General features: G+C 46.4%; 41 protein-coding genes, 1 pseudogene and 1 riboswitch. Of the genes and pseudogenes, 24 read left to right on the forward strand and 18 right to left on the reverse strand.

Annotated elements, in window-relative coordinates:
• Positions 1-180: 180 nt before the first annotated feature.
• On the reverse strand, positions 181-1,443 hold the full coding sequence (gene srmB, locus HG547_RS06735) for an ATP-dependent RNA helicase SrmB (protein ID WP_169547389.1): 1,263 nt from the start codon (positions 1,441-1,443) through the stop codon (positions 181-183).
• 401 nt (positions 1,444-1,844) lie between these two features.
• Here srmB and HG547_RS06740 point away from each other — a divergent pair, with 401 nt between their 5' ends.
• Together HG547_RS06740 and HG547_RS06745 are read left to right on the forward strand one after the other, a co-directional pair.
• Positions 1,845-5,171 (forward strand): MHYT domain-containing protein, encoded by a 3,327-nt coding sequence (locus tag HG547_RS06740; protein WP_248278710.1) that lies wholly within the window; start codon positions 1,845-1,847, stop codon positions 5,169-5,171.
• 2 nt (positions 5,172-5,173) lie between these two features.
• A complete protein-coding gene (locus tag HG547_RS06745) occupies positions 5,174-6,169 on the forward strand; it encodes a two-component system response regulator (RefSeq protein WP_047535039.1) in 996 nt (331 codons plus the stop codon).
• A gap of 32 nt (positions 6,170-6,201) precedes the next feature.
• On the opposite strand, the gene HG547_RS06750 is transcribed toward HG547_RS06745, so the two are convergent.
• Entirely contained in the window at positions 6,202-6,912 is a 711-nt protein-coding gene (locus HG547_RS06750) for a methyltransferase (RefSeq protein WP_169547391.1), read from the reverse strand.
• Positions 6,913-7,481: 569 nt separating this feature from the next.
• On the opposite strand from HG547_RS06750, the gene brnQ reads away from it, so the two are divergent.
• The 6 genes from brnQ (at position 7,482) to HG547_RS06780 (ending at position 13,419) form a co-directional block, all read left to right on the forward strand.
• Positions 7,482-8,897, forward strand: coding sequence for a branched-chain amino acid transport system II carrier protein (gene brnQ / locus HG547_RS06755; protein WP_169547392.1), 1,416 nt, complete (start codon positions 7,482-7,484; stop codon positions 8,895-8,897).
• Positions 8,898-8,978: 81 nt separating this feature from the next.
• Positions 8,979-9,881 (forward strand): site-specific tyrosine recombinase XerD, encoded by a 903-nt coding sequence (gene xerD, locus HG547_RS06760; RefSeq protein WP_169547393.1) that lies wholly within the window; start codon positions 8,979-8,981, stop codon positions 9,879-9,881.
• 151 nt (positions 9,882-10,032) lie between these two features.
• The gene (dsbC, locus tag HG547_RS06765; RefSeq protein ID WP_037414691.1) at positions 10,033-10,758 is read left to right on the forward strand and encodes a bifunctional protein-disulfide isomerase/oxidoreductase DsbC; all 726 of its coding nucleotides are present in this window, start codon (positions 10,033-10,035) and stop codon (positions 10,756-10,758) included.
• Positions 10,759-10,850: 92 nt separating this feature from the next.
• Complete coding sequence (gene recJ, locus HG547_RS06770) at positions 10,851-12,575, forward strand: single-stranded-DNA-specific exonuclease RecJ (RefSeq protein WP_169547394.1); 1,725 nt, start codon at positions 10,851-10,853, stop codon at positions 12,573-12,575.
• Complete coding sequence (locus HG547_RS06775) at positions 12,572-12,949, forward strand: hypothetical protein (protein WP_348981358.1); 378 nt, start codon at positions 12,572-12,574, stop codon at positions 12,947-12,949. The genes recJ and HG547_RS06775 overlap by 4 nt, the downstream gene beginning before the upstream one ends.
• A gap of 35 nt (positions 12,950-12,984) precedes the next feature.
• The gene (locus tag HG547_RS06780) at positions 12,985-13,419 is read left to right on the forward strand and encodes a GNAT family N-acetyltransferase (RefSeq protein ID WP_169547395.1); all 435 of its coding nucleotides are present in this window, start codon (positions 12,985-12,987) and stop codon (positions 13,417-13,419) included.
• A gap of 462 nt (positions 13,420-13,881) precedes the next feature.
• On the opposite strand, the gene ahpF is transcribed toward HG547_RS06780, so the two are convergent.
• The 4 genes from ahpF to HG547_RS06800 form a co-directional block, all read right to left on the reverse strand.
• Positions 13,882-15,459 (reverse strand): alkyl hydroperoxide reductase subunit F, encoded by a 1,578-nt coding sequence (gene ahpF, locus HG547_RS06785; RefSeq protein WP_169547396.1) that lies wholly within the window; start codon positions 15,457-15,459, stop codon positions 13,882-13,884.
• A gap of 109 nt (positions 15,460-15,568) precedes the next feature.
• Positions 15,569-16,138 (reverse strand): alkyl hydroperoxide reductase subunit C, encoded by a 570-nt coding sequence (gene ahpC / locus HG547_RS06790; protein WP_011621596.1) that lies wholly within the window; start codon positions 16,136-16,138, stop codon positions 15,569-15,571.
• A 313-nt stretch (positions 16,139-16,451) separates the two neighbouring features.
• Complete coding sequence (locus HG547_RS06795; protein ID WP_169547397.1) at positions 16,452-17,987, reverse strand: leucyl aminopeptidase; 1,536 nt, start codon at positions 17,985-17,987, stop codon at positions 16,452-16,454.
• An 89-nt stretch (positions 17,988-18,076) separates the two neighbouring features.
• Positions 18,077-18,820, reverse strand: coding sequence for a fused MFS/spermidine synthase (locus HG547_RS06800; RefSeq protein WP_169547509.1), 744 nt, complete (start codon positions 18,818-18,820; stop codon positions 18,077-18,079).
• A gap of 90 nt (positions 18,821-18,910) precedes the next feature.
• Between HG547_RS06800 and HG547_RS06805 the strand changes: the two genes are divergently transcribed.
• A complete protein-coding gene (locus HG547_RS06805) occupies positions 18,911-19,456 on the forward strand; it encodes a mechanosensitive ion channel family protein (protein ID WP_037414676.1) in 546 nt (181 codons plus the stop codon).
• Positions 19,457-19,703: 247 nt separating this feature from the next.
• A complete protein-coding gene (locus HG547_RS06810; protein ID WP_037414674.1) occupies positions 19,704-20,249 on the forward strand; it encodes a DUF3332 domain-containing protein in 546 nt (181 codons plus the stop codon).
• A 59-nt stretch (positions 20,250-20,308) separates the two neighbouring features.
• Here the strand turns inward: HG547_RS06810 and HG547_RS06815 are convergent, their stop codons facing one another.
• From HG547_RS06815 to fccA, 3 genes are all read right to left on the reverse strand, one after another.
• Positions 20,309-21,046 carry a dienelactone hydrolase family protein gene (locus tag HG547_RS06815; RefSeq protein WP_169547398.1) on the reverse strand — a complete coding sequence of 246 codons (738 nt, stop codon included), beginning with the start codon at positions 21,044-21,046 and terminating at the stop codon, positions 20,309-20,311.
• 69 nt (positions 21,047-21,115) lie between these two features.
• Positions 21,116-22,105, reverse strand: coding sequence for a lactate dehydrogenase LdhA (ldhA, locus tag HG547_RS06820; protein WP_055647423.1), 990 nt, complete (start codon positions 22,103-22,105; stop codon positions 21,116-21,118).
• Positions 22,106-22,349: 244 nt separating this feature from the next.
• Positions 22,350-24,140 carry a fumarate reductase flavoprotein subunit FccA gene (fccA, locus tag HG547_RS06825; protein WP_037414671.1) on the reverse strand — a complete coding sequence of 597 codons (1,791 nt, stop codon included), beginning with the start codon at positions 24,138-24,140 and terminating at the stop codon, positions 22,350-22,352.
• A 500-nt stretch (positions 24,141-24,640) separates the two neighbouring features.
• Between fccA and HG547_RS06830 the strand changes: the two genes are divergently transcribed.
• Genes HG547_RS06830 through HG547_RS06840 form a run of 3 tightly spaced genes read left to right on the forward strand, consistent with a single transcriptional unit; the run spans position 24,641 to position 25,927 of the window.
• On the forward strand, positions 24,641-25,051 hold the full coding sequence (locus HG547_RS06830) for a hypothetical protein (protein WP_047538262.1): 411 nt from the start codon (positions 24,641-24,643) through the stop codon (positions 25,049-25,051).
• Positions 25,048-25,581 carry a class I SAM-dependent methyltransferase gene (locus HG547_RS06835; protein WP_169547399.1) on the forward strand — a complete coding sequence of 178 codons (534 nt, stop codon included), beginning with the start codon at positions 25,048-25,050 and terminating at the stop codon, positions 25,579-25,581. The genes HG547_RS06830 and HG547_RS06835 overlap by 4 nt, the downstream gene beginning before the upstream one ends.
• Before the next feature lie 55 nt (positions 25,582-25,636).
• Positions 25,637-25,927 carry a hypothetical protein gene (locus tag HG547_RS06840; RefSeq protein ID WP_037414668.1) on the forward strand — a complete coding sequence of 97 codons (291 nt, stop codon included), beginning with the start codon at positions 25,637-25,639 and terminating at the stop codon, positions 25,925-25,927.
• A 94-nt stretch (positions 25,928-26,021) separates the two neighbouring features.
• On the opposite strand, the gene HG547_RS06845 is transcribed toward HG547_RS06840, so the two are convergent.
• The 3 genes from HG547_RS06845 to HG547_RS06855 form a co-directional block, all read right to left on the reverse strand.
• Positions 26,022-26,207, reverse strand: coding sequence for a hypothetical protein (locus HG547_RS06845; protein WP_011621607.1), 186 nt, complete (start codon positions 26,205-26,207; stop codon positions 26,022-26,024).
• A gap of 100 nt (positions 26,208-26,307) precedes the next feature.
• Positions 26,308-27,732 (reverse strand): cytochrome C biosynthesis protein, encoded by a 1,425-nt coding sequence (locus tag HG547_RS06850; RefSeq protein ID WP_169547400.1) that lies wholly within the window; start codon positions 27,730-27,732, stop codon positions 26,308-26,310.
• A gap of 215 nt (positions 27,733-27,947) precedes the next feature.
• Positions 27,948-28,373 carry an organic hydroperoxide resistance protein gene (locus HG547_RS06855; RefSeq protein ID WP_047538267.1) on the reverse strand — a complete coding sequence of 142 codons (426 nt, stop codon included), beginning with the start codon at positions 28,371-28,373 and terminating at the stop codon, positions 27,948-27,950.
• A gap of 129 nt (positions 28,374-28,502) precedes the next feature.
• Between HG547_RS06855 and ohrR the strand changes: the two genes are divergently transcribed.
• From ohrR to HG547_RS06880, 5 genes are all read left to right on the forward strand, one after another.
• Positions 28,503-28,997, forward strand: coding sequence for a hydroperoxide resistance transcriptional regulator OhrR (gene ohrR, locus HG547_RS06860; protein ID WP_047538270.1), 495 nt, complete (start codon positions 28,503-28,505; stop codon positions 28,995-28,997).
• 64 nt (positions 28,998-29,061) lie between these two features.
• Complete coding sequence (locus tag HG547_RS06865; RefSeq protein ID WP_169547510.1) at positions 29,062-30,237, forward strand: FAD-dependent oxidoreductase; 1,176 nt, start codon at positions 29,062-29,064, stop codon at positions 30,235-30,237.
• A 179-nt stretch (positions 30,238-30,416) separates the two neighbouring features.
• Positions 30,417-31,571, forward strand: a complete 1,155-nt coding sequence (rlmC, locus tag HG547_RS06870; protein ID WP_169547401.1) for a 23S rRNA (uracil(747)-C(5))-methyltransferase RlmC — start codon at positions 30,417-30,419, stop codon at positions 31,569-31,571.
• Positions 31,572-31,754: 183 nt separating this feature from the next.
• Positions 31,755-32,906 (forward strand): chromate efflux transporter, encoded by a 1,152-nt coding sequence (gene chrA / locus HG547_RS06875; RefSeq protein WP_169547402.1) that lies wholly within the window; start codon positions 31,755-31,757, stop codon positions 32,904-32,906.
• Between the two features lie 129 nt (positions 32,907-33,035).
• Positions 33,036-34,700, forward strand: a complete 1,665-nt coding sequence (locus HG547_RS06880; protein ID WP_169547403.1) for a methyl-accepting chemotaxis protein — start codon at positions 33,036-33,038, stop codon at positions 34,698-34,700.
• Positions 34,701-34,792: 92 nt separating this feature from the next.
• On the opposite strand, the gene fdhF is transcribed toward HG547_RS06880, so the two are convergent.
• Positions 34,793-39,076 carry a formate dehydrogenase subunit alpha gene (gene fdhF, locus HG547_RS06885; protein WP_169547404.1) on the reverse strand — a complete coding sequence of 1,428 codons (4,284 nt, stop codon included), beginning with the start codon at positions 39,074-39,076 and terminating at the stop codon, positions 34,793-34,795.
• A gap of 515 nt (positions 39,077-39,591) precedes the next feature.
• On the opposite strand from fdhF, the gene prfB reads away from it, so the two are divergent.
• Both prfB and lysS read left to right on the forward strand, forming a co-directional pair.
• Positions 39,592-40,690, forward strand: a protein-coding gene (gene prfB, locus HG547_RS06890; RefSeq protein WP_164925631.1) for a peptide chain release factor 2 whose coding sequence is annotated in 2 segments (ribosomal slippage) — positions 39,592-39,666 and positions 39,668-40,690 — 1,098 coding nt in all. Because the reading frame shifts where the segments join, the coding sequence is not laid out codon by codon here.
• Between the two features lie 29 nt (positions 40,691-40,719).
• Positions 40,720-42,222, forward strand: a complete 1,503-nt coding sequence (gene lysS / locus HG547_RS06895) for a lysine--tRNA ligase (RefSeq protein WP_047538282.1) — start codon at positions 40,720-40,722, stop codon at positions 42,220-42,222.
• A gap of 111 nt (positions 42,223-42,333) precedes the next feature.
• On the opposite strand, the gene HG547_RS06900 is transcribed toward lysS, so the two are convergent.
• Entirely contained in the window at positions 42,334-42,774 is a 441-nt protein-coding gene (locus tag HG547_RS06900) for a DUF2846 domain-containing protein (protein WP_047538285.1), read from the reverse strand.
• Positions 42,775-43,541: 767 nt separating this feature from the next.
• Between HG547_RS06900 and pbpG the strand changes: the two genes are divergently transcribed.
• Positions 43,542-44,507 carry a D-alanyl-D-alanine endopeptidase gene (gene pbpG, locus HG547_RS06905; RefSeq protein ID WP_037414829.1) on the forward strand — a complete coding sequence of 322 codons (966 nt, stop codon included), beginning with the start codon at positions 43,542-43,544 and terminating at the stop codon, positions 44,505-44,507.
• A gap of 700 nt (positions 44,508-45,207) precedes the next feature.
• Positions 45,208-46,296 (forward strand): annotated as a pseudogene (locus HG547_RS20975) (rhomboid family intramembrane serine protease).
• A 41-nt stretch (positions 46,297-46,337) separates the two neighbouring features.
• Here HG547_RS20975 and HG547_RS06915 read toward each other — a convergent pair.
• From HG547_RS06915 to HG547_RS06930, 4 genes are all read right to left on the reverse strand, one after another.
• The gene (locus HG547_RS06915) at positions 46,338-47,435 is read right to left on the reverse strand and encodes a calcium:proton antiporter (protein WP_169547405.1); all 1,098 of its coding nucleotides are present in this window, start codon (positions 47,433-47,435) and stop codon (positions 46,338-46,340) included.
• 212 nt (positions 47,436-47,647) lie between these two features.
• The gene (locus HG547_RS06920; protein ID WP_169547406.1) at positions 47,648-49,960 is read right to left on the reverse strand and encodes a toxin-antitoxin system YwqK family antitoxin; all 2,313 of its coding nucleotides are present in this window, start codon (positions 49,958-49,960) and stop codon (positions 47,648-47,650) included.
• 127 nt (positions 49,961-50,087) lie between these two features.
• Positions 50,088-51,821 (reverse strand): hypothetical protein, encoded by a 1,734-nt coding sequence (locus HG547_RS06925; protein WP_169547407.1) that lies wholly within the window; start codon positions 51,819-51,821, stop codon positions 50,088-50,090.
• Between the two features lie 9 nt (positions 51,822-51,830).
• A complete protein-coding gene (locus HG547_RS06930) occupies positions 51,831-54,104 on the reverse strand; it encodes a hypothetical protein (protein WP_169547408.1) in 2,274 nt (757 codons plus the stop codon).
• 282 nt (positions 54,105-54,386) lie between these two features.
• Here HG547_RS06930 and HG547_RS06935 point away from each other — a divergent pair, with 282 nt between their 5' ends.
• The gene (locus tag HG547_RS06935) at positions 54,387-55,349 is read left to right on the forward strand and encodes a dienelactone hydrolase family protein (RefSeq protein WP_169547409.1); all 963 of its coding nucleotides are present in this window, start codon (positions 54,387-54,389) and stop codon (positions 55,347-55,349) included.
• A gap of 140 nt (positions 55,350-55,489) precedes the next feature.
• Positions 55,490-55,661, forward strand: a riboswitch (Lysine riboswitch).
• 83 nt (positions 55,662-55,744) lie between these two features.
• Complete coding sequence (locus tag HG547_RS06940) at positions 55,745-57,325, forward strand: Na+/H+ antiporter NhaC family protein (protein ID WP_037414811.1); 1,581 nt, start codon at positions 55,745-55,747, stop codon at positions 57,323-57,325.
• The last annotated feature ends 346 nt before the right edge of the window (positions 57,326-57,671 follow it).

Genomic DNA, 57,671 nt, shown 5'->3' on the forward strand with positions numbered 1-57,671 from the left:
TCCTGTTACCGCGTCGGTTTAGTTTGCTGAGGATACAATTGCGTAGGAGTAGAGTGTTTTTTGTCATATGGGGTTCCACCCCGTACAAAAATATTTGCTAGGTCAATGAGCATAAAAAAAGCCGCAATTTTGCGGCTTTTAGGCGGAAGTAAGTATCAGCTTATTCCAAGGTTAGAAAACCTAGGACTGTTTTTTGCGGGCAATTTTGCTAGCTTTTTTTGCCGCTTCTTTTTTGCTGGTTTTTTTCGCCGCTTCTTTGGCTTTTACTTTTGCCTTTTTCTTGGATGGAACTCGCGCCTCTTTGTGCTTAGGACGTAATTCCTCAATGATTCGGCGTTTAAGGGGTTGCTCAATATAACGCTCAATCTTACCAACGATGCGCATATCATGGGCTTCAGCCAGAGAAATTGCCGTACCTTTGGCACCCGCGCGGCCAGTACGACCAATACGGTGGATGTAGGTATCGGCTGAACGTGGCATATCGAAGTTAATCACGTGGGTGATATCATCAATATCGATACCGCGGGCAGCCACATCGGTCGCCAGCAATACATTCACTTCGCCCTTAGTAAAACGACTTAAAGCTTGGAAACGTTTCTTCTGTTCCATATCTCCGCGCATAAAAGCACAAGGGATGCCGGCTTGGAGTAACTGACCGTCGAGGCTAGAGACCACATCGCGAGTCTTCACGAATACGATGGCGCGTTTTACTTCTTCCTGTTTTAACAAGTGGCAAAGCAGGGCAAATTTATGGTCTTTATCATCGGCGAGATGGATCCATTGGTGGATCTTGGCTTTCTCTTTGCGCGGTGCATCAACATCGATTTCGATAGGATCATTAAGCACTTCGCGGGCAAAGCGGATAACACCACTGCCTTCAAGGGTGGCTGAAAACAGCATATTCTGCTTGCGGCCTTGGGCTTCGAGTGCGATGGCTTTAACCACGGCAGAGAATCCCATATCGAGCATACGGTCAGCTTCATCGATGATCAGTATGTCGACGGATTCTGCGCTGAATTTACCTTTATCTAAATATTCCATCAGGCGACCCGGTGTCGCGACCAGAATATCGATATTGCCCTTTAGCGCTTCTTCTTGAGGTGCATAGGGCACTCCACCCGTGATAATGGCAATATTTAGCCCTTGGTCTGTGGCTAAATGGCAGGCATAGCGGTGAATTTGGCTCGCCAATTCACGGGTTGGGGTAAGAATTAATACACGGGCTTGACCCGAGTAACGACGCGGGAAGTCGATTAAATGTTGTAGCGCGGGTAATAAGAAACTGGCGGTTTTACCTGTACCCGTCGGGGCGCGCGCCAAAATATCCCGTTGCTCTAAAGCATGCGGCAACGTTTCTTGTTGGATTGTGGTGGGCGTATTGTGCCCCATGGCTTTAAGTGACTCTAATAAGCTAGGGTCAAGCTGGAAATCTTCAAATTGCATGCGCAGCGTCTCGACGAATAATAGCCCAGCATTATAAAGCTTATGCCTGTTAACTTAAATAACTTAATCCCAATGGCTTCGCTTTTCGGTGATGGGGTTGATAGAAAGGCCTCTTTTACTCTAAACCCAACAGATAAATTCGCAGTGATAACGTGATTTGTCGCATTTTGAGGCAGACAATTGGTAAAACTTGTATAAGATAAAAGTGATTTTTGTAACAAATGTCTGGCGTTTATTCAGAGTGTTGGATGGATTGTATCCGCGTGGTTTGGCGTTTAAGCAATAAATCGATGCCATTTATAGACCATACTCATCATTTTATGGCCCCTAAGCGTTAGCCCTACTTGAATTGGCAAAATATTTCGGCGTGATTCTATTTATCTAATATGGGCTTGAATATTATGATTTTTAATTGGTTATCATCTTTTTTTACTTCATCTCAAGATAGCCTGTTACTCAATGTTTATTACGACCCTTTATTGGTCGCTATTTCTATTTTTATTGCTATTTTTTCTGCCTTTATGGCGTTTCAAGTTGCGACACAAGCTGCACAAACCCAATCTAAATCGCGACAGCAAATCATGTTATTCACAGGGAGTCTTGTCCTCGGTGGGGGCGTGTGGTCAATGCATTTTATTGGCATGCTGGCCTTTAATTTATGCACTCCAGTTTCTTATCAGTTTGGTCTTACTGCCTTATCGGTGTTACCCAGTATTGCGGCCTCGTGGGTGGCGCTTAGCCTACTATCTCAACCACGTATTCGGTTTCCCCAAGTATTGATTGGCGGTGTTTTAGTGGGTGTAGGTATTGGGGTAATGCATTATGTTGGGATGGCTGCCATGGATATGGCGCCATTATTGCGTTACGACCCTCTAATATTTGCTCTGTCGATTATCGTTGCGGTGATTTTAGCCATTATTGCACTTTGGGTTCGTACCGGACTGAATCAGTTTATCTCATCCAGCATGAGCACTATTACGAGTAATTTTATTGCCAGTATCGTGATGGGATTGGCGATTGCTGGTATGCATTACACGGGTATGGCGGCGGCGCGTTTTGTTAAACCCGCTGGACTAGAGCTTAGCGAACAAACGTCTGAAATTTCGTTTTATCTTGCGCTCGGGGTATCGATTATTACCGTCGTCATTATCTGCTTAGTGCTGATTGTGAATGTGATCTTTAAATATAAAGATCTGTCTTTACTCGCTAAATCAAACGAAGATCGAATGCTGGCTATGATGGATACCGCAGTGGATGGCATTATCACCATCGATGGTCAAGGTATTATCGTTAGCGTAAACCAAGCAGTGACGCGTATCTTGGGGTGGCCCTCGACAGAGTTACTTGGTAGCAATGTCAAAAAAATTGTGCCTGCCTCCATTCGCCCCCAGCATGATAGTTATATCGCTCAATATGTTAAAACCCGTGATGCACAGATTATTGGTACGGGACGAGAGGTGCTGGCGCAGAATAAAAATGGCCATTTAGTGCCCGTCCGCCTCGGTATTGGGCATATGATGCAAGGCAAATCCCATTACTTTGTCGGTTTTATTTCCGATCTCAGCCAGCGAAATGAGATGGAGCAAGAGCTGAAAAATAATGAAGCCAAGCTGAGATCGTTGATCAGTAATATCCCCGGGGTTGCCTATCGCTGTATGAATACTCAAGGCTGGCCCATGGTTTACATCAGCGATGCGGTATTTAATATCACGGGATACCCGGCTTCAGACTTTGAGCTTCCTAACGCTAAACGTTTATTCTCTTCGCTTTATTATCCCGATGATGTCGATACTATTTACGCACAAGCACAGCCACCAACCTTTTCGATGGAATACCGTATTATCCGTGCCGATGGTGAGGTGCGTTGGCTGTTTGAGCATGGAAATTATATTTTTGATGAGCAAAATCCAGACGGGTGGATTGATGGTTTTATCATGGATATTACTGAACGTAAGGTAATGGAGCAGGATCTGGTGGCCGCGAAGAATAATGCGGAACAAGCTGCCGCCGCTCGCTCAGCCTTCTTGGCCAATATGAGCCATGAGATCCGTACCCCAATGAATGCCATCATAGGTTTTAGCGATATTTTGTTAGAGTCATCCTTGGATTATGAGCAACAAAAGCAATTATCAACCATTAATCGTTCGGCCAAATCATTATTGCATTTACTCAATGATGTTTTAGACAGTGCCAAACTCGACAAAGGCAAGCTGGAACTTGAAACCCGCGTTTTTTCTTTAACGGCTGAAATCGATACTGTTATCTCAACCTTGTGGTTGCAGGCCCAAAAGCAGCATTTATTACTGGAAGTGGATATCGCGCCAACGATGGGAACCCACTTTATGGGGTCGCCTGAGCGGATACGCCAAGTGCTGCTCAACTTAATAGGTAATGCTGTTAAATTCACCGCAGAAGGAAAAGTGACCGTAAAAGTTTTCTCTCCGTTAGACAATCAAGTGACATTTGAAGTTATCGATACTGGGATTGGCATGTCGCCAGAGCAGCTTGAGCGAGTGTTTGATGCCTTTTCCCAGGCGGATGCCTCTATGAGCCGTAAATACGGTGGTACTGGCTTAGGTACTACTATCAGCAAACAATTAGTAGAGTTAATGGGCGGGCATATTGAGGTTGAAAGCCGCTTAGGTTTGGGCAGTACCTTCCGATTTACAATTCCTCTCATTCAAAGTGTTGAAGACTTAACTCTACCGAGTTATGACAAGGTGTCACTGCCTCCATTAACAATACTGGTAGTTGATGATATTCAACAAAATATTGATCTGCTTTCAGTATATTTAACTCGACATGGGCATCGAGTGATTACTGCCCGTGATGGTGAGCAGGCTCTATTACGAATGCAAAGGCATGATATTGATATCACCTTAATAGACTTACAGATGCCAGTAATGGATGGCTTAACCGCAGCAAGGCGTAGACGCCAACAGGAGCTTGAATCCGGGTTAACCTACATGCCGATGATTGCGTTAACAGCGAGTGTGCTTGAGCAGGATAAACTCGAGACACAACAAGTAGGAATGGATGGTTTTGCTAATAAACCCATTGATTTTTATTTATTAAATGTCGAAATCGCCCGCGTATTAAACCTTGAACTGTCCACACAGTCATTCAATAAAAATGAGCCCGATCTCAATACCATCATCGATGAGCAAAGAGGGATACAACTCTGGGGAAGTAAAGCAAAGTTTATCCAAGAATTAGAAAAGTTTATCGCTCAATGGCCCGAAAAGTCTCGGCAGCTTGAGCAGGCAATTAACCAATCGGATCGGGATGCGATTGTCCAGCAAGGTCATGGATTAAAAGGCATTTCTGGCAATTTAGGCTTATTCCGATGCATGGCCTTGTTTGCGGCATTAGAGCAAATGGCTGACTCAGAGCCACAGGTTTTAGTGGCTAGACAGCAGTTATTCAATGAACTTGAATCAACCATAGTGCAGATCACTCGTTATGTGCAGCAACTCGCTCACTATAAAGACGTGCAGATATCTAATCCTCAGACTGATCCAAACCAAGCTTTACCGCATATTGATGCTTTAATTGCGGCAGTACAACACCACTCCTTTGAAGAAGCTGATTTAACCGCCATTGAAAATCTATCGGTCCATCAACCCATGGTAAACACCATTGTTGATGCCCTCGATAATTTTGATTTTGATATTGCCCATACTGAATTAGTTAAGTTGCGGCTTGTCATTAGCTCAAATAAGGAATAGCTATGCAGATTGCGACTGACGATAAGAAGACCTTATTACTGGTAGACGATGAGCCAGTTAATTTGCGGGTTTTGAAACAAATATTGCATCAAGACTATCGTTTGATTTTTGCTAAAAGTGGTGAAGAAGCATTGCATCTTGCCAAGGTTGAGCTGCCGGCTTTAATTTTACTCGACATCATGATGCCTGATATGACGGGTTTAGAAGTATGCCAAGCACTTAAAAGCATGCCTGAAACCCTGCCGATTCCAGTGATCTTTGTGACTGCGCTTAACGACGAGCATGATGAGGCGGCAGGTTTTGACGTAGGTGGTGTTGATTACATAGTCAAACCTGTGTCACCAACCATAGTTAAGGCTCGCGTTAAAACCCATCTCTCCCTTGTGCAGGCAGATGAATTACGTCGAACACGTCTGCAAGTTATTCAACGCTTAGGTCGCGCCGCCGAATATAAGGACAACGAAACCGGCACCCATGTAATGCGCATGAGCCACTATGCTCAAATCTTGGCGTTGGCCTATGGTCTTAGTGAGGCACAGGCGGATGACTTATTACATGCAGCACCTATGCATGATATTGGTAAGATTGGTATTCCCGATAGCATTATGCTTAAGCCTGCTAAACTTACCAAAGACGAGTTTGCTATTATGAAAACTCACCCCCATATCGGTGCTGAAATTATCGGTGAAGCCGATTCTGAGTTGTTACGGTTAGCAAAATCAGTGGCACTTACCCATCACGAAAAATGGGATGGTACGGGTTATCCAAATGGCCTAAAGGGAAAAGACATCCCGCTTGAGGGGCGCATCGTTGCCCTTGCGGATGTGTTTGATGCGCTCACTAGCAAACGTCCTTACAAAGAAGCTTGGTCGATTGCAGAAACGATGGCGTATCTTCATGAACAGAGTGGCTCCCATTTTGACCCTGAATTAGTGCAGTTATTTACCGAAAATTTAGATAAAGTGATTGAAATTAAAAATAAATGGATAGATAAGTAGCCATTGGTTTATCAGGCGTCTAACTAGCATGCCTATAGCTTAAGATAGAAATCCTTTGTCAGTTCGACCATTTGATTCGTGTAACTTCCCTCTAATCCACGGATGGTGAATACGGTTTGCAGGCACTGGCTCCCCTGTGTTTTAGTCAATAACAGCAAAACGCGATTGGCGGCTTTATTCTCCACACTTTTAACCTGTACCTCTTGCCTGAGATAAAGTGCGAACTGATTTAGGCAGACTTTAAAGCGTATAAGACTTTGAACCGGCAATATAAGGCTTGCAGAACCCTCAGGTGATAAGCATTGGGAGATTGCTTTTAGCAATGGCTCAAATCCTAAGGTATCGGTATGGCGCGCCATCGCTCTATGCTGGTCGTTCGCCTTGGGGCCATGTTCGAAATAAGGCGGGTTGCAGATGATATGATCAAAATATCCGTAATACTGAGTTTGCTGGCAAAAGTCTTGAATATCGCTATGGATAATACTGAGCCTGTCCGCCCAAGGACTTTGCACCATATTGAATTGGCATGCGGCGGCGGCTTTTTCCTCAAGCTCCACCGCGGTGATCTGCCCAAGGCTTCGCTGCGCTGCCATTAAACTTAATAATCCACTTCCGGCCCCTATATCTAGAATGTGTTTTGCCTGAGCAAGCGGTGCCCATGCGCCTAATATCACGCCGTCGGTGCTAACGGGCATGCCACAATTAAGATCATCAATGTGGAATTGTTTAAAGGTAAAAGCCATGAAAACTCATTTATCCGATGAATAAGGGAATGCGATTTAACATCGTGGCTATTTTAAAGGGCGAGTTGTGCTTTCGCTAAGATTTTTATGGTTATGAGTCGGGCGCATTGATGTTTAAAGATTCGTCCTGAAACGCCAACATACCCTAATCGCTCTATTCTTCCAATGAGATCGCGTTTTTGTATTTTTGTGCTGTTTTGAGTCTAAGTTCACTTAATTGGCGGTTTAATTTATTACCTTGGTAACTCATTGTTAGCAGTTAATTAGCATTGGAACGCTTTTTTCGATAAAAACTATCTTACCTGTTGTATTGATTTTTGAATTCTGATATTAGTTTCGCCCCCATTTTTAATCAATTTTATGATTAACGGATAGGTGAACGGGTTTTTAGGTGAATAAATCGGCAATGAAGCCAATTTTTAGTTCATTTTTGTTTATAAACTCAGCAGATATCGCACATATTTACCACGGAATTGTGTAAACATAGATTTGCACTCCGGATGGGCTTTGTTTTAGCTATGGCTAATCGACACATAATCACTTAAGTTTATTAAAAACAATAAGACAAGATGGGGCTTTCCGTGCAAGACAATCAGATGAGTATTGGGGATACATTAGGCTTAGGTTTTATGACCTTCGCGTTTTTTTTGGGGGCGGGTAACTTAATTTTTCCTCCCTTTGCGGGGATGTTAGCTGGGGAGAACATGCTCCTTGCGATGCTAGGGTTTCTCATCACTGCCGTAGGTTTACCTTTGGTCGGGCTCATTGCTGTTGCTAAGGCTCAAGGTAAGGTTATGGCGATGTTGCCTGTGTTTGCGGCAACGGCATTAGCCATTGCGATTTATATCATCATCGGGCCTGCATTTGCAGCGCCGCGTACCGGTCTAGTGGCCTATGAAATCGGTGCTAAGCCCTTTATTGATAACACCACAGCAACCATTATGCTTGGCAGTTTATCGCTTAATCTGTCGCAACTAATTTATACCTTGTGCTTCTTTACTGTGACTATGCTGCTGGCATTGTTCCCCGGGAAATTACTCGACAGCGTCGGTAAAGTATTAACCCCTATCCTATTGTTATTACTAGTAGGTTTAGCCTTGTCTGTGGTGTTTTTACCCGCTTCTGATGTTGGCGCGGCCGTAGGTGATTACAAGAACCATCCACTGACTAAAGGTATCCTTGAAGGCTATAACACCATGGATACTCTGGCATCTTTGATGTTCGGTATGTTGATTATCGATCTGCTGCGTAAAAAGGGCATCGAGCAGCCTAGCGCCCAGACTAAGTACCTTATTCGCGCCGCCTTTATTGCCGCAGCGGGTCTTGCCTTTGTTTATGTGTCATTGTTCTTTTTAGGTGCCACGGCGGGTGATATTGCCGCAGGTGCTAAAAATGGCGGTGAAATTTTAACTAACTATGTGACCCGTGAGTTTGGCAATTTAGGCACTGTGTTGTTATCGGCAGTGGTAACGCTAGCCTGTTTAACTACGGCGGTGGGATTAGTGAGTGCATGCTCTGAGTTTTTCAATGAGCTAATGCCAAAGCTGTCTTATCGTTTTCTGGTGATTATATTAAGCGCTATCTGTGCTGTGATTGCGAACGTTGGGCTGTCACAACTGATTAATATCAGTATTCCGGTATTAATGACGGTTTACCCTGTGGCTATTGCACTGGTCGCGGTAACCTTTTTAACTGAATATTTCCCTCGTCCGCAGTTTGCTCACCGTGCGACCCTGTCTGTGGCACTCCTGTTTGGTATCTTTGACGGTATGAAGGTTGCCGCAAAAAGCCTCACGGGTGAAGACGGTAAAGGCGTGACTGAAGCGGCGCAAAGCTTTATCGATCTGGTCAGTGGTATGTCTCCCTCCCTGTCTCTCCTACCGCTGTATGAAGAGGGAATGGCGTGGTTATTGCCAACCTTAGTGGTCATTGTGCTGTGTTTAATGATTCGCGGTGGCGGTGCAAAAGCAGTCACTGCCGCCTAAATAAAGGCGACTGCCAGTCGCGGAGAAATTAAGTTAATATCAGCGGCGTATCTACCATACGCCGTTTTTTATGGAGTTTTCGTGGCTAAAACCTATCAGTGTGATCCGCTTATTGATGCATTTCTTGATGATCTTTGGTCTAGTAAGGGCTTAAGTGACAATACCTTGAGTGCCTATCGCACCGATTTACGCCATTTTGATCGCTATCTGCAAAGCCAAGGATTGGGGTTGTGTGATGTGGGGCAAGCTGATGTTCGTGCTTACTTAGCTTATCGGGTCGAGCAACAATTTGCCCGCACTAGTAGTGCACGTTTGCTGAGTAGTTTACGGCGTTTTTACACCTATTTATTGCAGACCAAACAGATTGCAGGCGATCCCATGGCACTGATTGAATCGCCTAAGTTAAGTCGGCATTTGCCTGATTCTCTAAGCGAGTCACAGGTTGATAGGCTACTGGCTGAGCCTAATGTGGACGACCCCGTTGAATGCCGTGATAAAGCCATGCTGGAGTTGTTATATGCCACCGGACTGCGGGTGAGTGAGCTGGTGGGATTAACCATGGAGCAGATGAGCCTGCGCCAAGGCTTAGTGCGGATTGTGGGTAAGGGCGGTAAAGAGCGTTTAGTGCCAATGGGTGAGGTAGCAATAGCCGCCGTAGAACATTATTTAACTTCAGCGCGGCATGAACTCTTAGGCTATGTTCAATCTGACGTGGTGTTCCCTTCAAAGCGCTCGCAGATGATGACGCGGCAAACCTTTTGGCATCGTATTAAGCTCTATGCGAGCCGAGCTGGAATTGAAACTGAATTGTCACCCCATACCTTGCGTCATGCCTTCGCCACCCATTTACTAAACCATGGCGCCGATCTTAGGGTTGTGCAATTACTTTTAGGCCACAGTGACTTATCGACAACTCAAATCTATACCCATGTCGCCCGAGCGAGATTACAAGAGTTACATCAGCAGCATCATCCACGGGGATAGGCTTTGTGGATCACAAAACCGTGAATGGTTGAATTTAGTTACAGTATAAATTTGCATTCTATTTGGCTTGTCTGTAACTTTTTGCCCCCATACAGGGTCTATTAACCTGACCCATATGTCGCAGTAGCGATTTACTTAATAGGAAGTCCCCATGAAGTTGACCCGAGCATTATCTTTAGTTTTCGCGCTTGTTGTTGCGCCTCTGGCCAGCGCCGCAACGGCGACCACTCCAGACACTGCTGCGATTAAGCAAAAACTCAGTGAAATGTTAGATGTTGAAGTGATTTCAATGCAGGATTCGCCCATCGAAGGTTTATATCAAGCGATGACTAATCGCGGCGTGCTCTATATCAGCCGTGATGGTTCAAAAATGTTCCACGGTAATTTATACGATCTTGATAAAGGGATGAAAAACCTGACAGAAGCGGCACTTGCAGGCCCACGTTTGGCGATGATGAAGCCGCTTGAAGATCACATGTTGGTGTATAAAGCGAAAGATGAAAAACACGTTGTAACTGTGTTTACCGATGTGAGCTGTGGTTATTGCCGCAAGTTACATAGCCAAATGGCCGAGTATAATAAGTTGGGTATTACCGTGCGTTACTTAGCCTTCCCACGTGCGGGTGTGCCATCTGCGAATGCCGATGAAATGCAGGCCATTTGGTGTGCTAAGGATCCATTAAAAGCCATGACAGAAGCCAAGGCGGGTAAAAAAGTCTCTGCCGCGACCTGTGATGCTAAAATCGCCGAACAATATGAATTAGGTACCAGCTTTGGTGTTAACGGCACGCCTGCAATCGTATTGGAAGACGGTAATATGATCCCAGGATATCAACCACCTGCGGATTTATTACGTACTTTAGAAGCGCGCCAATAGTCGCAATTCGGCTAAACTTATCCCATTAAAGGTGAGCCTAAAGCTCACCTTTTTGTTATCTTAGCCCCATGATTGTTTAAGAGTTTGTTCCCTTGATCCATAAAATAATCCGTCGTCCAACCGTTGATGATAGCCATTTACCCGCTCACCTTCCGCCGTTGTTAAGACAGCTCTATGCTCGCCGTGGAGTCATGTCCGCCGAATGCGAACTGGTACTTAAGGGCTTGTTAAGGCCCGATACCATGAAGGGCTTGGATCACGCCGCCAAGTTGATTGCAGATGCGATGCAGCTTGATAAGTCGATTCTGATCGTTGGCGATTTTGATGCCGATGGCGCCACTTCGACAAGTGTGTGTATCCTCGCGCTACGAATGATGGGCGCGAGTAAAGTCGATTATCTGATCCCCAATCGCTTTGACTACGGTTATGGCCTGAGTCCTGAGATTGTCGCCGTGGCGGCAACCAAACAGGCAGAATTACTTATTACTGTTGATAACGGTATTTCCTCCATTGAAGGCGTTGCTGCCGCCAAGGCCTTTGGCATGCAGGTGGTGATCACCGACCATCACTTACCCGGCCATGAGTTACCGGCGGCCGATGCCATAGTGAATCCCAATCAGCCCGGTTGTCAGTTTGCCAGTAAATCCATCGCTGGCGTCGGGGTCGCATTTTATCTGATGACGGCGCTTAGGGCTGAGCTGCGCGCTCGTTACTGGTATCAAGCCCGCGGTATTGCCGAGCCTAACCTTGGCACTCTGCTGGATATTGTTGCCCTTGGCACTGTGGCCGATGTGGTATCGCTCGATGCCAACAATCGTATTCTGGTCGAGGCGGGATTGCAGCGGGTACGCAGTGGCCGTTGCCGCGTGGGCATTACTGCTCTACTTGAAGTCGCAAAACGTAATCCAGCTCGGATTGTTGCCTCGGACTTTGGTTTTGCGGTAGGCCCAAGGCTTAATGCCGCCGGCAGGCTGGATGAAATGGCGCTAGGGGTCGAAACCCTACTGTGCGAAGACATTATGCATGCAAGGCGGATGGCGGCAGAGCTCGATAGCCTCAACCAAGAGCGACGTGAGCTTGAGGTGGGGATGCAGCAAGAGGCGCTGAAAAGTCTTGAATATCTAAAGCTTAATGAAGAACAGCTCCCATGGGGTATCGCCCTTTTTCAAGAGGATTGGCACCAAGGGGTTATCGGTATTCTTGCCTCGCGAATTAAAGATAAATACCACAGACCCGTTATCGCCTTTGCCGACGCGGGTAATGGCGAAATTAAAGGTTCGGCGCGCTCCATCAAAGGTTTGCATATGCGCGATCTGCTTGAGTTAGTTAACTCCCGCCATCCAGGGCTTATCAGCAAATTTGGCGGCCATGCAATGGCGGCAGGTTTAACCTTAAAGTCCGGTGGCTTTGCAACCTTTGCCAAAGCCTATGATAATGCGGTGCGTGAACAATTAAAGCCTGAGCAGCTGACGGGGGAACTATGGTCCGATGGCGAGTTAACCCCAACCGAGTTAACGCTTGAAATTGCCCAGTTACTGCGTAATGCGGGGCCTTGGGGCCAGTCCTTCGAGGAGCCATTATTCGATGGTTATTTTAAGATTATCCAGCAGCGAATAGTGGGAGAACGCCACCTTAAATTAGTGCTTGAAACCCCATGTAGTACCCTGATGTTAGATGCGATTGCCTTTAATGTGGATTTACACACTTGGCCCGATGCGACGATTCAACATGCGCGCATTGTCTATAAGCTCGATGTGAACGAATATCGAGGTAATTTCACCCTACAGTTGATGGTTGAGCAAATTGAGCCGATGTGATCCGCGCTGATAGCGGGCAAATAAAGGTGAAAAGGAATTTTAGATTGAAGTCACTATCAGACAAAAAGATTCGCCAGTTACTTAAGCGTTTTGCTTGGATATATGCGGTTTGCCTTTGTATTCCCTGGATTTCGGCGGTTTTGACTACGAAGGCTCAGGGGCAAACCTTGATTATTGGCACTTGGCCCGCGGCCTCATTATTTTATTTTCTTGCTTATCGCCACTTGGCTAACTCTTTTCGATTTGAGATCAATCGCCATCTTGCTTTTAGCTATCACGGTGGAGGCTCCTTTGCTGGAGCCATGTATTCATTAGCAAAAGTAGTGTTGCTGGGCATGGTGTTGATGATATTTATGAGTGCAAAACATACCTAGATTAAACGGTATTTAACGCTATATTGGAGCGACAAATGGAATATCGAGTCAGCAGTGAGCTATCGGAAATGGATTTTGATGTTATCCATGGTTTTATTTCCAACAGTTATTGGGCGCAGGGCATGCCTGCTGCTCTGCTGCAAAAGGCGCTTAGCAACAGTTTATGTTTTGGAGTATTTGATAAAGATAATCAGCAGCTTGCCTTTGCGCGACTGATTACCGATAAAGCCACCTTTGCCTACCTTGCCGATGTGTTTGTCCTCGAATCCCACCGCGGCTTAGGTTTAAGTAAGATGATGATGGCAGCAATTATGGAACATCCTGATCTGCAAGGATTAAGGCGCATAATGCTCGCCACCCGCGATGCCCATGGACTTTATGCGCAATTTAGTTTCAAAGCGGTCGATGCACCAGAAACCCTAATGCAAATTCGGTTTGAGAACCCATACCTAGATTTATCCAGTAAATAGGCATGGTACTCAATAGATGATTTCCTAGGGCATGTGACGAAGTGGAATGTCCATTTGATAAGTATGGGTGAATCAAGGTGAAAGGATTAAGAGCTTTTATAAGGGTTGCTTATTTATCATTCTTATATGTCATTTACCTGACTTTAGGGGGCATTCTGTTTGCGCTGCTTCGAACTGTGATGAGTGAGTTTGGAAATTTCACTGAGTTCGTTCATATTTTTCTCACTATGACTATCGTAATAGTGATTCCTTTTTGCTTATTCGGTTTGGTTTTAGACTTCTTTAGAATCAGAGCGTATTGCGTTTTGGTTCGGAGGTTAAAGATGAAATACAGTTATTTCTTATCTCTGGACACTAAAGAGCAAGAAGCATTAGCGCGTTCTTTGTGAAGAGTGCCATTTCTCGAAGGCAACAAAAGCCAGCATCAGCTGGCTTTTTAGTAAGGGGATTAATCGTTAACGATTAAGCCGCTTTAGTCGCTGTGGTCTCGGTACTGTCATCGCTATGGCGAATTAAGTAATCAAATGCACCCAGTGAGGCATTGGCACCGCTACCCATGGCGATGATGATTTGCTTGTAAGGTGAGTTAGTCACGTCACCTGCGGCAAATACGCCTGGTACTGAGGTTTGGCCACGCTCATCGACGATGATTTCGCCGCGAGGAGTCAAATCTACTGTGCCTTTTAACCACTCGGCATTGGGCACTAAACCGATTTGGACGAAGATACCCGCCAGCGCGATATGATGGCTTTCACCCGTTGCACGGTCGGTGTAGTTCAGGCCATTAACACGGGTACCATCACCAGTCACTTCAGTGGTCATCGCCTGAGTAATAATATGAATATTACCCATAGAGGCCGCTTTACGTTGCAGCACATCATCGGCGCGCAGTTTGCTATCGAACTCGAGTACTGTGACATGCTCAACGATGTTGGCTAAGTCGATTGCCGCTTCGATACCTGAGTTACCGCCACCGATCACTGCAACGCGTTTGCCTTTAAATAATGGGCCGTCACAGTGTGGGCAGTAAGCCACACCTTTACCACGGTATTCTTTCTCACCGGGGACGTTCATTTCGCGCCAGCGAGCACCGGTTGCCAGTAGTATGGTACGGCTGCGCAGTGTAGCGCCACTTGCTAACTCGAGTTCGAATAAACCATCGCTCGCCAGTTTAACGGCTTTTTGGTTATCCATGATATCGACTTCATAGTCACGCACATGGGCTTCAAGGTTAGCCACCAGTTTTGGACCTTCAGTCGCTTTAACCGAAATAAAGTTTTCGATACCAACGGTTTCGGCGACTTGACCACCGAATTTGTCGGCAACAATACCTGTACGCAGGCCTTTACGGGCGGCATAAATCGCTGCCGCAGCACCAGCGGGGCCACCACCGACGACTAAGACTTCGTATGGGGCTTTTTGGCTAAGTTCTTCCGCTTTACGGCTTGCCGCGCCAGTATCGAGTTTATTTAAAATCTCACCAATGCTGATACGACCCGCGGCAAACACTTCGCCGTTTAAGTACACAGAAGGTACGGCCATAATGTTACGGTTCGCCACTTCATCTTGGAACAGGGCGCCGTCGATCATCACGTTGGTGATGTTCGGGTTGATCGCGGCCATCATATTCAGCGCCTGAATCACATCAGGGCAGTTTTGGCAGGTGAGTGACACATAGGTTTCAAACTCATATTTGCCGGGCAGATTACGGATCTGCTCAATGATGTCGTCGCTGAGTTTGATTGGGTGTCCACCCGTGTGCAGCAGGGCTAACACGAGTGAAGTAAATTCGTGACCCATAGGCAGACCAGCAAAGCTAATCTGAGTATTGAGTTCTGGGTTTACCACTGTCATCGCTGGCGTGCGTTGGCCTTGAGCTTCTTTAAGGCTCACGAACGTTGAAAGGCTAACGATGTCATTGGCTAAGCTTTTTAATTCTTGAGACTTCTTGCTTTCATCTGCTGACACGACAAGTTCAACTGGTCTCTTGAGGTTTTGCAGATAGGTTTGCAGTTGATTTTTTAAATTCGCATCTAACATGATGACTCCAAATCAGCGTAAAAATTGAAAAATATTGAAAAACGCGAGGGGTGCCAATCTGACTCATGCAGGGGGGAGTCAGATTGGCGGGGTTGACCTTTAGGCGAGATTAGATTTTGCCAACGAGGTCTAAAGATGGTGCTAGGGTTTCGTCACCTGGTTGCCATTTAGCTGGGCAAACTTCACCATCGTGAGTCGCAACGTATTGAGCCGCTTGGATCTTACGAACCAGTTCTTGAGCGCTACGGCCGATACCTAAGTCATGGATTTCAGCAACTTTCACTTGGCCTTCTGGGTTGATAACGAAAGTACCACGGAGTGCTAAACCTTCTTCTTCGATCATCACACCGAAGTTACGGCTGATCACGCCAGTAGGGTCTGCCAGCATTGGGAAGTTGATCTTCTTAATAGTGTCAGAAGTATCGTGCCATGCTTTGTGAGTGAAGTGAGTGTCAGTAGAAACTGAGTAAACTTCAACGCCCATAGATTGTAACTTAGCGTAGTGATCCGCCATGTCGCCTAATTCAGTTGGGCAAACGAAAGTGAAGTCTGCTGGATAGAAGAATACAACTGACCATTTACCTAACAGATCTTGTTCTGTTACAGGCACGAACTCACCATTGTGGTAAGCAGTGGCTTTGAATGGTTTGATGGTGCTGTTGATAATTGATTGAGTCATTTTATGCTTCCATTTAGTTGATTATGGTGAATTTAGTGACGGGCATTTGCTTGTTCCCCCGTCGATGAGAAGCATATTACTGACCTAACGACGATAAATATAACGGATAAAAACTATCATCCTAATCGATTTTATCGAATTAATTGGGTTTGATATGATGGATTAATCGATTTTTCAGCACTTGCGTGTCTTAGCGGCTAATCGATTATTTAATTTGGTTATGTAGCGTTAGGGAAGGGCAATAAAAAAGGGATATCGACGATATCCCTTTAAACATAAAAACGGTTACAACAAGCTACTGAAGTTCTAGGTTCTAGTTTTGCGCCTTAGGCTGAGTTAACCAGGTGCTGAGCAGGCGCACACCATAGCCTGTGGCACCTGCGGGCACAACGGCGGTATCGGTGGCAGTTAAGGCATTACCAGCGATATCGAGGTGGGCCCAAGGTTGCTCACCCGCAAAGCGTTTGAGGAACATGGCGGCAGCAGATGCTCCCGCGCTGCCTTCTTTACCGGTATTCTTTAAGTCGGCGATGGTGGATTTAAGCTCTTCGTCGTAGGCTTGATCTAACGGTAAGCGCCAGACTTTTTCACCCACCTGTTGACCCGCAAAGGTGAGTTGCTGCACTAGCGGCTCTGAATCGGTAAATAACCCCGCATAAACGGTGCCTAGCGCACTGACTTTTGAGCCTGTAAGGGTGGCAACATCAATGATGACCGATGGGCGGTAGTTTTCACGGGCATACCAGAGACCATCGGCGAGCACTAAACGGCCTTCGGCATCGGTGTTGAGCACTTCAACCGTAAGGCCTTGAGCGGTTTTAATCACATCGCCTGGGATCATCGCATGGCCCGATACCATGTTTTCAGCCATGGGCATAATGGCGACAAGGTTAACTGGCGCCTTTTGAATCGCCATCGCCTTGACTGTGCCGAGTACAGTTGCCGCGCCCGCCATATCGGACTTCATCCGCGCGATGGAGGTGCCTGTTGCTTTAATGTTGTAGCCGCCAGAGTCGAAAGTAATACCTTTACCGACGAGGGCGATAGGTGCTTCTTTGCTGCCGGGCCAGTGGGCGACAACCAGCTTAGGTGGGCGCTCACTGCCTTTACCCACCGCGGCTAAGGCGCCGAGGTTTAAGCGTTCAATATCTTTGGCTTCGAGTACTGTGACTTTTACGCCGAGGGCTTTGAGTTTACGCGCCTCGTTAGCAAAGCTTTCGGGATACATGTTTCCCGCTGGGGCATTGGTAAGATCGCGCGCTAAAAACACACCCGCTTCGATAGCTTGCAGATTCTTATGATGTTTTTGGTTTTTGCTTAAGTCATCAACGCCGATTTGATAGTTCTTCTCGGCGCGATTGCTGGTTTTAAATTGAGTGTAGCGGTAGCTACGCAGCTCAATGCCGTGGGCGAGCTCTGAACCAAAGAGAGGTGCGTTACTGAGGCCTTGGGTCAGCACGCGTACCGTGGCTTGTGGCACGGTTTCAAGTTTGGCGGCAATGTTGCCACCTAAGGTATTGATTTCACCAGGTGTTAGGGTTTTAGCATCGCCAATCCCAACCAGTAATACTCGCTTAGCGTCGATTTCGCTCGGGACTAAAATCTCTAAAATTTCACCGCGTTTACCCGAAAAACTATTATCAGCTACCGCAAGATTGAGCTGATCCTGAGTCGACTGGGGCAAAAAATCGAGACTATAGGTTGTTGAATCAGTACTTTGGAACAGTACTAAGGTATCTGAATTAAGTGAATTACGAGTGTCAAAACTAAAGGTTTCGGCGTTAGCATTGAGAGAGTTAAGGCACGCCAGAGCCATAACGCTTAACAAAAATTTATTCTTATTTTTCATGGTGACAACTCATATCTGTGGAGAGTGAGAAGCATAGCAAAGCTGAGTCTTAGGGTTAACTAATTTACGCCATTTGACTGAGATTAATCTTAAATCCAAGGGCCAAAACGTGTTAGTGAACGCTCAAGGGCAAAATCCAATTGTTGTGACAGGGTTTGGGCTTGGCTCTTAAGTGCGCTGGCACCGAGTGATTGCGGTATTTGGCTAGCAAAAATCACCCAGTTTCCACCACTGGTGAGGCAGGCATGCACGTGGGCAAAATGGTGCTGCAAATCGGCGAGTAACTCCCGATTTTGGCTATGTTCCTTCCAGCAGTTCAGCACTAAATAGCCATCGGGTTTAATCCGTTGAGTACATTGCTCAAGGAAGGTCGCCGAGAGTTGCCCAGTGTTAACGCCTTTGGCGCTGTAGATATCAGCAAAAATCACATCGACTTTTTTATGCTCGGCCGATGCCATAAAGACGAGGGCATCATCATTGATAACATTTAGCTTTTTACCTATTGGGAGTTGGAAGTAACGCTTGGCCAGTTCGATAACCGTGGGACGAAGCTCTACTGCGGTTAGCTTGATGGCTGCGTCAAATCGGCGCAGTACATGGATAAGTGCACCGCCACCCAGACCCAGTACTATCGCACTTTTGGGTTTACAAAATAACAGAACCAGCATCATGCCCTGTACATAGGTATGCTGTGGAATATGGGGAGCGGTTTTTAGGATTTTGCTTTGTTCATCGTTGTCACCGAAGGAGAGCACGCGCGAATCACCATAGTCGAGCACGCGGATAGGCCCGAATGTATCGTGAGTTTCGTGTAACAAAATTGCGTCGGCCATGGTCATTATTACTCTATTTGCGTTGAGCTGATTTGCGTGCAGGTATAAAAAAGTTAGAATTCAGCTGGTTTCGTTTTTTAAGTGGCTATTATGACAAATCAAATCCTGCTTGCCTGTATTTATCTTGTGGTGTTTATCTTTTTGCAGCGAGCATTAACTCAATGGGTGAAAAAACTCTCATTAATGAAGCAGGTGAGTGCGGCCCGTACCAGCCTGGTCACGCGGTTTATTTCCTATGTGATGTTTTTTATCACTTTGTCGTTAATGGCGGTTTCACTTGGATTAGGTTATCAAGATGTGTCGCTGTTTGTTTCCTCCGCGTTTGCGGTGATGGGTGTCGCCTTAGTCGCTCAATGGTCGATCTTGAGCAACTTAACGGCTGGTGTGCTGATTTTTTTCGTGTTCCCGTATCGGATTGGTGAACGTATTCGGGTGGTGGATAAGGATGAAGATATCAGTGGAGTGATTATTGAAATCGCGCTGTTTCATGTACTTATCCTCAGGGATAATGGCGATACCATCACCTATCCCAACAACTTGATGCTGCAGAAGGCGGTGTTAAAGCTGGCCGATCAGTCACCGCTTGCCGAGCGCCAAGCGTTGCAGGATGGCAAAAAGAAACTCGATCTCGAGTAACCATTTTCCTGTATGTGCGCCATCGCTGTACATTTATTAGCAAACTGTTGTCGGCGCACTCGCAAGCACTTAGTTTTATTATCTTGGCGTTAGCTTTCGTTGCTTAATCTGTTTTATATAACAAAATCAGTGTTATTGATTACATTTCCCTCCATTTGTTTACCTTAGATTGTGCCCTGTTGCACGGTTTAGTGCCCACGAATCCGTAGAATCCGCGCTTTTGTTTTTACCTAATGGATCTAATTTAATGAAATCTAAACTTTTAGCTGTGACGATTGGCACGCTACTCGCGACTCAGTTAACCGGTTGTATGGGGCAAATGGGTTTAAGCCAAATGGTGACTAAGGGAAATTTAAGTGCGGTGGATAACCGTTATGGTCGTGCAGGCTTGTTTATGCTGTTAAGCCCAGTGTATGGCATCGCGGCGACAGGCGATCTGTTCATCTTTAATACCATTGAGTTTTGGACTGGCAAGAATCCGATTACCGATAAATCACCCGCTGTGGTTGATATGCCAGTTGAGGCGATTTTTAAGATTAATCCACACGTGAGTGATGAGCTTAGATCTGCGCCAGTGAAGCTGACTCAGGCGCAAATTGCCTACCCCGATGAGCATACGGTCACTATGACGTTAGCCTACGAAGACGGTAGCACCCAGTTATTATCGGGCCGTAAAGTTGGCGAAGATGTGGACTTTTTCCTCGATGGTGCTTTTATCACACGAGTGAGTAACCAAGAACTTGTTGCTTATAGCCAAAGCCGTTTACATGCGCCAGCAACACCTGCTGCTTAAGCTTTTGAATTATCCAACCCATAAAATGGTTTAGATTTATGGGTTGGATAATAACAATATTATCGCAGTACCCTCTGGAAAAACGCCACAGCTTGCTGATACATCTGCAGTGCTAGCGCGGGATCGTAGCGCTCGCCCTCATCACGCATAAAGGCATGCTGAGCATTCACCTCAAGCCAACTGAAGTTGCGGTTTTTAGCCATCAACTGTTGGTGGATCAATACCCGCCCCTCGGGCGATACATGGGGATCTTGCTTACCAAACACTAACACTAATTCCCCTTGAATATCGCCTGTGCGACTCAGCGAGTCATTGCCATAGGCACAGGGTAGGGTATTGGAATGTATGTCGGTGGGATAGAGGCAAAACGCGCCCAAAATCTCGGGATTGAGTGCTGCGCGGTAGGCTAAGTGGCCGCCAATACACACACCCATACTGCCGACTTTTCCGGTGCAATAACTCTGCTGACGGGCAAAATCGATAAGGGCTTGGGTGTCGCTGTCGTGCTGCTCTAAGGGCTTGGCAAATTTATCGGCATTGCCTTTGTTTTTACCCATATCATCGTAGGCCAGCACTGTGCCTATCGGATTAAGCTCGTGAAATACCTCTGGCACTAACACCACAAAACCATGGCCTGCGAGTATTGTTGCGGTGCGGGCGATGGGCGCGGTTTGCTGAAATATCTCAGAGTAAAAAATGATACAGGGGAATTGCCCGGTGGCATCTGGGCGGTAGAGGTAAGTACGCATTAGCCCTGAAGGCGTGGAGATATCCTGAGTTTCCTGAGTGACTAACATATTGAGATTCTCTCTGTGAGGCTTCAAACGTTGAAGCCTCACTTTAGCAGTCAGGTATTAATCTGTCAGTTAAAACAGTTCATTACCACAGCGTCCGCCCGCGAGCACGGCTTTCACATTGCTCAGCGTTGTGTTGGCGATCGCGCCCAATGCTTCTTCGGTAAGGAAGGCTTGGTGACCGGTAAAAATCACGTTGTGACAGGCGGATAAGCGACGGAAAACATCGTCCTGAATGATTTGGTTCGACTTATCCTCGAAAAACAGTTCTTTTTCGTTTTCATACACATCTAACCCTAAGGAGCCAATTTGGCCGAGCTTTAAGGCTTCCATCGCATCGAAGGCATTGAGCAGACCGCCGCGGCTAGTGTTGATCACCATGACGCCGGGTTTCATCTTGGCAAAACTTTCTTTATTCAGCAGATGGTGGTTATCGGCGGTTAATGGGCAATGCAGGCTGATAATATCGCTGGTGGCGTAAATGGTATCGAGATCTAAATATTCCACATTGAGCGCTTCTACCGCAGGATTTGGGTAGGGGTCAAAGGCAATCACTTTACAGCCAAAACCGAGCAATACCTTAATGGTGGCGACCCCAATCTTACCAGTACCAATTACACCAACAGTTTTGCCAAACATGTTAAAGCCGACTAACCCCTCGAGTGAAAAGTTAGCATCACGGGTGCGTTGGTAGGCTTTGTGGATTTTGCGGTTTAGGGTCAGCATTAAGGCGACCGTGTGCTCGGCTACGGATTCGGGGGAATAGGCGGGCACGTTGACCACTTGCATACCTAAACGTTTTGCGGCGACTAAATCGACATTGTTAAAGCCTGCACAGCGCATGGCGATGATTTTTGTGCCGCCGTTAGCGAGTTCGACCAACACTTCTTCACAGAGAGAGTCGTTAACAAAGGCGCATACCACCTCAAAACCTTCGGCAAGCTTTACCGTTTGCATGCAGAGACGATAATCGAAATACTCAATTTGCGCACCAAATGCGGCATTAGTACGGTTAAAATGCTGCATGTCATAATGTTTTGCGCTAAAAAATCCAATTCTCATTTCAATCACCTAAGGGTTACATTGTTACTGGCACTGAGTGTATGTGACTCGGCGACATTTGTCCTCTGGTGATGAATTTACCCCGTAAAAAGAGTGAGCTTAGTCATCAATTGCTCAAAAAAGCATAAAAAAAGCGAGCCCCTGACGGCTCGCTTGTATCGATAAGCTTGAGTGTTCAAGCTTGGCTCTCATGGTCGTGCTATGTGAGCCTAAGGTTAGTCCATTAACCTAGAAAGAATTGATATTAGTGATCTTTCGCGAATTTAGCGGCAGATGCACCTGCGATACGGCCATAGGTCACGATATCAGAGATAGCGTTACCACCTAAGCGGTTAGCACCATGCACACCACCAGTGACTTCGCCCGCAGCGTATAAACCTTCAATAGGTTTACCAGTTTTTTCACTCTTCACTTCGGCTTTAGTATCAATCACGATACCGCCCATAGTGTGGTGAACCGCTGGCGCGATTTCTAAGGCATAGAAAGGTGCGACAACTAACTCACGTGGTAAATCAGGACGTTCGAATTGAGTATCTTTACCTGATTTCACGAAACCATTATAAGCAGTCACTGTTTTTGCCAGTTCAGCTGCTGGTATATCAAGTTGTTTCGCTAACTCTTCGATGGTTTTACCTTCTTTAACGATGTTCAAGTGAACATAACCTTCGATGGCTTTCAAGCTCTTACGGATAGAGTCATCGAATACGAGGTAAGCACTTTCACCTTTTTGTTTCAGGATCGCAGCAGATGCTTTGTCACGGGTAGTGATTTCGTTCATGAAACGGTCACCATCACGGTTAACCACGATCGCACCGTTACCACGTACGGCTTCGGTGATCATCACACCGCCGGCTGGTGAGTAAGTTGGGTGAGCTTGGATGTATTCTAAGTCACGTGTTGCTGCGCCAGCTTGCAGAGCGACGTCTAAGCCGTCACCGGTAGCACCTGGGTGGTTAGTTGCTTTAAAGCCTTTTAATTTAGGATCATACTTAGCAACGCGGTCGTTGTTTTTCGCGAAACCACCAGCAGCAATAACTACCGCATCGGCTTTGATTACATAGTAACCAGTGTATTCACCTTTCACTAGAACGCCGGTCACTTTACCGCTCGCATCCTCAAGGATACGTACAACACGGCTGTTTAAACGAATATCAGTACCACGTTTAACGGCGTTGTCCCACAGTACTTGTGCAACGTGAGCACCAACACCTGCACCACCCGTTGGGCGGTGGCTACGGTTAACGCTTGCGCCACCCATACGGCCTACGTCAGTCATGTCGGCACCCATAGAGGTTAACCAATCAATAGAGTCTGAAGAGTTGTTGGCCAGGACTTTCACTAATTCAGGATCGTTAATGTTACGACCACCTTTCATGGTGTCGTCGATCATGATTTGTTTCTTATCTTGGATACCTAACTTAGCTTGTGGCTTAGTTTCTGCGGCGTTCATACCACCAGCAGCCAGTTTAGTGTTACCACCTGGGATAGGTTCTTTTTCTAACAGGATCACTTTTGCGCCAGCATCACGGGCTGAAACGGCGGCAGCAAGACCTGCACCACCAGAGCCGATAACGACAACGTCAGTTGTTTCTTTCACGCCTGCGGCAATGGCTTTATCTTGAGCCGCTTTGTCTGCATCGACAGGAACAAACTTACGTTCCCACTTGCCGCCAAATGGCATATCAAAGCCGAAGCTATGGCAAGCATCACAGTAGGTTACTGATTTTTCGTGGCCTTTGTGGCAGCTGGTACAAGCGATTTCACCGATTAAGTGAGATTTGTGCGGAGAAACTTTATCTTTTGGCGCTGCAGCAGCCAGTTCTTTTAGATCACCGTGGCAGCTAACACATTGGCCATTTTCATGAGTCAGGTTGTCGTTGGTTACGCCACCTTTGTCTGATACGTGGCAGCTATCGCAGCCACCCATTTCACCGTGAAAATCGGCTAGTACTTCTGGTGCAGCATAGGCTGTGCCAGCCATTGCACCAGAGATCAGCATGGCTAGTGCTGTTTTTTGAATCTTTCTTGTGAACATAATTGTTCCTCCGCCGTACATTTCATCTACTTAATAAGGGTTATTCATCATGGCGTGATATTTATATTTTACGTGTCTCACGCGCTTTTAGAGTATTCTCCACGAACAAAGTTACCACTATCTAAAGAGGTATATGCGTACTTAGGTCACATAACGATTGTTACAGTGAGAATTACATAATTGAAATGTGCAATATGGCTGAAAATATTACTGAAATTGAAGTTAATCACTTAGAGAATACGGTATAACTTGCGTGAGTTAACATATTTTGGTGGGCTTAATTATAATTTAATAATTGTTTTTTAGCGTGGGCATAGTCGGTTTTTTGTTGTTATTGCTTTGAATTTAATGGTTTATTTTTGATTTTTATCTTGGTCGTGAATGTGCGAGAATTTATAATGTGAGTATTCTATAAATAATTAAATTCCACCAGTGTTTTTTGAATAAATATATTATATTTTTCCAAAATGTTATTTAAGTGGTGTTGAGGGGTTAAATTTATGCCTAGGCAGCAGATTTCTGAAAAACGTTTTTGGGTACAGCGACTTAGTAAAACAGCCTTAAGGGCTTTACATATATTAGGCATTGCAGGTGCGGGTGGAGGGATATTATTAAACATTGATAAATCCCTTTGGTTAAATTATTGGTATCTCGCCATGAGCACCGGCAGCATATTAATGTTGTGGGAAATTATGCGGGATTGGCGTTGGTTAATTCAACTTAAGGGTGTGTTAACCCTTGGAAAATTAGGTTTGCTTTGTCTGTTTATCCCGCTTGCCAATTACAAGCCAGAGTTGTTTATCTTGGTGTTATTTTTATCTGTGATAGTCTCTCATGGCCCGTCTGGACTCAGACACTATTCGATAGTGCATCGCAAACAGATAGACACTAAAAAAGAGATAAAGGGATGACACACGCTACACTCTGCACAGCTTCGAGCTTAATTACCCAGTTTCAATGGCCCGAGCTTGCAGGGCTTAAGGTATTGGATTTAGCCTGTGGCTCTGGGCGAAATGGATTGTGGTTTCTGAATCAAAGCTGTGAAGTGACCTTTATCGATCAAGATTTGAGTACATTGGTCAAGCTAACACACGACAAAGCACATCAATGGCTGTGGAATTTAGAAGATGGCAGCGCCCCTCTGTTACCCCAAGACACTTTTGATATAGTGCTAGTCTTTAATTACTTACATCGGCCACTGTTCTCGCAAATTGCCGCTAGCCTTAAGCACGGTGGACTCATTGTCTATGAGACTTTTACGTGGCAACAGGCGGAAATTGGCCGCCCTCGCAATCCCGATTTTTTACTCAAAGAACACGAACTACAATCCGTATTTGCTAACTGGCAACCTTTGCATTACTTTGAAGGGCGGTTAAGCGATGCTGTTACGGGTATTGAAAGTGCTAAGGCGCAGTTGATCGCGCGAAAACCGCTCCAGTGATCCCATTTGGGATCAACTGCCACCATAAGTATTAAATAAGTGTAAGAGGCCAAGGATGTTTCCGTATCCAGAGCAGTATCGTGTTGCCATGCCACCTATAACCACGGCGCTAATGGTGGCTTGGGCCCTGTTAAGCCACAGCTTGTTAGCCGATGCTAGCCCTTTTGCCTTGTATCCACTGTTTACCTTGTTTCCAGCTGTTATTGGGCTGCATTTATATTTGATTTGGCTTGCCAAAGGGATGAGTCGACTCGACCAATGTTTTTATGCCTTAGTGCATATTCCTCTGGCCTTTGTTGTGTGGACTTTCACTATTATGCATGTGAATGGTAATGCCTTTTCTTAAGCTTGATTGGTTCCCCTCAGCATAAGTGCATTAAAAATTGTAAATAAAAACGCCCCGAATTTCGGGGCTTTTTTGGTTACACATTGAGCTAGGATTAGGCCGTAGTGTTGATATTGTGGCCGGTATTTCCCACGGGTTGAGGTGTTGCAGCGTTAATTAAATCAACGGCAATTTGACCTTCTGCCTTTTGCTGCTCTTTGGCTAACTGGGCCACTTTAACGCCAACGGCACCGTTTTCTAAGTTGGGCGTGATAGCTTGGGTGTTCAGTGAAATAGACATAACTAACCTCAATTGTAAGCTGAGTCTTTGTATCGGCAAGCTCAGGTTTTACTTTAGTCCGTTATCCCAAGTTTGCCAATCCAAAGCCGAGCGTTAATGCTTATACTGCCTTGTTGGCTTTTGCCGTCAGTAACTTGCGACTTAGCACTATGATGAAGGTGAGCCCTAAAGAGCCTAGGATTAACCCCAGTGCCAGCCCAACACTCTGTAGCGCAGTGGGATCAATCACTAGCGCAACCCCCATACCAAACATCATCACACCCGACATTAGCTTGAGTGCCTGGCCTTCTTTTTCGGTCAGTTTACGTTTGCCTAAGGTCGCACTAAACACAATCACAATAATTGCCAGTGGGATCACATAGACAATATTGTATAAAACCAGATACATATAGCGCTCAATCTCAGGCAGGTTATGCATGGATAGTACGCTGGTATAAATCATCGGGAAGCCCGCGGTGCAGAGCAGCTCGTAGGCATTGGCTAAAATCGCTAGTACAGTCGATCCCAGAATTAAGGCGCCTAAACTACTGGAATTAGAGAGTTTCCCCATGCGTTTGATTAGGCTCGTACGGTTTTCAGCCGACATTGAGAGGGTGACTTCTCCTTTAGTAAAGAAGTAGTCTTTTACGTTAATGGTGCCTGCGATCAAGGCTAAGACCCCGGCCGCTAAGATGATCATTCCACCATCACTACCTGCTCCTAGCAGTTTGAAGATATTCAGCCATGCCGTCATAAACAGGAAATAAATAAAGCCAGAGAAGAACACGAAGATACCGCCGACTAACAGCATACGGCTACGGCTCTTCGCATTAACCATAATCGACAGTAAAAACAGCAATACGAAGAAGGCGCAAGGGTTAAAGGCATCGACGCCAGCAAGTACTAACGTTAGCAGCGGGAGTGACATCGTCTCGGGAGTGACCACTCCGACAAGTGGTAATTCAACGGGTTGTACTTCAGCTTGGTCGGTACTTGCCAGGCTAGTTGCATCACAGGTTCCTTCACCTGAGTCGGTTCCGCAAGTGCCAAACAGAGGTTTACTATTGGTCGGTGCAGTTGACGCAGCTCCCTTTGTTGGCATATCCGCTTCGCTTAGCTGACCACCTAAGGATAAGTAACAATTCTTCAAACGATTAACGAGGAACTCGCCAGTAACCGCTTCGCTGGAATAACCGATAATGGCTTTTTCGCAGCTCGCCATATAAGGAACTGAGCGGGCTTCTGTGGCGGTTTTGGCGGCAATATTTTGCCAAATATCCTGTACGCCAGGTGCAGAAACCATATGGGATTCAAGTTCTATCCACGGATATTTTTGCGGTAGTGAATCAATAAAAGGGTGAGCTTGTGCGCAGTGTGGACAGGTTTTCGACCAAAAAAAGTAGAGTTTAATCTTAAGCTCACCTTGGGCGTTGACGTAATGCCACGTTTGATCGGAAGTATTTGGGGTGTCGGCCCAACTAGGTGCACTGAGCATTGCTAATGCGAGAGAGCATAGCAGAGCGAATTGGGTTAAGTATTTAGTCATAGTGCCTCCACAATTGTGGACAAGATGTGTTTTAAATGGATTTCTGACTATTACTCTACTGAATTCAATCCTTTTGATTAAATTAAGCATTAAGAAATGTTAGTTAACTCGCGATTAACTGGTTTTTGGGAAGTGAGGCAGGTTTACTGTTGGGGAAATAAGCTGCGAATAACTGAAAAGCACCCCAAGGTGCTTTTCAGTCTATGGTTAAGCGCTTAGTTTAATGCTATGCCATTAACACTCAGTTTTACATCGATATTATTACGTGTAGCGTTAGAATATGGACACACTTGATGGGCATGTTGTACTAAGGCTTCGGCTTCAGCTTGCGGCAGGTCAAGATTGACTTCTAGGGCGACAGTTAAGGCAAAACCTCCCGCATCATTGGCACCAATGCCAACCACAGCACTGACAGGCGCTTCAGTAATGGCCACTTTGCCGATTTTGGCAACATGCAAAACCGCATTAGAGAAACAAGCTGCATAACCTGCTGCAAACAGTTGCTCAGGGTTCGTTGCTAATCCACTTCCGCCCATTGCCTTTGGATAGGCGAGTGCTACATCGAGTAACCCATCATCGGTACTGACTTGGCCTTGACGACCAGCTCTGGCGGTTGCTCGGGTTTCATACAATGTTTTCATGTTTAGATCCTCAGTGTTTAAATGGTTAATTTAAGTTGTGCGCAATTTAATTGTGGTAAACTATAGTTCGATCTTTAGTGTGAATGCAAGTATATTGTGCGCAATATATTTAAGTTTTTTGGAATGACTATGCCAAGCTCTGAGTTAACTTCAATGGAAAACGCGTTAGAAATGTCTGAAACCACCAATACAGACAATGTGTTATGCCTAGAGAATCAAGTTTGTTTTTCTCTATACAGTGCAGCAAATGCCATGGTGCGAGCCTATCGTCCTATGCTTGATAAGCTAGATTTAACCTATCCCCAATATTTGGTCATGCTAGTGTTGTGGCAGGAGCAGGGGATTAGCGTGAAGACCTTAGGGGATAAATTATTTCTCGATTCGGGTACATTGACGCCGTTACTTAAACGTTTAGAGTCGAAGGGATTAGTGAGTCGCGGTCGTAGTGAACAGGATGAAAGGGTTCGGGTGCTCAGTTTAACTTCTGCTGGTCAGGCGTTAAAGCAACAGGCCAGTGAGATCCCGCATTTAATGCGCTGTAAAATTGGGGCTGAAATTGATGATCTTAAAGCGCTAAAAGCCATGTGTGATAAAGCATTGGCACAGTTGCACAGTGTAGATTAGGTATCTCTATTCGAAAGAATTGGGATACGTTAGCCAGAAGCACATCAGGATGGATAAAACCTCTATGAGTTCATTCGATATTGCTATTATCGGTGGTGGCATCAGCGGTGTCGGCATTGCCCAATATGCCGCAGCGGCAGGGTATTCAACTTTACTTATTGAAAAAGGCGAGATTGGCGGTCAAACCTCAGCCAATTCCAGTAAGCTTATCCACGGTGGCCTGCGTTACCTTGAGAGTGGGCAAGTTAATCTCGTGCGTAAGTCACTGCTTGAGCGGCGTAATTTACTGGATCTGGCGCCTAGTTTAGTCAAACCCGTTCCTTTCTACATTCCCGTCTATCAGGACAGTCAACGCAATCCGTTGACGATACGTGCTGGGCTGAGTTTATATGCATTGTTGAGTGAATTTGACCCGCTTGGGCGTTTTGTCTCTATTCCCGCAGTGCATTGGCATCGTTTTAACGGGCTTAAACTCACGGGGTTAAAAGCGGTATTCCAATACTGGGATGCACAAACCGATGATAAATTACTCACTCAAGCAGTGGCGCGAAGCGCTCAAGCACTTGGCGCACATATTTATGCTGAGGCAGAGTTTTTGCAGCTCAATCATTTACGGGAGCATATTGAGCTTAGCTTTCGCCATTGCGACCAAGTACAACAAATTGATGCCAAGCTGGTGATAAACGCTGCTGGCCCTTGGGTTAATCAGGTATTAGCTAACGTTGAGCCGCCTCTTGCGGGTGTTGAAATCGATTGGGTACAGGGAGCGCATTTATTGCTCGACTTGCCTGCACCAGAGGGGATTTTATATTTAGAATCCTGCTTCGATAAGCGGGTGATTTTTGTGATGCCTTGGTATGGACAAATGCTCATCGGCACCACTGAAACAGTGCTGACGTCCATCGATACCCCTCCCAAAGTAACGGAATCTGAAACTCAGTACCTCTTAGGTATTTATCGTCATTACTTTCCACTTTCCCCATCGATTGAGGAGCTTAAGGCTAAGATAGTGCAAACCTATTGCGGCGTGCGAGTGCTACCTAAACAGGCAAGCTCCGCTTTTGAGCGGCCTCGGGATACCTTAACGCAAACCTCAGTTTCACATCCAAGGCTGCTGAGTTTATATGGTGGCAAACTCACGACCTTTAGAAGCACTTCTGCTGAAGTAATTGAATGGATTGAACAAAAGTTAGGGAAACGTCCACCAATCGCCGATGTAGACAGCCTCAGATTAACTTAATTCTGTCTAACATTGGGCGTGATGCTGTGGTTGAAGATGATCTTTCGGCATAAAAACGCTAAAGTGTGGCGCTTTTTAACTGAGGCCGTTACGGTATTTGTTATGCTTCAGTTGTTATCTCAATTTCACTCGCCATCTCAATAGATAAGATAGACGGGAACTGCTGTGGGTACGATGCTGTGAGTACATTAGTGCAATGTGGGTATTTTGAACAAGGCCAATGCCAATCCTGTCGTCATATTAAGCTCCCTATGTCGATGCAATTAGCGGCGAAAACCCAAGAATTACAGCAATTGTTAGCCCCATTTGTTGAGCATACTAATACCCAATTTTTGCCGCCCGTAGTGGGTGAAGACCAAGGTTTTCGTAACAAGGCGAAAATGGTGGTGCTGGGCGCGGCTCATGCGCCTGTACTGGGGATTGTCAGTCCAAGCGGTGAGGCGGTAAGTCTCTGTGACTGCTTGCTGTACCCTGCTGATATGCAAGCGTTGCTCCACCGTCTGGAGCGTTTTGTGCAGCAAGCGGGTATCCCGCCGTATCGTATCGATAAAGCCAAGGGCGAGCTTAAGTTTATTCTACTGACGCGCAGCCAAGTGCGCGGCGAATATATGCTGCGTTTTGTGCTGCGCTCATCCGATGCCATTGCCCGTATTGAACGGGAATTACCCGCGTTGCTGGCTGAATATCCACAAATCAGCGTCGTATCGGTAAATATTCAGCCCATTCATATGGCGATCCTTGAAGGGGATGAGGAAATTTTCTTAACTGAAAATACTCGTCTTGAAGAGCGCTTTAACGATGTGCCGTTATTTATTCGCCCAAAAAGCTTTTTTCAAACGAATCCACAGGTTGCTGCAAAACTGTATCAAACCGCCCGTGAGTGGGTTGGCGAATTTGCGCCAAACTCGCTGTGGGATTTATTTTGTGGTGTGGGCGGTTTTGGTTTGCACTGTGCCTCCAAAGATATCCCTTTAACTGGGATTGAAATCGAAGCTGAGGCAATTGCTTGCGCGAAGATGTCGGCGCAAATGATGGGGCTGAATAACGTGCAGTTTATGGCGCTCGACTCCACCGATTTTGCCAAGGGTGATGCGGCGCAAACAAAGCCCGATTTGATTATTGTTAATCCGCCGCGTCGTGGGATTGGTGAGTCCCTGTGTCACGCCTTAAGTGAATTTGCCCCTAGGGCGATTTTGTATTCCAGTTGTAATCCTAAAACCCTTGCTAAAGATCTCGCCCATATTCGTGGCTATCGATTAACTAAGGTACAGTTATTCGATCTCTTTCCCCATTCGGATCATTTCGAAGTCTTAGCCATGTTGGTAAAAGATTAAGCGATCTAAATGAATGATCTCCTGAGCAGTAGATCGCTATAGTCAATTTAGAGGTCGATAAAAAGGAATTTTGCTCATTTTACCTTTGGTTGAGTATTTTTGTGTCTTGCTGATTTAGCTTTCATTAAACTGTCTTTTTAGTGACATAATCTTGTTCACTTTATGCGTCGAAGGGCAAAGTTTATGCTACAGATATTCTTACGTTTTTTTTCTCTTGGTCTGATGAGCTTTGGTGGGCCAGCGGCGCATATTGGTTATTTTCGCCAGACCTTTGTCAACGAACTCGCCTGGCTTGATGATAAACGTTATGCCAGTTTTGTAGCCTTAAGCCAATTTATGCCGGGGCCGGGATCGAGTCAGGTGGGGTTTGCCATTGGTTATCATCGTGGTGGGCTTTTAGGGGCGATAGCCGCTTTTGCTGGATTTACCTTGCCTTCCTTCGTGCTGATGTATTTGTTGGCGGTGACGACTGCCGCTTGGTTAGGTAACGAGTACATGCAAGGCATTGTGCATGGCTTAAAACTGCTGGCCGTCGTGGTTGTCGCAGATGCGGTATTGGCGATGTTTAAGCAATTTTGTCAACGGCAAACGGCGCGTTTACTCATGCTCGGTAGTGCCGGTGCGATACTCATTCTGCCTTTCTTATGGACACAAATCACCTTACTGTTGCTTGCTGCCATTTTAGGTATGTCATTCCTGAGTGCGACTGAGAGCGAGTCCAGTAAAAATGAACCGATTAGGTTAAATTACCTGAGCTTAGGATTATTCTTTGTCTTATTTGTGGCGAGTTTTTTTGCCTTAAATCTGGGGATTGAAGCAGGGATTTTTGGTGAGTTTTTTCGTGTCGGGAGTTTAGTCTTTGGTGGCGGCCATGTGGTGCTGCCACTGCTTGAAACCGCTGTGGGTGATACGATGAGCGGCGATCGTTTTCTCACCGGATACGCCTTTGCACAAGCTGTGCCTGGGCCGATGTTTACCTTTGCCACCTTCCTTGGTGCCGAGATGATGCTAGACAATCCCTTTGTCGGTGCGGCCATCGCAACTGTTGCAATCTTCTTACCGGGATTTTTGTTGATGCTGGTGGGCTTAAAAAGTTGGCATGCGATTGCCGCAAGGCCCAAGATTGCTGGCATGCTCTCGGGGGTGAATGCCTGTGTGGTGGGATTATTGGCGGCTGCGCTGTATCAACCTGTATTTACCCAAGGGGTGTTATCTGCGGTGGATATGGCTGTTGTCTTGCTTGGTTTTGGTGCATTAAAACTCTTTAAACCGCAGATGTTGTTACTGGTCTTAGGTTTTAGCCTATGTGGCATAGGACTGATATTATTAGCTTAAAATCAGTTGAGTATAATTTTTATCCTCTATAGAAAATTTTGTTAACCCAAGCGCTAAGTGGATGCACCTTTTTGGCTATACTTCGACCATATAAAAAATATAAATTACATCACTCTGGAGTAAGCAAGCATGTCGAATTTAAGCCTGCGTAATAAATTACTGCTGTTATCTTTGTTTCCCCTCATCTTGACCTTATTAGTGTTAATGACCGTTTCCTACTATGTCGAACAGGAGTCTCTCGCGGAAGAGGTTGTGACCTTTAGAACAAAATTAGTGGGCGAACGTAAACAACAAATTAAAGAAGCGACCGAAATTGCCGCGGGAATTGTGCAATACCAATTGTCCTTAAAGGAGCAAGGTAATGTGAATCAAGCATTGCGAGATATTCGTTTTGGCAGTGCGGGTTACTTCTTTATGTATGATTCTCAAGGTAAAAATATATTCCATGCTTTATTACCTAATTTAGAAGGTCAAAACAAAATCGATATGACCGACCCGCGCGGCACCAAGATTATTGTTGGTTTGCTGGATGCGGCGAAACGGGGTGATGGTAACTTTTCTTACTATTATCAGAAGCCTAATACCAATGAGCAAATTGAGAAGATAAGCTACGTGATGATGGTTCCCGGTACTGACTGGATGTTAGGAACTGGCGCTTATATTGATGATATTGAAGCCGTAGTTGAAGATTATCGTCAAACTGTGACTGAACAGATGGCTGAGAAATCGTTTATGATCCTCCTAATCGCCATTGTGTTAACGGGGATTACGGCGTTTATCATTATGGTCGCCGCCCATCGAATGGTCGTGCCGATCAAAAATATGGCTGATAATCTTAATGATATCGCTCAAGGTGAAGGGGATTTAACTAAGCGCTTAATAGTTAAAGGTGAAGACGAGATTGCTCAATTAGGTCGAGCTTTTAACTTGTTTGTCGATAAGCTACAAACCATTATCGGTGATGTGGCGAATGCGACCGCCAAAGTCAAAACGGCTGCCAATGCGATTCATGACCAAACGAAAGTGATGTCACACCAACTGCTCAGTCACAACAATGAGACTGACCAAGTCGTTACCGCGATTACTGAAATGTCATCTACCGCGAGTGAAGTCGCGCAAAACACCACCCAAGTGGCCGAAGCTACTCAAGCGGCGACGGGTGATGTAGCTAACGCTCAGCGCTGTGTCGATGCATCATTAGAAGAAATTGCTGGATTGATGGCGCAAATCAATAATGCCGCGGGCAGTATCAAATCGTTGAGTGAACAATCGCAGAAGATTAACAGCGTATTGTCGGTGATTGGTGGCATTGCCGAGCAAACCAATTTGCTCGCTCTTAACGCAGCCATTGAAGCCGCCCGAGCTGGTGAACAGGGACGGGGTTTTGCCGTGGTAGCCGATGAGGTACGTAACTTAGCCAGCCGAACTCAGGCAAGTACCTTAGAAATTAATGAAATGCTATCTGAGCTGCATAAGCTGGTCTCGCAGGCGGTGAAAACCATGGACGAGAGTCAGCAGAGTTGTGTGCGCTCGGTTGAATCTTCCCGTGCTATTTCTGAAAGCTTAGGTTCGGTTACCTCGGCGGTAACGGCGATTAACGATATGAGTACCCAAATTGCCACCGCGGCTACCGAGCAAAGCTCTGTGACCGAGGAAATTAACCGTAATGTTTATGCTATCCAAGAAATTGTGAATGAGCTGCTGCATTCCAGTGAAGATGCGGCAAGGGTGAGTCAGACTGTGTCGCAGGAAGGGACTAATCTTGGCAAGTTAGTTGGGCAGTTTAAAATTTAATACTGATTTATTATTGAGTTATAAAATAAAACGGGAGATAACATCTCCCGTTTTTTATATTCATTTATTGAGTCGTATCCCCAAATATCTGTTTAGGCTGGTTCGATAACCCGCTTAGTCACCTTTTCAACTCTTACTGCGCAAACCTTATATTCAGGGATATAAGCCACGGGATCTAAGGCATTGATGGTGAGTTTGTTCGCTGCGGCTTCGACAAAATGGAACGGCAAGAACAGTACACCGGCTTGGGCGCGTTTAGTCACAAAGGCATCTATCTCAATCTCGCCGCGGCGGGTGATAAGGCTAATTCTGTCACCATTATTTATCCCGAGTTGCTCGGCATCATAGACTGAAATCATCACTTTAGGTGCGCCGAGTAAATCCAGTCCCGGTGTTTTACGGGTGAGTGTACCTGTGTGGAATTGTTCTAAGAGCCGCCCAGTCGAGAGCGTAAGTGGATACTCGTTGCAGGGCATTTCGGCGGGAAGACGATAACTGACGGGCGTAAATAAACCTAAACCGCGGGTGAATTGACTCTGGTGCATAATCGGTGTTCCCGGATGCTTTTCATCTGGACAGGGCCATTGAATACCCTGAGGGACTTGACCATCCGCACGAGCGGTTAATCTTTCCCAACGAATACCGCGATACTGGGGTGTTAATACATTGATTTCAGACCAAATAGCCTCTTCATCTTTGTAATCCCAGTTTGCGCCCATGGCATTAGCCAGCGCTTGTACGATCTGCCAATCGGGTAAGGCTTCCCCCGGTGAGGCAAGTGCTTGCTCGAGTCGCTGCACCCGACGCTCGGTATTGGTAAAGTGACCGCGTTTTTCTACAAAAGCGGCGGCGGGCAAGACCACATGGGCAAGCTCGGCCGTCTCGGTTAAAAAGATATCCTGCACTACCAGAAACTCGATTTGACTCAGTGCATTAAGCACATGAGCTTGATCGGGATCGCTCAGCACTGGATTTTCACCCATCACATATAAGGCTTTGATTTTGCCCTTGGCAATGTCGTGCATCATGTGGGTTGCCGTGACGCCAATTTCCCCCGATAACGGCGTTTGCCAGTGGTTTTCGAAGCGCATTCTGGCATGAATATCCGTGACCTTTTGATAGCCTGTGAAGTAGTTGGGTAATGCACCCATATCACAAGCCCCTTGCACATTACTCTGGCCGCGTAGCGGATTGATACCCGCCCCTGATACTCCGATATTGCCGCAGAGTAGTTGCAGGTTAGAAATGGCGGTGACGTTATCGTGGCCTGTCGTATGCTGAGTGATGCCCATGGCGTAGTAAACTGCCGTTTTTTGTGCAGTGCCTATGGTACGCGCGATGCGGGCGATATCCTCAGCTTTAACACCTGTGATTAGGGCGGCGTTTTCGAGGGAGTAATCCTCCTTCGCTAATTCCGCATAGAGGCCCTCGATCCCTTCAGTACGCTCGGCGATATAGGCTTTATCTTGCCAATCGTGGCGAATAATTTCCGCCATAATGGCGTTTAATAGCATCACATCCGTGCCCGGTCTGTGGGCAACATAGAGTTCGGCCTTTTCTGCTATGCCTACGCGTTTAGGATCGGCCACGATTAATCGTGCGCCGTGCTGCATTATCGCCTGCTGGATTTTTGAGGCAATAATCGGATGGGCGCAGGTGGTGTCTGAACCGATGATAAAGATAACATCCGAGTCCTTAATACTTGGAATATCATTGGTCATCGCGCCACTACCGATACTCTGCTGTAAGCCCGTTACCGTCGATGAGTGGCATAGGCGGGCGCAGTGATCGATATTATTGGTACCAAGAACGCTGCGGACAAACTTTTGCAGCACAAAGTTATCTTCGTTAGTCGCTTTGGCAGAGGCTAGACTAGCGATCGCGTTGCTGCCATCTTGCTGTTTTATCTCGGTTAAGCGTTTCGCCACATAGGCGATGGCTTCGGGCCAACTACAAGGTTGTAGTTCGCCATTTTTACGTATTAATGGTGTCGTGAGGCGTTTGTCGCTGTGAATAAAATCGAAACCAAAACGCCCTTTAACACATAACATGCCTTGGTTAACAACCGAGTCTTTATTGCCTTCGATATGGCGAATGCGATTGGTGTTAGGGTCAATTTTAAGATCCAGACGACAGCCTACACCGCAGTATGTACAAATCGTCGAGGCGGTTTTAAGTGCTGTTTTATCACCTTGGCGTTTGTCCCGCGCATCGACCAGTGCACCAGTGGGACACACCTGCACGCAGTTGCCACATTGTACACAGCGACTATCGGCCATGCTCGCGCTAAAGCCAACTCTCGGCGCGCGGCGCACGAGGCTTTGACTGATTTCCTGTGGCAGCGCCTGATAGGAATCTTCGGTAAATTGGATGGCGTAGTGGCCGCTCTGCTGCTGGCACACATCAACGCATTTGCCGCAGCTAATGCAACGGTTAGCATCGAATTGAATAAAGGGTGAACTCTTATCTACGCTGAAATGCCGTGCATTTTCAGTGGATAAGCTTTTGCTCTCAACACCGTAATCCGTAGCGTAATCCCTTAGTTTACAGTCGGTATTGGCCTGGCAGGCGCACTCAAGGCAACGCGCCGCCTCTTGCATAGCGGCATCTGCGGGAAAACCCAATTCGACTTCACTGTAATTCAGCAGTCGTTGCAGTGCTGTTAATTCGGGCATTTTCAAGCGGGGCTGACGTGGCGTATGGGGATAAAGCGTTGATGCGGCTTCTGATGTTGTTTTTGCTTGCTTAAGGCCGCTCGGAATGGTTTTTACCGAGTTAAAATCGTGGGCATGTAAATCACAGCTAAGGCCAATTTGAAGCATTTTATCAATGGCTTTTGCCGCTTTTCGGCCATCACCAATTGCTGCAACCGCGGTGGCTGGGCCGCGGCGGGCATCGCCCATCACAAACAGTTTTTCCACACCCGATGACATGGTTTGCTCACAACCAATGAGGGTGTTCCAGCGACTGAGTGCCAGCTCGCCATGGCTGAGTTGCCCCATGGGATCTTGCATAAAGCTCAGGTCTGGTGCCTGCGAGACGGCGGCGATAACGGTATCGAAGGCTTCGGTAAAGGTTTCCCCTGTGTCCACGGGGGCGCGTCTGCCTGAAGCATCGGCTTCGCCGAGCGCCATTTTACTAAAGGTAACCGACTGTACATGTCCATTGGCATCACTATGATTTTCAATGGGATTGGTTAAGAAGTGGAATTTTACTCCTTCGACTTCGGCCTCGTGTACTTCGTAGGCTTCGGCGGGCATTTCGGCGCGGGTACGGCGGTAGATTAAGGTAACATCGCAGCCTTCACGTACCGCTGTACGAGCACAATCGATGGCGGTATTGCCGCCGCCGATGACTGCGACTTTTTTACCCAACTTCAATTGCTTATCGAGGCAATGATCCTTAAGAAAATCTACCCCAAGGTAACAGCCCGCAAGCGCTGAGCCTTTGTAGTTCATCGGCACCGCTTTTTGGGCGCCGATCGCAAGGCACACCGCATCGAAGTCGGTGACCAACTGGGCTAAGTGAACCTCATGGCCGAGGCGAGTCTGGGTATGAATGATTAACCCATTACGGCACAGCAGCTCGATTTCTTTATCGAGAATCGCCTTGGGTAAACGGTATTCGGGAATACCGTAGCGCAGCCAACCGCCCGCCTTGGGCATGGCTTCAAATATCTCGACATTATACCCTTGATTCGAAAGATAATAACCCGCACTTAACCCCGCAGGACCCGCGCCGATAATGGCCACTTTTTTACCTGTATCGGCAAGGCGTGGCGGTTGATAGCTATTGCCGTGCTCGTCATCGGCTAAATCTAAATCGGCAGCGTGGCGCTTAAGTTGGCGGATGGCAATAGGGTCGTCGACGAGGCCGCGGCGGCATTCGGTTTCGCAAAACGCGGGGCAGACTCGGCCAATCGACAGCGGCAGTGGCAGAGTGTCTTTAATGATTTTAATCGCTTGGGTGTGGTCACCTTGGGCAATGTGGTAGAGATAACTTTGTACATCGACCCCCGCAGGGCAGGCCTGTTGGCAGGGCGCTTCACAATCGGCAAAGTGATCACTCAAGATGGTGTTCAGTGCCGCTTGGCGCTGTTTGGTTAAAAACGCCGATTGGGTGATGACCTTCATGCCTGTTTGAGCTGGGGTTTCACAGGCTTTAACGCAGCGCAGACTGGCATCGCTATTTTCGATTTGCACCAGACAGAGGTTACAGTCCTGCTTTTCGGCATGGGCTTGCGTGTCCAATTGCCGTGAGGCGTCAGTGGGATCGCACAGGCTGGGAATAGCAATACCCGCCTTACGGGCTGCGTGTAATAGGTTATCGCTCGGCTCGGCCGAGACTATCTGATTATCGATTCGAAGTTCTATCATCCCATGGCCTTTTATATTTGTAGGGTGCTTGCTGCATGGCAGGCTTAAGGTGGATTTGAGTATAACTAGAGCGCTTTAGAAGACGCTTATGGTCGAGGGAAGTTTGATGCTAAATTGCTGCTGTCATCACAAACAGGCGTCAGACTGTGCGCTGATGAAAGTTTATTGGTGGAATACTGTGATTATCTCAGCATTTTATATGTGTTTTATCTGTATCTTGTTTAATTCTATGCGGTTTTTAGTGATTATCACTGTTTAGTAAACTCAATTTTTAATTGAATTGGGGCGTCAAGCTGGCAATTTCATGTAAGATCACAGTCTTAACTCGGCTTTGTTTGTTAATCTGCCGACCCTAACGGTGCTTTTTATGCTGATAAAATCGCAGTGAAACGCTATCACGCCCTAGGTTTACCAGCGTTGTTAGGTTAAAATGCGCGGTTGCAATTACCGTTAAGCGCCGCCTGCTTTGATGGGAAACCCATTAAAACGGCAAAAATAAGCGAAGTTAAAAATCCATGTTTGAAGTTAATCCAGTAAAATTCAAAATTAAGGAGCTTGCCGAGCGTACGCAGCTTCTTAGGGGGTATCTTTGACTACGATGCTAAGCATGAGCGTCTAGAAGAAGTCAGCCGTGAACTTGAAAGTTCTGAGGTGTGGAACGAGCCAGAACGTGCTCAAGCCCTAGGTAAAGAGCGCGCTAGCCTCGAAGCCGTCGTAAAAACTATCGATGATATGGACTCAGGTCTTGAAGACGTTGAAGGTCTACTTGAGCTTGCCATCGAAGAGGAAGACGAAGACACCTTCAATGAAACCACCAAAGAGCTGGATTATTTAGAGAGCCGTTTGGCCGAACTCGAATTCCGCCGTATGTTCTCTGGTCCACAGGACGCCTCAAACTGTTACTTAGACATTCAGTCGGGCAGTGGTGGTACAGAGGCGCAAGATTGGGCCAACATGGTACTGCGTATGTATCTGCGTTGGGGTGAAGCCCACGGATTCAGTCCTGAGCTGATGGAAGTGACCGACGGTGACGTGGCTGGTATTAAGGGCGCGACCATTAAGTTTACTGGTGAATATGCCTTTGGTTGGTTACGTACCGAAACTGGCGTGCACCGCTTAGTGCGTAAATCGCCATTTGACTCATCGGGTCGTCGCCATACGTCTTTCTGCTCGGTATTCGTTTACCCTGAGATTGATGACGATATCACCATCGATATCAACCCTGCTGACTTACGTATCGACGTATACCGCGCCTCGGGTGCCGGTGGTCAGCACGTAAACCGAACCGAATCTGCGGTACGTATTACCCACTTACCGACCAACACGGTAGTGCAGTGCCAGAACGACCGTTCACAGCACAAGAACAAAGATTCGGCGATGAAACAGTTAAAAGCCAAACTGTTCGAATTAGAAATGCATAAGCAAAATGCCGAAAAGCAAGCCGCCGAAGATGCCAAATCTGACATCGGTTGGGGCAGTCAAATTCGTTCTTATGTATTGGATGATTCCCGTATTAAAGACTTACGCACTAGCGTGGAGACGCGCAATACCCAAGCGGTACTCGATGGCGATCTGGACAAGTTTATCGAAGCCAGTTTGAAATCAGGGCTGTAATTAATTCAAAGGTATAGACGAGAAATAAGATGACTGAACAAGTACAAGATGAAAACAAACTGATTGCCGAGCGTCGTGCCAAGCTAGACAGCATTCGCCCGAACTGCAGCGCTAATGCTCACCCTAATACCTTCCGTCGCACCCATAAAGCGGCTGAGTTGCAGGAAAAATACGGTCAAAACACTAAGGAAGAACTCGAAGCCTTAGGTTTTAGAACCAGCATCGCTGGCCGTATCATGGCAAAACGTGGCCCATTCCTGGTGATCCAAGACGTGTCTGGTCGCATCCAAGCTTATGCTGAAAAGGGTGTACAGGCAGATCTGAAGGAGCGTTACCAAGGTCTGGATATCGGTGACATCATCGGCGTAACTGGTCAGTTGCACTTGTCTGGTAAAGGCGATCTGTACGTGAACATGGAAGAGTACCAACTGCTGACCAAAGCACTGCGTCCTCTGCCAGAAAAATTCCACGGCTTAACTGACCAAGAAACCCGTTACCGCCAACGTTATGTGGACTTAATCGTTAACGAAGAATCTCGTCAAGCCTTCGTAATGCGTTCAAAAGTGGTTGCTGCAATCCGTAACTTCATGATCAAAAAAGAGTTCATGGAAGTTGAAACCCCAATGATGCACGTAATCCCAGGCGGCGCTTCAGCGCGTCCATTTATCACTCACCACAATGCGCTGGACATGCCAATGTACCTGCGCATCGCGCCAGAGTTATACCTCAAGCGTTTAGTGGTAGGTGGTTTTGAGCGTGTGTTCGAAATCAACCGTAACTTCCGTAACGAAGGTCTGTCGCCACGCCATAACCCAGAATTCACTATGATGGAATTCTATATGGCCTATGCTGACTACAAAGATCTGATGGACTTAACCGAAGAACTGTTAAGCTCTATCGCGATTGAACTGTTAGGCAGTGCGCAAATGCCATACGGCGAGCACACCGTTGATTTCGGTGGCCCATATGCCCGTTTAAGCATGTTAGAAGCGATTCAGAAGTACAATCCTGACAACGCGACTATCCAAGCCATGACCTATGAGCAAGTGAAAGATCTTGAATTTATGCGTGAACTGGCTATTAGCCTAGGCATCAAGATCGAGAAGTTCTGGACCTGTGGTCAGCTATTAGAAGAAATCTTCGGTGAAACCGCTGAATGGCAGCTAATGCAACCGACCTTCATCACTGGCTACCCAGCGGACATTTCGCCACTGGCACGTCGTAACGATGACAATCACTTCATTACCGACCGTTTTGAATTCTTCATCGGTGGCCGTGAAGTGGCTAACGGTTTCAGCGAGTTAAACGATGCTGAAGATCAAGATAGCCGCTTTAAAGCGCAGGTTGACGCCAAAGACGCGGGTGACGACGAAGCCATGTTCTACGATGCAGACTACATCACTGCACTGGAACACGGTTTACCACCAACAGCAGGTCAAGGTATCGGTATCGACCGTTTAGTGATGTTATTTACTAACACTCACACTATCCGTGACGTGATCCTATTCCCTGCAATGCGCCCACAAGCCTAAGTGCGGTATTGGGTTGCAGATAAAACCTGCGACCCAATGGCATTGGATGAATATAAAAAACCAGCCATTTGGCTGGTTTTTTTATGGATGTAATGTAAAAGTGAGCAATAACTATTTTGCTAGTTTACATTCTTGAACGTTTTTCATGCCTTCGGTATCTGAGACTGCTTTTAGTCCTGCACCACCCACAAATACACCCATCTTGATATATTGCTCGAAGAAGTAGTTTTTACCCCCTTCTGTTTTCACTGTTAAATCATTTTCGCTGAATTCAGATTCGGTCGATAACTTTTGCTCACCGGGATCAACTTCTTTATAGAAGTACACTTTGTTTGCTGACTCACCAATTAGATTGCCGTTAATGTAGATATTTTTCTTTAGTGCTTGTCCAGCAAAGCTATTACGGTAAACATAGATACCGCTTTTATTGTCAGCCGGTTTTTGGAATGTTTTTAATTTGGCATCTTCTTCCTGTGATGCCATCGGCACTGAAGCACAACCAGTCAGAAATAGGCAAACAGCTAACATGGGGGTAAGTAGTTTTTTTAACATCATCAATCCCTAATTTAAAAATGATAACAAGCCTGTTGAGTCGGCTCTCTATATCCATTAATACTGATTAGCTCGGTATTAACTCCTGTTTTCAAGGAAAGGGGGTGTGCGGGGGATGAACAGAAAAAACATCATCCTGACACAAGCCTACGTGATTTCATATGGCAAATGATTAGTAAAAAGTGCTATTTAATCAGTAAGCTAAACCTACTATCCTTGATGTTGCGCAATATAGCTTAACTTGTATCGGCCCGCTATCTGTTTGTAATTTAAAGTGTGATTTTGTTGCGCCAGTTGTTGGTTTTTGTGATGAGCTTCATTGGCAATATTTCATTTTTCACTATTGAGGTGTTTTAAACTCATTAATGTTATGGCTATAGAGCTTGAGGAAATTAAGAAAGGGAGCTCTATCTTCCATTCGGATCATTTGCTAAGGCTTTTATCGAAATGGCGGCTCGTCTGCACATCAATGAATAGGTGATTAATAATCTCGATAAGCCAAATGTATTTGGTTTATCATTCTGAATATTAAATCTTTTTTAGCTTTTATGATTGCCGATTTACGATTGTTTGTTAATAGGTACTTTTACTCTGATGTGTTTGTAGGCTCAAAACTAAGATTTTTCTCATAAAGTGAGTGTAAAAAGTGCTGATATTGCTGATAAAAGTCGTGTTCAGTTCTATTCCTTTCGGCATATACCTCTTATACTTAGCCTCAACCCTGTGCCGTAGCACATTCGACTTATTAACGACTCAGTGAATTCTACATGAAGATCCCTTCTCTGCTTGGTAGTTTTATCTTGGTATGCAGCAGTTTAACTGTTGCCGCGACAGCGCATTCAGCCGATTCGGCCTCTGTCACTACAAAAAGCACCGCCACTAAAGCAACTTCTGCTAAAAAAGCCCCTGCTAAGCAGGAGGTAGCAGCGAATAGTGCATTAGTCGTTGATCTTAAAACTAATGAAATTCTCTATTCCAGCAATCCCGATGCCGTAAGGCCCATTGCCTCTGTGACTAAGCTAATGACCGCGATGGTAACCCTAGATGCTAAGTTACCTATGGATGAAAAGCTTACTATCAATATCAATGATACTAAGGAAATGCGCGGCGTATATTCGCGGGTGCGTATTGGCAGTGAAATTAGCCGTAAAGAAATGTTATTGCTGACATTAATGTCATCTGAAAACCGTGCCGCCGCAAGTCTTGCCCACCATTATCCCGGTGGCCATAAAGCTTTTATTAAAGCGATGAATGCTAAGGCGAAAGCCCTAGGGATGAAAAACACTCGCTATGTAGAGCCGACTGGATTGTCAGAGAAGAACGTCTCGAGCGCGCGGGATTTGGTGGTGTTACTAAAGGCTAGCGAAGGCTATCCCATGTTAGGTCAGTTAAGCTCGACCGAAAAGAAAACCGTAACCTTTGGCAAACCAAAGTACAGCCTCGATTTTAGAAATACCAATCGCTTGGTTTATAAAGATAACTGGAATATCCACCTCACTAAAACGGGCTTTACCAATGAAGCAGGGCACTGCTTAGTGATGCGTACCGAAATGGCCAAACGCCAAGTGGCCTTTGTTGTGCTCGATGCCTATGGTAAGTATACCCATATGGCCGATGCTAACCGTTTACGTACTTGGTTAGAAACAGGCAAAGTCACTCCGATCCCCGCGGATGCTAAGCAATATAAGAAGCAGCGCAATCAGCAGCAATTTGCTAAGGTCAGCGAGACCTAAGGCAGGCGTTTCCTGCTTATCCATGTCCCGTCACAGGATAGGTTGACCGTTTTTAGGCCAGAATCGTTCTGGCCTTTTTATTGTCATTTTTCTAGCACTTGTATTGTAGATGATTGATAGGCTTAACTAAAAGTCAATCAATCACCCCGTAGAGGGTGCGTTGTGTGGCGATACACCGTATTATTGGCAGGTTTTTTCTCTCAAGGATGATATGCGTGTGGCGTTAGTCTTAAAAAAACTCCGGTTAATCTATGTGCCCTTTATACTGCTCTGCCTGATATTTGTCTCAGGCTACAGCTTGCTCCATTGGCTGTTGATTATCGAGTTCCAACTGCTGAGCATTGACGAATTGATTATCAATTTCTGGCTGCCGCTGATATTGCCTTGGCCCTTGCTGTTTTTCTACTTAAGACCTCGGCTTAAGTTATTCCGCTTTACCAAGAGTAATAGCCGTTTTATCTATTTTGTGATTGCCGTGCTGTTGCTAGCCGTGCCCACTATCGTGGCGCAGGAATACCTTAATAGCGCAACGGGCAAGTTGACTCTACTCGAGTCCATCAATGCACTATTGCACCAGCCGCAAACCAAGTATTACCAATTAAATCAGTTTTATATCGATAAAAAACATATCGGCGTACAGCGCAATATTGAGCCGATTGGCAAAGGTAATAGTGAGCTGCGTATGAGCCTGTATATTGCGATGCCGATATTCGCTAAACGTAACGAGAGTTGGCGGGGCGGTGCTAAGGCCTTGGCATGGTATGGCAAAGTTTATGAGAAAACGATCAGTAATAGACTCGAACTGCAGCAGAAAGAAGCGCTATTTCAAGAGTTTATTCATCAGAGCCAGCAGGATTTTAATGCCTTTAAGCCTGAAGACTTTGTCTATCTTGACCGTATCGGCCCGTCGACCCGCTACACTCAGCTACTGACCGCTGCTCAAAAAAGCTCAGTGTATTTCGATGGTTATCAAACTGTCTTGATGCCAGTGAATAAGCCCTTCGAGGCGCGTAATGGCCATAAATTAGCGTGGATTATCGCCTGGTTAAGCTTTGCTGCCATTGTGTGGTTACTGATGAGCTTGATGCTAAAACTGGACGAGACACAGGCATCTCAGGCTTTGGTGGCGCAGCTAAGTATAGAAAAACCTAAGGCAGAGCTTTATGGCTTTTTGGCTGAATTTAAACCTCGGCAGGGTTTTGTTATCACACCAATCTTGCTTTATATCAATAGCTTGATATTTATGTTGATGGCTTTTGCCAGCCAGCACGTTATCGCCTTTCCAAACAGTCTGTTGCTCGATTGGGGCGCAAACCTTCGCCAGTTGGTTTTGGATCAACAAGTTTGGCGGTTGATCAGCAATGTGTTTTTACATGGCGGCCTGATACATTTGGTTTTTAACTTATACGGACTGTTTTTTGCGGGGATGTTTTTGGAGCCTCTACTGGGTAAATGGCGTTTACTCGGGGTCTATTTATGTTGTGGTTTAGTGGCGAGCATTGCCAGTATTAGCTGGTATGAGGCGATGATCAGTATCGGTGCCTCGGGTGCCATTATGGGATTATTTGGGGTGTTGATCATGTGGATTTGATTGGGCTTATTGCCCTTGGCGGACAATATGCCACTCGCCCTGAATCTGACCCTATTTGTTACTGCAAGTCTTGTGATGGGGCTCTTTGGCGGCGTGGATAATGCCGCGCATCTTGGCGGTTTGGGCTGTGGATTATTGCTTGGGAGCCTGCTACGGCCAAATAAGATGCAACCGCAGGCCAATAAAAAGCCGAGGTAAATCCTCGGCTAATGGGTTTTACTATTAAATGTAAGCGGTATTTAGGCGTGCTCAAACATCAGGAAAAGGTACACAATAAACAGCACTATATGGGTCGCACCATGGAGAGCATTGGTTCTACCGCTGCTGAAACTGACTTTGCAGACCATTAAACTGGTGGCTAAAAGCACCATATCCGCCGCAGAAAGGCCTAAGTGTACCTCTTGATTTATCACACTTCCGACAATCAATACTGCGGGCACGGTGAGAGCTATGGTGGCGAGCACTGAACCAAAATAGAGGTTCATCGCCCGTTGCAGTTGATTATTGAGTGCAGCCTTAAAGCCACCTACGGCCTCTGGAGATAAGATCAAACAGGCGACAATAAAGCCGCCCAGTGCTGGCGGCGCCCCGAGAGAGGCCACGCTGTAATTAATGGGCATAGCAAGGGTTTTGGCGAGCAGAATCACCACCAGCAAATAACCAATCAACAGCATAGTGTGGTAGATATTACTGCGCAGTATGCCGTGATGCTCTTCGTGGTCCTCGTGGTCGGCATCGACAAAGAAGTGGCTATGGCTCTTAGTTTGGATCACCAAAAAGATGCCATAGAGCAAAATCGAGATGATGATGAGCATCCAAGACATGGGCTTGGACATGCTGCCAATGGTGCCGCCCTCGGTAAAGTTAGGTAGCACTAAACAGAGTAGGGCGAGGGGAATAATCGCCACTAAATAGGATTTCACCCCATCTAAATTAAAGTGCTGAGTATGATAGCGCCAGCCACCAAGTAGCAGAGTGATACCAACTAAGCCATTGGTAATAATCATGACTACGGCAAACATGGTATCCCTTGCCATCACTGGATTTGGCTCGCCCGTTAACATCACCGAAGAAATCATCACCACTTCGAGCGAAATTACCGACAGGGTTAAAATCAAGGTACCGTAAGGGTCGCCGAGCTTGATGGCAAGCGCATCCGAGTGACGCACCACGGAGAAAATCGCCCAAGTTACCACTCCGAGTAGGGCGAGTGAAACGGGAATATAGGTTGAGAGAGCCGTGCCATCGGCGAGCAAACTATCACCGCCAGTCTTGAAGAATACTAACGTGAGTATTCCGAGTAGCAGGGCAAATTCGTCTTTGATAAATGTCTTCATAGGCAGTTGATCCAAAGCGGAAAAAGGCCGTTAGTATAGACATTGGTTATGGCACACTTTGCATGAATATTCTTTTAGATTTGGGGTTAGGCATAAAATTTTGAGCGAGATCGCTTTTTTATTCAAAACCCCAGTTATCGATTAATACCTTTTGCTTAGCCGATTTTGCGAGTCACAAACTAGGCAAACTGCATGCAAGCTAACGCAATTTCTTAGCCATGGTGTTCGGTATTAATCAACTTGCCGAGCTGATCGTAATGATTCCAATCCCCCGCTTGGCGATCTGCGATATAGCTGCCTTCACTGCGTTTTTCGCCATTGGGCCAAAACTGTTGCCATAAACCTTCCCGGCGATCCTTAAGATAAGTGCCTTGTTCGGCGAGTTTGCCATTAACATGGTAATAGCTAGCTTCGCCTTCTTTTTGACCTTTTAGCCAAGTTTCACTCAGTTTAGGGTTACCATTTTGATGGTATTCCCTGCGCTCGCCGTCGAGTTCGCCTTTTGAGTATTGGACTTCGAGTTTGAGCTGGCCATTGCTGTAATACTCTTTGCTACTGCCATGCTGCTGATTATCTAAAAATTCGCTGCTGGCGGCTAAAATGCCATCCTCATACCAGCTTTCCCATAATCCTGTTTGCAGGCCTTTATCCATAGTGCCGCTAAGTTTAAGCTGGCCATTATTGGGATAATATTCGGCATAGGAGCCCGTTTTATCATTGTTATCATAGGTTTCTAAGCGATAAACCACTTGTTTAAAGCTGTAGTACTCGCTAGTGCCGTGGCGTTTATTATCTTTCCAGTAGGTTTTCTGGCTGATATTGCCCTCGGGAATCGCGCCGTAGGTTGGATCTTTGGCTTCATAGCGGTAATCAATCCAGAGGCCGGTTTTTTGATTATCCTCATATTGGCCAGTGACGCGGCTGCGACCTTGGTAGTATTCGGCGTAATCGCCATTGAGTTTGCCGTTAACAAAGGTCTGTTCTTTTTGCTTAAGGCCCGAAGCATATTGGACCCAAAGGCCTTCTTTTAAGCCTGCTTTATATTCGCCGTCTTCATTAAGATCGCCATTGTAGTACCAGCGACTAAAGTGGCCGTCGAGGGGATAACTATTGCTGTTATCCGCTTTGCTGCGGGCATAGTGAGCAAGTTCTTTCGGTTTGCCATTATCATAAAAAGACTCGTATTTACCGACCCAAGCGCCCTCGATACGCTCGCCGCGCTCATTGACTGTACCATCTTGGTAAAAGGATTCAGAGCGGCCAGTGAGTTTGCCATCGACATAAACATCTAAGCTGCGGAGCTGGCCATTATCGTAGTAGCGACGAAATTCTCCGTCACGTTGACCTAGCTTCCATACCTCTGCGGTTTGCAGTTTACCGCCGTTATAGCGCTCAAATAATCCATCCTTTAAGCCCATGTTGTAGCTGCTTTTTTCGATAAGATTACCGTCCGCATCATAACGCTCAGAAGGGCCATGCAAGGGATATTGACCATTATCAGCCAGTTGCGAGTCCTGGTAGGTGCGCAGTTCTTTAAGTTGGCCATTAGGGTGAAAGTACTTTTGCGCGCCTGCGAGCATATCCTGCTTGTAGTTCAAATCGCTGGTCAGTACGCCCTCAAGGCTAAAGTACTGTTGGCGTCCCTCTAACACATCGTTGAGGTATTGCTCTTCGACTTGGAGTTTGCCCAGTTCATTAAATTGCTGGCACTTACCGTGGCGCAGCCCCGCTTGATAGTGGCACAGGCTCGCCAGTTCACTACTGGGATAAAAGGTGCGTTCTTCACCCTCAAGTTTATCAAGATTAAATTGGCTGGCACTGGCCTTAGTGCCATCGTCAAAAAAGGTTTCCCATAACCCTTGGCGACGACCATCAGCATCAAAACGGCCGCTTACGACCACTTGGCCTACAGAGTTTTGTTCAAGATAGGGGCCGGTGAGTTGGTTATTGGCGTAGGTTTGGCTTTGGGAGAGGGTGCCGTTTTCATAAAAGCTTTCCCATTTACCATGGCGCAGGTTATCAAGATAACTTTCTTGTGCCTGCAATTTACCGCTGGGGAAGAAGCGCTTAACTTGGGATTTTTGGCCATTTTGGTAGACAGTGCTTTGGTTAACATGGCCGTTGGGGCTAAATTCTTTCCATTCGCCAACGGGGACGCCCTTAGCAAATTGTTGTTCTTCGGTTATCGTGCCATCTAAGTCGAACAGCCGCCAAGTACCATCTTGGTAGCCCTGTTGGTAATTACCTTCAACGATTCTGCTGTTATTAGTATGAAATACTTGCCATTTCCCATTAGGTATTCCCTGAGAAAATTGCCCTAAGGTATAGCCTTGGTTATCGCGAACGATGGCGATATCGCCATTTAAGGGCATGCCCGTGGCGAGATTGTAATAGCTGGGGATCCCGTCTTGCTGGCGAATGTCGACCATCATGGAAGATAGATTTTGCGCTGCCAGAGCATGGACACTGACTAGGCTGGCTGCGGCAGTCGCGAGGCTGATAAAGCGAAATGGCGTATAGAACATGCTGATTCCTTGCTCTGGGTCTTAAGGCAGCGCCTTTGCGGCCTATATAATTACTCTGTTGAATTTATGTCTTTGGCGCAGGACATAATGCAGTGCCCTGCGCCAAGGTTTACGTTAATTGATTAAGCTAAAACGTTGAGAAAACAGGGTCAGGAGTCACTACCGGCGGCGGTGTTTCCTGATTCAAAAACTGCCCATGATTGTAGCGATTAATCACCTCTATCCAGCCATGCTCCTCAAACTCGTATTGCTTACCATCAAGCCTGCCCTGATCGTCATAATTGGCGATTTGAAGCACATAATCTTCAGATGAGCGCAGTTCCCAATGGCCGACTTGTTTACCTTGATCGAAGCGACCATACCAATAACGTCTTTCAGGGTTGGGTATTGGGCGGAAACCGTACTCACCATCGGTAAATATCCAATCGCCATCCTGTTGACCATTGCGGTATACGCCTTTTTCATACAGTTGACCATTGTTGGCATAACGTTGCACTAAGCCGTCGGGGTTGCCATGGTTAAAGTTTATTAATTCAAGCAGTTGCCCTGAACTTGTCTCATTACGAAACTCGCCATGGAGTTCACCATTGTCATCATAGCTAAAGGTGAGGCTGGCATCCTCTTGCTGCTTCTTCCATTTGCCCGAGGGCTTGTCATTGGTATATTGCCCCTGCTCAGCCACCCAACGCTTACCCGTTTCATGGTCGAATTTCACCATTTCATAGGGGCCTTCACGCTTGCCTGCGTTAAAATGCTCGCGGGTGATAACGTCTGTACCACTACGGCTCTTGATGGATTCCACATATAAGCCCGTTAATTTTTTATCGAGTTCCTCGCGACGATTCACTAATTCGCCTTGCTCGTAGTCTTCGCTAAGTGACCAGTTTTTGAGTAGGTCGTTTTCTGTGCTCTCAATCAGTTGGCCTTTACTAAAGCGCTGCTGTTTACGATAAACCCAACGATTACCTTGGTATTTGCTGTCGGTGGTTTTTTTAATTTGCCCTTGTTCATCGTATTCAATGGCTTGGAGGGCATCACCTTTATCGTTAGTCAGTTCCTTTAATTGGATCTGACCATTCTCATAGTAAGTTAGTTGCTCACCAACCTTATAATCAGCTTGATATTGGTAATGGTGTTTGACGTTGCCATTGTCAAAATACTCAAAATAGTCACCGTGTCTTTTGTCTTTAACATACTCTTGGGTCGAGATGATTTGCCCATTTAGGCCCCAAGTGGTCTCAGTTCCTTGCAATAGACCATCAACGCGATGTTCTTCACGGTTAAGTTTGCCAAGATTAAAATATTGACTCACGCAGGTTGGGTCATTGCAGATCTTGGCGGTGACTTCACCTTCGGGGCCAAAATGTTCGCTGATGCCGACTTCTTGGCCATCTTTAAAGGTGGTTTTGTAGCGGATATTGCCGCCATTCCAATAACCCGTTTCGAGGCCTTGTTTCACACCATTTTCATAGTGCGATTCAACATACAGTTGGCCGGTGGCAATGTATTTTTTAAGCAAGCCATGAAGTTGGCCTTGCTCGTTACGAAAGCCTTGCTCATATGGTTTGCCATCCTCAAAGTAACATTGATACGCACCGCGGAATTGCTCGCTGGTGAGTTTTTTACCTATTTTGTTATCGGCGAGGGCACTGGCGCAAAAAAGCATATCTTTGTTTTTGTAATAAACCTCAGCCTTATAATGGCCGTCGATCACTTCGGTCGATTGTTTTAGATAGTACTGAGCCTGTTTTTCATCTTTGACAACCTTCCAATGGGCATCGAGTAAGACCTTTTCCGCATTGGCATGGGTACTGATAAGTACGAGTGCTCCTAGGAGCAGTTTTACAGTAAATGGACGCATAACCGCTCCTTAAGGCAAAGGTTTAAAGGTGAATTCATAGGGGATATCGCTGGGTTCTTTGGCTATCGTCATATAACTCACCTTGGCGGCTGGGCCTGCAACACTCAAATAGCGCCCATCGACTAGCACCTCGTTAATCGGCAGCTGAGTATTTTCGGGGAGTCGAATGGTTAACAGATTGCCTTGGGCATCTTCGACCTTAAAGTAATTGTTAAGATTGCTACTCGGCTCATTGCCATATCCCGTTTGCGTCAGCCAAGATTGTAAATCGATTAACCAAGGGCGGTCTGTCGCGGCCAGTTCTAAAGGCTGCCAATGGATATCACCTTGGCAACGGATCTTACCCTTGATCTGCTTATCGTAGAAAAACTGCCGCACATGATCCGGAGTCATCAACATATAGGCACTGCCGCTTAGGGCATTGGGAACAAACTGCCAAGTGACGGGATTTTTACCCTCATTAAAACCCTGTTCTATTTCAGGTTTACAGGCGGTCGCCAAAGCCGCTGACATGGGAATAGATAGATTATGGCCATTGTCAGACACCAGTTTTATCCCTTGGATCGTATTGACCTCATTTTTAGCGCTATCTAGCGTCGGATTGGTGAAGCTACCTAGGCTGGCGTTACCAAACTCGGTGGGAGGATTTGCCAGATTTTTGTTGTACTCGGTAAATTGTACAAAGCGAATCGTCTTGGTTTGAGTCAACTCCGGTTGGGGTTGTTTCTCGATTAACACCACGGTTTTTGGGGTCTCATCGAGCTTGAGTAACAGTGCGTTGCTGGTGAGGTGATGTGGCTCATCGGCCCCAATTAATTGTTCTAGTAGCTCCTTTTCCGTCGCCGTTAACCAGGAGGGATAATTACCTTCGCGACGGGCCTCTGCGATCATGCCTTTAAACTGTTGGAAAGGCAGATTAATACTCTGATCCTCACTCTGTTTTGATATGACTTTAAACAGTTTCGCCTCGGCATCGAGCACCTGGATTGTTAGGCTGGCATCGCCAAAGGTGTAAGGTGTTGCCAGCAATTCATCCCACGACTTTTCGACGATCTTATTCGTCTGTGGGATAAGCGTTAGCTTGGCATTAATATGGTCTATCTGCTTGAGTTTATTCGCAGTGTTATCCCACCCCGTCGCAATAATATCGGTTGCAGATTCAATCGAGGGATTATAATTCCTCGCCCAACCTTTACCGTGCTGCCAGAAGTGAATGTCAATCGGTTTACCGTTAGCATCAAAGGCGCTTAAGTCCTCATAACGTACATCGGCTTCCACATATTGCGGGCTCATATTGTGGACAAAGCGCAATTGCAGATCTTCAGGGGTATCAGTACCCCAAGGGCCAACATTATCTAAAATACCTTGTTGGTCTGGTAATAAGGATTTTATAAATGCCTCATTATTGGGGCGATACTCCTGCGGAACCTCGCTAATGCGGTATAGCTCCTTTTGCCGATCATCCCTATCGCGCTCAGCATCAAATCTATCATCGGCATGCCAAAGCGTGCTCATGATATACGGCCTATCCTTAGGCGCCATCAGGGTTCGATGGGTGAAAGTACTGCCTTGGCGCTCTTCCCGTTGAAAAAACGCCATGCTCTCTAACCAACCGGTTTTACGGTTAACTTCGAACTTGCCATAGGCCTTATACTTGCCTTTTTCACCTTGTAACACGGCGATTAATTTATCTTCACTGACCTGCTCAACCGTCCAAGTTAAGCGCCCATCCATGGGGGCGCTTGTGCTGTAACCGACGCGAGGCTCAAGCGCCACAGGCAAGGTTGGGGCTTGTTTAAACAAGTTATTAAGATTTTGCCAGCGCTCAAATAACTCCTTGATATCTTTTTGATCCATCTTGGCAATGGGGGTTAATAGACGGACTTCACCATTGTTAAATTCCACATTAAAGCCATCTTTAACCAACTGAGCGATTTCATTGGATTTGGCTTTTGGGTCGATATTACTCACTGGGATCGGCATGCCATAATCGCTAATTTGCAGCAGGTTAGGTTGGATAAAAAAGCGGGCATTATGGGTTAGTGGTGTGGTTAAGCTGGCCGCCTTACCTTCTGTATCTTGTAACTGGTAATCCAGCAGCAATCGTGCCTGCAACACTTTGCGGGTTTCGAAACCATCGTTGAGGTGTGAAGTAGAAATAATCTGATACTCGCGCGAAGCGGGAATACTTGCTGACTTATCAGAAACCTGATTATCGCAAGCCGTTAACCCAAGCGTGAGCGTGACAGTGGTACAAAGTACCCTGCATATCCCTATAGCCATTTGAACTCCATTTGTAACTTATGTTATTGAAATGTAATGATATTAATATGTTGTTTGGCGACATTATACACAAAAATGCCCCTATGGAATAAAAAGCTCACGCCAATTTGGGCGCATGATCAACCATAAATTGGCTATTGATGGGTGGAGAATTATTAAATGGGCGGCATAAAGCTAATTGCCCTGACAAGCTCTCATCCTTTACTCTTGGTAAGGCCGCTAGATAACTCACAAGCTAGGGAATATAAACCAGTGGTTAGCTTGTTAAATGGAGAAAGAACGATGAGCCCAGATCATAAGCCAGAACTAACCACACCACCTTTCCCTGTCATTCCTCAGGAAGCCTTTGACTGGTATGACGAATATGCCCACGGCATTATCGACCGCCGTGAGTTTATGGCTCGCCTCGCAGGTTTAGTGGCACTGGGTTTTACCATGACCACGCTGACGGGCGCACTAATGCCTAATTACGCCTTAGCCGAGCAAGTCTCCTTTAACGATCCCAGCATTCAAGCCAGTTATGTAAAGTTTCCATCCCCCGATGGCTATGGTGAAGGCCGCGGTTATTTAGTCTTGCCAAACGCGTTGCTGATCCCAGGCCAAAAGGCGGGCGATCCTAAGACCTTAGATCTCAGTAAAAAAGCCGCCGTGGTGTTAGTGGTACATGAGAACCGAGGCTTAAATCCCTATATCGAAGATGTTGCCCGCCGCTTAGCGGCCAAGGGCTATATCGCCTTTGCCCCCGATGCGCTTTACAGCCTTGGTGGATATCCTGGTAATGATGATGCGGGTCGCGCCATGCAAGCGAGCCTTGATAGAGCCAAAATCGAGCAGGATTTTATCGCCGCCGCGCGTTTTTTAAGGGCGCACCCGCAGAGTAATGGCAAACTCGGTGCTGTCGGATTTTGCTTTGGTGGTTATATCGTCAATATGCTCGCCGCCACCATTCCCGATGAGCTTGCGGCAGGCGTGCCTTATTATGGCACACCCGCAGCAACTGAGCTGCGCAGCCGTGTGAAAGGCCCGTTGATGTTGCAATTTGCCGCATTAGATCAACGGATTAACGATACATGGGCCGAGTATGAAGCCCTGCTAAAGGCTAATAAAGCCGATTACGTCGCTTATCTTTACCCGAATGTGAATCACGGTTTCCATAATGACTCCACCGCCCGTTATGATGAGCCAACGGCTGAGCTCGCATGGACAAGAACCTTAGATTTTTTTGGTAAACATTTACTCGTATAAGTCCATTTAGCGCTATTGCAACGCTTGAAAGGTGGATGTTTCTTGTGTTACCAACTTGTAGGTGATTCATTGTTTTATACGCGAGTGGGATCAAAATACTTGCTATCAGTTCCCATCTCGCTAGAATGCCCGCTCGAATACCTTTAAGTAGAGGCGCGCTGCCTATGACTACTTGTGCGGAGGGTGATGCCGCAGATGTACAAGGAAAGGAGTCAGCGCCGAAGTAGCCAGGTCATCAAACCGAGCTGCTGGTTTTGCATCAAATAGGTGCAAGACTGCCATAGTCATCCACTATGGAGCGCTACCTGAAGGGGCTGAGGAGTAATACCTCCCTATAGGTTTTGTTTCTTTATCCTCTCGGTAGATCTCCACCCGTTTTTTGGTGAAAAGAGATCATGGACATTAGTCATTTTGCTGACTCAGGTTGGTCAGTACTTCCCCCTTTGTTAGCCGTCGCCTTGGCGATCATCACTCGTCGCGTACTGTTATCCCTTGGCGTAGGGATTGTGGCCGGCAGTTTGTTACTCAATCAGTTTTCTCCCCTTGATTCATTGCACTATATGTTCAATACCGTGCTGAAGATTTTTTGGGTCGATGGCGCACTTAATCGCGACAATATCAATATGTTGCTGTTTATGTTACTGCTTGGTGGACTCATTAGTCTGATGACGGTTTCTGGCGCCACCCGCGCCTTTGCCGAGTGGGCAGCTAAGCGCGCTAAGACCCGTCGCGGCGCAAAAGGCTTAACTGGTGTGATGGTGTTTGCGTTTTTTATTGACGACTTTTTTCATAGTTTGTCGGTTGGCGCTATTTGCCGTCCGGTGACCGATCGCTTTCAAATCTCCCGCGCCAAACTGGCTTATCTTTTAGATTCTACCGCTGCGCCCGTGTGCGTATTGATGCCCATTTCTTCTTGGGGCGCTTATATTATCGCGCTTATCGGTGGCATTATGGCCGCCCACGGCATTAGCGAGCAAAGTCCAATCTCAGCCTTTGTTGAGATGATCCCGATGAATCTCTATGCCGTGTTTACCCTGTTGATGGTGTTGGTGGTGATTATCTTTCAAATGGATATCGGCCCGATGCGTAAACATGAAGCATGGGCGCTGGAGGGGAAGCTTTGGGATCCGTCTAAGCCTCGTCCAATCGGCTTAGATATGGAAAGCCCTGAAGAAAGTAACGGTGGCATGATCGATATGGTATTGCCGATCCTAACCCTCACAGGCGCGACCGTGTATTTTATGATTTCCTCTGGTGCGGCAGTGTTGGATGAAAAAGGGCTGCCATTTAGCGTACTTGGCTCCTTTGAAAACACCAATGTGGGCTCCTCGCTAGTGTATGGCGCGCTGTGCAGCTTGGCGGTGTCAATTGTGCTTGCGCTGCGGTTAAAATTGGGCGCTAAAAACTGGCTTAAAGCCGCCCCGCAAGGAGTGATGGCCATGCTACCTGCGATCAATATCTTGCTATTTGCATGGGCGATTGGTGCGGTTGTTCGCGATGTTGAGACTGGCAAATATCTGGCCTCCCTCGCCAACGGTAACTTGCCAATGGAAGTGTTGCCTGCGGTGGTGTTTGTGTTGTCCTGCGCCATGGCATTTGCCACCGGAACCAGTTGGGGCACCTTTGGTATTATGTTGCCACTGGCTGGCGACATGGCCGCAGCCAGCGATATCGCATTAATGCTGCCTATGCTTGCCGCAGTGCTTGCGGGCTCAGTGTTTGGCGATCATAGCTCGCCGATTTCCAGCACCAGTATTTTGTCGGCCACGGGGGCAGGTTGCCACCATATTGACCATGTGATGACCCAGCTACCCTATGCCTTAGCCATCGCCTTTGGCGCCACCTTAGGCTATTTAGCCATGGGGATTATGCATTCAACCTTAGCTGGATTTGCCGTAAGCGCCCTGTGGTTTGTGCTCTTCACTGCCTATCATCTGCGTAAAACGAAAAATCAGCCTTTGTTAGCTACGGCATAAGGCTCTTTTACACGCTATCAACTAGGGGCCCACGGGCCCCTTGCTTTTTTGTGGGCTTGAGTAAGCCTGCATCCATTCAAGCAAACTTAAGTCATCACTTAACTATCTAATTTGTAATGTGAAAGTGGTAGACAGATGTTAAACACAACGTTATCTTAGGTTTTTAACAAGGATGAAACTTAATCGTGACCTCGATTCAGTTCATTTGCATCAGGAAGATGTGTCTTTATTTCGCAAGAAACACCTCCTGAACAATATGCGATAAGTCTCTAGGTGCTAGGTGCTAGGTTCTAGATTCTAGATTCTAGATTCTAGATTATAGATTCTAGATTCTAGATTCTAGATT

It is taken from the genome of Shewanella sp. DNRA4 (assembly GCF_012843185.1).
Taxonomy (GTDB): domain Bacteria; phylum Pseudomonadota; class Gammaproteobacteria; order Enterobacterales; family Shewanellaceae; genus Shewanella; species Shewanella xiamenensis.

Excerpts from the sequence above, each read along its gene's own strand:
- srmB (WP_169547389.1), bottom strand. The coding sequence starts at position 1,443 with ATGCAATTTGAAGATTTCCAGCTTGACCCTAGCTTATTAGAGTCACTT.
- HG547_RS06740 (WP_248278710.1), top strand. The coding sequence starts at position 1,845 with ATGATTTTTAATTGGTTATCATCTTTTTTTACTTCATCTCAAGATAGC.
- HG547_RS06745 (WP_047535039.1), top strand. The coding sequence starts at position 5,174 with ATGCAGATTGCGACTGACGATAAGAAGACCTTATTACTGGTAGACGAT.
- HG547_RS06750 (WP_169547391.1), bottom strand. The coding sequence starts at position 6,912 with ATGGCTTTTACCTTTAAACAATTCCACATTGATGATCTTAATTGTGGC.
- brnQ (WP_169547392.1), top strand. The coding sequence starts at position 7,482 with ATGGGGCTTTCCGTGCAAGACAATCAGATGAGTATTGGGGATACATTA.
- dsbC (WP_037414691.1), top strand. The coding sequence starts at position 10,033 with ATGAAGTTGACCCGAGCATTATCTTTAGTTTTCGCGCTTGTTGTTGCG.
- HG547_RS06780 (WP_169547395.1), top strand. The coding sequence starts at position 12,985 with ATGGAATATCGAGTCAGCAGTGAGCTATCGGAAATGGATTTTGATGTT.
- ahpF (WP_169547396.1), bottom strand. The coding sequence starts at position 15,459 with ATGTTAGATGCGAATTTAAAAAATCAACTGCAAACCTATCTGCAAAAC.
- ahpC (WP_011621596.1), bottom strand. The coding sequence starts at position 16,138 with ATGACTCAATCAATTATCAACAGCACCATCAAACCATTCAAAGCCACT.
- HG547_RS06795 (WP_169547397.1), bottom strand. The coding sequence starts at position 17,987 with ATGAAAAATAAGAATAAATTTTTGTTAAGCGTTATGGCTCTGGCGTGC.
- HG547_RS06800 (WP_169547509.1), bottom strand. The coding sequence starts at position 18,820 with ATGGCCGACGCAATTTTGTTACACGAAACTCACGATACATTCGGGCCT.
- HG547_RS06805 (WP_037414676.1), top strand. The coding sequence starts at position 18,911 with ATGACAAATCAAATCCTGCTTGCCTGTATTTATCTTGTGGTGTTTATC.
- HG547_RS06810 (WP_037414674.1), top strand. The coding sequence starts at position 19,704 with ATGAAATCTAAACTTTTAGCTGTGACGATTGGCACGCTACTCGCGACT.
- HG547_RS06815 (WP_169547398.1), bottom strand. The coding sequence starts at position 21,046 with ATGTTAGTCACTCAGGAAACTCAGGATATCTCCACGCCTTCAGGGCTA.
- ldhA (WP_055647423.1), bottom strand. The coding sequence starts at position 22,105 with ATGAGAATTGGATTTTTTAGCGCAAAACATTATGACATGCAGCATTTT.
- fccA (WP_037414671.1), bottom strand. The coding sequence starts at position 24,140 with ATGTTCACAAGAAAGATTCAAAAAACAGCACTAGCCATGCTGATCTCT.
- HG547_RS06830 (WP_047538262.1), top strand. The coding sequence starts at position 24,641 with ATGCCTAGGCAGCAGATTTCTGAAAAACGTTTTTGGGTACAGCGACTT.
- HG547_RS06835 (WP_169547399.1), top strand. The coding sequence starts at position 25,048 with ATGACACACGCTACACTCTGCACAGCTTCGAGCTTAATTACCCAGTTT.
- HG547_RS06840 (WP_037414668.1), top strand. The coding sequence starts at position 25,637 with ATGTTTCCGTATCCAGAGCAGTATCGTGTTGCCATGCCACCTATAACC.
- HG547_RS06845 (WP_011621607.1), bottom strand. The coding sequence starts at position 26,207 with ATGTCTATTTCACTGAACACCCAAGCTATCACGCCCAACTTAGAAAAC.
- HG547_RS06850 (WP_169547400.1), bottom strand. The coding sequence starts at position 27,732 with ATGACTAAATACTTAACCCAATTCGCTCTGCTATGCTCTCTCGCATTA.
- HG547_RS06855 (WP_047538267.1), bottom strand. The coding sequence starts at position 28,373 with ATGAAAACATTGTATGAAACCCGAGCAACCGCCAGAGCTGGTCGTCAA.
- ohrR (WP_047538270.1), top strand. The coding sequence starts at position 28,503 with ATGCCAAGCTCTGAGTTAACTTCAATGGAAAACGCGTTAGAAATGTCT.
- HG547_RS06865 (WP_169547510.1), top strand. The coding sequence starts at position 29,062 with ATGAGTTCATTCGATATTGCTATTATCGGTGGTGGCATCAGCGGTGTC.
- chrA (WP_169547402.1), top strand. The coding sequence starts at position 31,755 with ATGCTACAGATATTCTTACGTTTTTTTTCTCTTGGTCTGATGAGCTTT.
- HG547_RS06880 (WP_169547403.1), top strand. The coding sequence starts at position 33,036 with ATGTCGAATTTAAGCCTGCGTAATAAATTACTGCTGTTATCTTTGTTT.
- fdhF (WP_169547404.1), bottom strand. The coding sequence starts at position 39,076 with ATGATAGAACTTCGAATCGATAATCAGATAGTCTCGGCCGAGCCGAGC.
- lysS (WP_047538282.1), top strand. The coding sequence starts at position 40,720 with ATGACTGAACAAGTACAAGATGAAAACAAACTGATTGCCGAGCGTCGT.
- HG547_RS06900 (WP_047538285.1), bottom strand. The coding sequence starts at position 42,774 with ATGTTAAAAAAACTACTTACCCCCATGTTAGCTGTTTGCCTATTTCTG.
- pbpG (WP_037414829.1), top strand. The coding sequence starts at position 43,542 with ATGAAGATCCCTTCTCTGCTTGGTAGTTTTATCTTGGTATGCAGCAGT.
- HG547_RS06915 (WP_169547405.1), bottom strand. The coding sequence starts at position 47,435 with ATGAAGACATTTATCAAAGACGAATTTGCCCTGCTACTCGGAATACTC.
- HG547_RS06920 (WP_169547406.1), bottom strand. The coding sequence starts at position 49,960 with ATGTTCTATACGCCATTTCGCTTTATCAGCCTCGCGACTGCCGCAGCC.
- HG547_RS06925 (WP_169547407.1), bottom strand. The coding sequence starts at position 51,821 with ATGCGTCCATTTACTGTAAAACTGCTCCTAGGAGCACTCGTACTTATC.
- HG547_RS06930 (WP_169547408.1), bottom strand. The coding sequence starts at position 54,104 with ATGGCTATAGGGATATGCAGGGTACTTTGTACCACTGTCACGCTCACG.
- HG547_RS06935 (WP_169547409.1), top strand. The coding sequence starts at position 54,387 with ATGAGCCCAGATCATAAGCCAGAACTAACCACACCACCTTTCCCTGTC.
- HG547_RS06940 (WP_037414811.1), top strand. The coding sequence starts at position 55,745 with ATGGACATTAGTCATTTTGCTGACTCAGGTTGGTCAGTACTTCCCCCT.